The following is a 57,671-nucleotide window of genomic DNA, read 5'->3' as shown; positions in this document are numbered from 1 at the left end:
GACGCATTTATATGAGTAAACCCAGTCATGGATTATTGACCTAAATGCGGCATGAAGTTACATGGGCGATGACTCGCATCAAGCTGTTGCTTAATGATACCCGTCCAACCTGTGCGACATGCGCCGGTTGAACCCGGCATCGCAAAGATCACCGTATGATTAGCAAAACCCGCAATGGCGCGAGACTGAATCGTCGATGTACCGATTTCTTCATAAGAAATAGCACGGAACAACTCACCAAACCCTTCGACTTCTTTATCAAAGAGCGGTTTCAATGCTTCTGGCGTGCTGTCGCGAGATGTAAAGCCTGTACCGCCAGTGATCATCACAGCTTGAACGTTCTCATCAGCAATCCATTGTGAAACGACTGCACGGATCTTGTAGACATCATCAATCACGATTTGCTTGTCAGCCAATGTGTGTCCTGCATCTTTCAATGCATCCACCAGGAATTGGCCCGATGTGTCGTTTTCCTCGGTACGAGTATCTGAAACAGTCAGAACCGCAATCTTAGCCGGTGTAAATTCAGTAACAGCGTGACCCATAAAATTTGAACCTCAACGAAATAATTCTAAGACAGCGTTAGCCGCCGATGGATGCCAGGTGTGGGGTCATACCCGTGTGTCCCTGGTCAAGAAAATGGCTTTGTTTCTTATTGGCGAGTTGGCCTTGGATACGCGCAATCAATTCAGGTTCCTGTGTGTTGTCTTGCAACAAATCACGCAATTCCACGCCGTAATCTCCAAAAAGGCACATATGAAGTTTGCCTACCGCAGATACACGCAGACGATTGCATGAATGACAGAAATCTTTTTTGTAAGGCATGATAAGGCCTATCTCACCCACATAATCTGGGTGGCAATAGACTTCAGCGGGACCATCGCTTTGTTCACGCACTTTCATTATCCAGCCATTCGCTATCAGATGGTTGCGAATGGAAATGCCAGATTGATGATGACGTTCGAACAGAGAGTTCATATCTCCAGTTTGCATCAATTCGATAAATCGCAGCTGAATTGGCTTGTCTTTTATCCAGCGTAAGAAAGCTGGCAATTCTCCGCTATTTAAGTCTTTGAGCAAAACCGCGTTGACTTTTACTTGTTCAAAGCCCGCGTCAAAGGCAGCATCGAGCCCTTTCATCACTTGATGAAATTTATTCTCACCGGTGATTTGATGAAACATGCGAGGATCTAAGCTATCAATACTGACATTGATGTTAGTCAGCCCTGCATCACGCCATTCCTGAGCATTTTTCGCCAAACGGTAGCCGTTCGTCGTCATCGCCACCTTTTTGATGCCGTCTTGCTCAGCAATCATAGAAATAATGTCAGTAAAGTCCTTGCGCAGAGACGGCTCGCCCCCGGTTATACGGACTTTAGACGTTCCACAATCAGCAAACGCCGCAACCACTCGACGCAACTCATCAAGGGAAAGAAAGCTTGAATTCTTCTGGGAGGGTCGATAACCATCCGGCAAACAGTAGGTGCACCGAAAGTTACAGACATCAGTAATAGACAATCGCAAATAGTAAAATTTGCGATCGAAAGAATCTTGAAATTGAACAGCCACAAAACACCTTTCCAAATACGGGAGACGGACACATTTCTATGGCCGCCCTGGTGACATAATGTCACGGCCTAATCCCCTTATTCAGGAGAACTTAGCGAACTAGGCTTCGGAGTTATTTACGTGTGAGGCGCTTTTTCACGCGACCTCAAGCATTACTCGTTAATTTAGCAAACTATGTCATTCAGTAACAAGGAATGACATCCACTTTTGCTTTGAGGCGATAACTTGGTAACTAAATGCTTACCGTCTCAAAACACAAACAGACCCAACACACAACCATAAAGCACAATCTGTTCTCAATCTATACAATGACAATTTTCATGGCTCTTCAAGAGAGATAGCCACTTTATCGCTCATTGTCGTGAAAGTGAGCATACACTCTATAGAGTATGGCATCAGAAAGTCGTTAGCATTTTGATTTCCAAAATTCGCAATTTTGAAATGCAATTTGCAATTTCTTTCATACGCGTTGCCTAAAAACAGTGTTTGTCGTGTGGGCATTGAAATTGCAGTATGGATTGAAAGACACGGGTATCTAAGCAGTTCCGATATTAAAAATAATGAGCAGCGCAGAGGCATAACGCCCAAACAAAAAAGCGCGCAGAATATGACCGGGAGCTCACGATGGCAATTACACTACCAATCCTGTTTAACAACCGTCATATCTTACCTTCTGGCCGCCTTCCACTTCGTGTGGTGCCAGGGGAGCAATTGAATACTGTAAAATATGCCATGCAAAACGGATTGGATATTGGCGTGTGCATGGATGAAACCAGCCCTATCGGGGCAGGTATCGGCACAAGAGTCACGATTGAAGATTTTAATATGGCTAACGAAGACGGCGCACTAACCATTACTGTCTGTGGTCATGAAAGCTTTGTGATCGACAGTATCAAGGAAAACGATGTCGGAATTTTAGAAGCTCAATGTCAAACATTGCCAAAGTGGCCAGAGCGAGCAGTCAGCAACGATGCAGCGCCATTGGCCGAGCGTTTGCAAATTATGTTTGAACGCTACCCAGAATTGAGTTCTTTGCACAAAGCACCTAATTTCGAAAACCTAAGCTGGTTGTGCCAACGTTGGCTAGAACTTTTGCCTATACCTGCCAGTGAAAAACAGGTGTTAATGGCTGCTAATTCATGTAGCGACACCGCTGAATACTTGCTCAGCCTAATGAAAGATCCTCACTAAGACTCAACATCCATTTCTCAAAAGAAAAAGACCAGACGCATCTGGTCTTTTTTTCACGTTACGTGATCAAAAAATCAAAATAATCAATGAAACACAGAAGAATGTGACCCTTTTACGATCCATGCCTTATTATTGCTGTAGACAATAAAAATAAATTACAAACGATGACGAATAAAAATAGAAAACCAATAATCGTAGCTATCGGTGGTGGGCATGGTCTAGGGCGCATGTTATCTGCGCTCGGAGAGTACGGTGAAGATGTCACAGGTATCGTCACAACCACGGACAATGGTGGCTCGACGGGCAGAATACGAGCTTGTCAGGGTGGTATTGCTTGGGGAGACACACGAAACTGTATTAATCAGCTGATCACTGAGCCTTCTATTGGCTCGATGATTTTCGAATATCGATTCAAAGGAAACGGTGAGTTAGACGGTCATAATCTGGGAAACCTGATGCTGACGGCATTGGATAATTTGTCCATACGACCACTTGAAGCGATAAATCTCATTCGTGACATGTTGAAAGTATCCACCAACATTGTCCCCATGTCTGAGCATCCCGCCGATCTCGCCGCGCAAACGAGATCAGGGCAAATGATCTCTGGTGAAACGGATGTCGACGACCTTTCTGAGCCACCCGCCAGATTGATGCTAGAGCCTGTCGTGCCGGCAACCAAAGAAGCGGTTCTAGCCATCCATGACGCCGATCTTGTCATACTTGGTCCTGGCAGCTTTTTAACCAGTGTGATGCCGCCGCTTTTACTCCCTGAAATCAGTAGAGCGCTTAAGCAAACAGAAGCAAAAGTGGTGTTTGTACGTAATCTTGGAAAAGAAGCGAACGGCTGGGTCAATGTCTCTACAGACAATGTTGACATGGTGTGAACGTTCAATGGGTGGGCGAGCCATAGACCTGGTACTTGGCCCAGATATTGATGACGACGTCGAAGAAAACTATCAACAGGTGGTGGAGGACATGGCGTCCGCCAACCACCAGTGGAGACATGATAGAGACAAGCTGTCCCTAGCTATCAAAAAGATTTTGTTGGCCGGCTAACGCTTTATATTGTGAAGCGGTGCCATCGAGCATCGAGGTTAAGCGCGGAAGCTGCGCATGAACCCATGACTCTTGACCTAACTTGACACGTGATTCGCATTCACGTGCAAGTTCTGCGAGTTCATCTGCGCCAAAGCTCGCTGCACTGCTTTTGATTGCATGACTAATTTCGCGCACCTGCAACACACTAGGCGTTTCGGACAACTCATCTGAATAACGACTCAGTTCATCGCTAAACACCACAAGAAGAGAAGATACCGTCTCTTCACCCACTTCAACTGCCAGCCGTCGCAGCGTTTCATGGTTCACCGTGGACGCCATAAACATTTTCCTTTTATTGTGATTCTTGCCAACTCTGCAGCTTACGATAAATGGTAGATGGGCTAACTTCGAGTAAACCAGCGGCTTGAGGGATGTTGCCATCGCAGGCATCAATCGCAATTTGAATTGCTCTTTTCTCAACCAACCACAAGGGTTCGATATCAGCTTTACTTATTACTCCTTGCTTCAACATCACTGTTGCAGCGGAGAATCCACTATCACGCACTTGATCGATTTTTGCATGAGTACTGCTTATTGCAGGACTAGATGCAAGTTTGACACCAGAAACGAGAGAAAGCGGTGGCGGAAGCATTTGTTCAGTCACTTCACGTCCGTTGTGCAACACAACAATGTTGCGAATGACATTCTGTAGCTGTCGGACATTGCCAGGCCATTCATAGCTAAGCAGACGCTGAATTACGCCTTCGCTAAACGAACGAAAATCCTTACCTTCTTCCATTGCAAACATAAGCAATAGTGACTGTGCAATGTCTACAACGTCGTCACCACGCTCACGCAACGGCGGTAGCCCGAGTGGAATAACATGTAAGCGGTAATAGAGATCCTCTCTGAAATTACCTTTGTTCACCTCTACCCAAGGATCGCGATTCGTTGCACAGATAAACCGGACATCAACTTGTTTAACTTTGGAAGAACCCACTTTTTGGAAGGTGCCAGTCTGAATAAAACGCAGCAATTTGGATTGAAGATCTAAATCCATCTCACAAATTTCATCAAGAAATAAGGTGCCGCCATCTGCCATTTCCGCCGCACCTTCACGCTCTGAAGCCGCACCAGTAAAGGCCCCTTTCATATGACCAAACAGTTCACTCTCGATCAAATCTTTGGGGATCGCTGCACAGTTAATCGCAACGAATGGCTTTTTCGCACGTGAGCTAGCAGCATGGACAGCCTCGGCACAAACCTCTTTGCCTGTTCCACTTTCACCGGTTATAAAAACAGTCGCTTTACTCGGTGCCGCAGAGTCGATAACACGATATACCGCTTGCATCGGTACACTGTGACCGATGAACCCATAATATGAGCCTTCCGGTGTCTGCCCGCTCATTTTACTCTTTGGTTTCAGAGCGTTATTGACAGTCACTCGTAGTAAGTCAGCTTCACATGGCTTGATAAGGAAATCACTCGCGCCATAACGCAAAGCTTCAACCGCAGCATCAATTGAGCCATGCGCTGTCATAATAACAACAGGGATCTCAGGTTGATGTTTTCTGATCTCTGAAAGCACATCAAAACCAGAGATATCCGGCAAACGCAGATCAAGTAATATCAGTGAAAATGTGTGGCCTGAAGAAAAACAATCAAGCGCTTGTTGACCCGTACTCGCTATCTCAACATCAACATCTAACGGGTTGAGATAGGATTTATACAGTGCAGCTACTGATGCGGTATCTTCCACCATCAGTATTTGTTTTTTGGCGCCAGAATCTAGCATTGAACCCTCGCCATTAATTCCCAAAAACTATCTTTGTATTAAAAAGCCTGTACCAAGTATAACGCTGAATTTCAATAATAAGGCTAAAACGTATGCGTTTTGCATTGCAAAATGCAAAAGAAATTGCGATTACCTAACGCTGAATCAAGAAATCATTCGCTATCATGCAACAACAAAAATTGGCATGGTAAATGCATTTAATAATATGACCCTTCTGGGTCACCTAGCCAACTGACGTTGTTTGTGAGCACTTCGTTCACTGAAACAAGACAGCCAACCGACATTTTCCGGTTGGCTTTTTTTTTAGCTATTTTGGATAAACAGCGTTCGTAGTGTTGATATTTCGTCACGCAGGCCCGCTGCTGTTTCAAACTCTAGGTTTTGAGCTGCCTCATACATTTGCGCTTCTAGCTTCTGAATACGCGCCTCAATTTGCTGTGGTGATTTGCTCATGTAAGCCGCATCTTCCTCTGCAACCGCTTTCAGTGAAGACGATACCCTTGGTTTGCGCTTTCCACCCATCTCCATGATGTCGGAAACTTTCTTGTTGAGCTTTTGCGGCACAATGTCATGTTCTACATTGTAGGCTTGCTGTTTTTCGCGACGTCGTTCAGTTTCATCGATAGCACGACGCATAGAACCTGTGATCTTATCGCCATAGAGTATCGCTTTACCATTTAAATTACGTGCTGCACGACCAATCGTTTGAATAAGCGACCGCTCAGAACGCAAAAAGCCCTCTTTATCTGCATCCAATATGGCCACCAGCGACACTTCTGGTATATCTAAGCCTTCACGTAACAAGTTAATACCGACTAATACATCGAACTTGCCAAGTCTAAGATCGCGAATAATCTCGATACGCTCCACGGTATCAATATCCGAGTGCAAATAACGCACACGCACCCCATGTTCTTCAAGGTATTCCGTTAAATCTTCCGCCATGCGTTTGGTCAGTGTTGTCACTAACACACGTTCTTGTATGGCTTCTCTTATCCGAATTTCTGAGAGAAGGTCATCAACTTGTGTCGCGACAGGGCGAACCTCGATTTCAGGATCCAGCAAGCCTGTAGGCCGCACTACTTGTTCAGCGATTTCTCCCGCTGACTTATCAATTTCATACGCGCTTGGTGTCGCTGAAACATACACGGTCTGTGGTGCGATAGACTCAAACTCGTCAAATTTCATCGGACGGTTATCAAGGGCAGATGGCAATCGAAAACCGTATTCAACAAGGTTCTCTTTACGCGAGCGGTCACCTTTATACATGGCACCGATCTGCGGCACGGTGACGTGAGACTCATCGATAATTAGCAAACCGTCAGCCGGCAAGTAATCAAACAAAGTCGGAGGCGGCTCGCCATTATTGCGACCACTGAGATAACGCGAGTAGTTTTCGATGCCAGAGCAATAACCGAGTTCTTGCATCATTTCGAGATCAAACAAAGTGCGCTGCGAAATTCGCTGCTCTTCAATCAGCTTATTGTTCTCAAGCAGTACTTTTTTGCGATCAACCAATTCCACTTTGATGTGTTCAATGGCTTCAATAATACGCTCACGAGGGGTGACGTAATGCGTCTTAGGATAAATCGTACAACGCGGCAAATCGCGTTCAGAAATTGCACCTGTCAATGGATCGAACACGCTGATGCATTCCACTTCACCATCAAACAATTCAACGCGAATTGCGTCGCGATCAGATTCCGCAGGGTAAACATCAATCACTTCCCCGCGTACACGGAACGTACCGCGGGTAAACGCCTGGTCGTTTCGGCTATATTGGATTTCTGCAAGACGTCGCAGCATGGCGCGCTGATCAATCATGTCGCCGCGACGTAGATGAAGCATCATTTTGAGGTAAGAGTTAGGGTCACCAAGACCATAAATCGCTGACACTGACGCCACGATCACCACATCTCGCCTTTCCAACAACGCTTTGGTGGCAGACAGGCGCATTTGTTCAACGTGTTCGTTAATCGACGCATCTTTTTCGATAAAAGTATCCGTCGACGGAACGTAAGCCTCAGGCTGATAGTAGTCGTAATAAGAAACGAAATACTCAACGGCATTCTCAGGGAAGAACTCTCTCATTTCCCCATAGAGTTGAGCCGCCAGCGTTTTGTTGGGCGCCAATATCATGGTAGGCCGCCCCGTTTGGGCGATCACATTGGCCATGGTGTAAGTTTTTCCTGATCCCGTCACACCAAGCAGAGTTTGGTGCGCAATCCCCGAGTCCAAACCTTCAAGTAACTGACTGATGGCAGCAGGCTGATCGCCCGCAGGTTTGAATGGCGAATGTAAGTTAAAGGCTTTACCCATGATTCGTCCGTGGCTAATAACTCGAACCGTTCATTTTCCGCTCTGGCTGAACTAAGTCAACTGACAAAGCGCTGACAAACCCAATTCCCTCATTTTCTTTTACCCGTAGCAAGACATTGAGTCAGTTGACATCCTTGAGTAAGCCGCTGATCATCACTGTCATAAGTAATGGAAACAATGCGTAATGGTTTCCACTCAAGCATTGAGGAATAAAATGAATAAGGTAGCAGTAGTGACAGGGGGTTCAGCCGGTATTGGTCTTGCCGTGGTTGAGGGATTCATCGAAGAAGGTTACACCGCCTATAGCTTGGATCTTCAACAAGGCGCATCAGGAAACTGGGTGGCATGTGATGTTACCGACCCTGACGCCGTGAACCGAGCCGTTGAGACAGTGTTGGCAAAAGAAGCCACCATTGATGCTCTGGTATGCAATGCAGGCATTCATTTTAGTTCAAACATAGAAGCTACCAGCGAAGCGGACTTAGATCGTGTCTTCTCTATCAATGTAAAAGGCGCATACCATGCCATTCGCGCCTGCTTGCCAATCATGAAAGCGACCAACAAAGGCAGCATTGTGTTGCTGGGCTCTGATCAGTGCACTATCGCAAAGAAAAATTCCTTTGCTTATAACCTCAGCAAACACGCTATCGCTTCTATGGCAAAAACCACCGCGCTGGATTACGCCAAATATAACATTCGTGCTAATGCTGTCTGCGCAGGCACAACGGAAACGCCGCTTTATCACAAGGCCATCGACAGCTATTGTGCCCGCTCTGGCGCTAATAAAGACGAAGTACATAGAGAAGAAGGAAACCTTCAGCCGCTTGGTCGTATCGCCCAACCTGAAGAAATCGCAAACCTTGTGGTGTTTCTTGCCGGCGACAAAGCCAGTTTCATTACAGGCAGTTTGCATGCCGTCGATGGCGGCTACGCGGCGCAATAACGATGCAGATTATTGATCCTCACTTGCATCTGTTCGATCTTTCGCTTGGACAATATGATTGGCTTCGTTCAGGTAATGCTCCGCATTGGCGTGATAAAGCGACGATCCAGCGTGATTTTTCTGACGCTGATTTGACGCTATCTGAGCCTCATCAACTCTGCGGATTCGTTCATGTTGAAGCCGGGTTTGATAATGACGCGCCGTGGAGAGAAATTGCATGGTTAGAAAGCACCTGCGCGTTGCCATTTAAGAGCATTGGATGTGTCGATATAACCTTGCCACCAAGCGCCTTTGCAAAGCAGTTAGCTAAACTGGGGCAATACCAAAGCTTGGTCGGTGTTCGGCATATTTTGGACAGCGATGCTGTCACTTTGCTCGCCATGAACACAGTACATACTAACTTGAAGCAGATTGCTGACGCGAAGCTGATTTTCGAGACGCAATTCGAGGCGCAAGATACAGGAGCCGTTAACGCATTCATTCGAATGTCCAATGCCTTACCTACCCTGCGCTTGGCGTTAAACCATGCTGGTTTTCCACCACCGGAAAAACATTGGGAGTGGGACAAAAACATGAAGGCCTTGGCCGTATTGCCTTCACTGTCGGTCAAGGCGTCTGGTTGGGAAATGTCAGATCGACGCTATCCCCTCTCCACGATACAAGATCGGCTAACTTCGTTAGTCACGCTATTTGGCGAAGACAGAATCATGCTGGCGAGCAATTTCCCACTGACGCTGTTTAGAGCAAGTTATGACGAGCTATGGCACGCTTACCTATCGCTTCCTTACTCGGAGGCCTTGCTAGCAAAGCTCTGCAATGAGAATGCTCGTCGCTTCTATGGCTTTTGATATCCCCCGGCAAATTACTTTCAGCGATTTTCCTGCAAAAACAAACAACCCGCATTTAAGCGGGTTGTTTTACTTTTATCATGCGAAGCAAATTTTACTTGATGATCATATGCGGTGAACGCTTCACCACTTCATCATTCAGTTCAATGCCGAGACCAGGCTCTTCTGACACTTGGAAGAAGCCATTAACAGGCTGTGGATCTTGAAGACACAATTCACGGTTCCACGCTTTGATCGCGTAAGTATGATGCTCGTGGATCAAGAAATTAGGAATCGCCGTTTCTAAATGCAATGAGGCAGCAGTCGCAACAGGACCACCGCAAACATGCGCTTGAATACGCACATCAAAGATATCCGCATAATCACACACCTTTTTGGTTTCAGTAAAACCGCCGCATAAGCCAATATCCGGCTGCAAAACATCAATGCTTTGGTCTTCCAGATACGGTCTCACACCCCAGCGGTTATACAAACGCTCACCACCAGCAATGGGCACCTTCACTTTGTCCGCCACTTTAGCGTGCAAAGAGTGATTGAGATAGTTGACGGGCTCTTCGTAATACATGCAGTCAAATTCTTCGGCAATCTCACCAAGTTGAATAGCCGTTGTCGCACCCGGTAGGCTATGGCATTCAAAAATGATATCAACTTCATCACCAACCGCTTCACGAATCGCTTTCATACGCGCGCGATACAACTTCATTTCACCGCGGGAGATAATTTTGGTGCGCTCGTAATAGGTGTTGCCATCTTTGTCATACATGATGGGATCAACCTTCACGGCATCATATCCTTCCGCGATGGCTTTTAACGCCGCTTCCGCATATTCCTCAGGCTGAGAAAGTGCCTTGAAATCTTTGTCCCAGTCAAACTGTAACTGAGAAGCGTAAGTACGCAACGTGTCGTTGACCTTGCCACCCAGCAATTGGTAAACAGGCACATTAAGCGCCTTGCCTTTAATGTCCCAAAGCGCCGTATCAATCGCACTCATCGCGGCATACACCACAGGGCCGCCACCTAAACCCCAAAAGCTTTCACGCAACATACGCGACCATAGCTTTTCAGTTTGGAAAGGATCATGGCCAATCAGAAAGGCTTCTGCCATTTCTTTCACCATGTGCGCGGCAGCGCTATGACCTAAGTCGTAAGCAAGACCCGCTTCACCGACACCGCTGATCCCTTCATCCGTGTGAATTCGCACAAACACCGGATTCCACGTTGTACGATCCGGGCAATGAATATCAAACACTTCAACTGATGTTACTTTCATCCTTGTTCTCCAATAGGGTTATCGCTTTCTACCTTCCACTCGGGGAGAGGCGTTTAATCCATAAAACTCGGGTCGAGTCGCCATGCTTTACGCAATAATGAAGGCCAAGCCTTTTGGCCACCCGTCGCGCCGGAATGCACCACGTTCGCTTGAGCGAAGATATTGTCTTGAATTGATTTAGGCACCGCGATGGTGTCTTTACCTGCTGCCTGCAACATGAGCTGTACTTCACAAGCACGCTGCATATCATAAAAACGCATGAAGGCATCACCCACCGTCGCCCCAAGTGTTAAACCACCGTGATTAACCAGCAGCATGTGATTGGTATTTCCAAGGTCACTTTGAAGGCGTTTACGTTCTGCATCATTGACCGCAAGCCCTTCATAGCCGTGATAGGACAATGAAGGAAGTGAAAACATCGAATACTGGCTCAGTGACTGCAAGCCTTCCTTTTGCGTCGCCACCGCGATGGTTTCGTTAGTGTGCAGGTGAATAACGCAATGGGCATCGTGACGCACTTCGTGAATCGCGCTGTGAATCGTGAACCCCGCAGGGTTAATAGTAAATGGCGAGTCATCGAGAATGTTGCTGTCTAAATCGACCTTAACGAGGTTCGATGCAGTCACTTCATCAAAAGCGACGCCGAAAGCATTGACTAAGTAGTTATCAGTCTCTGGGATACGAAGAGAGAGGTGGGTATAAATGAGGTCATCCCATCCCATATGAGCAACCAAACGATAACAAGCAGCCAGATCGACACGGCGTTGCCACTCGATGTCGCTAACTTTCCCTTTTAAGTCCAATTTGGGTAAAGCATCCACAATCTCTTCCTTTTGATAGTTCTTGCTCTTCTCAGCTTGTCTTATTTACTGGGTCATCGCAAACAAGACACTGAAAACTGCGCACGTTTTTAAAACGTAAAAGTGTGTACAACTCAATTTATCGCTGACAATTGAAAATATCATCAAAAAACACCTCAACACACTGTTGTTTACTTGATTTTCGCCAACAATATTCATATTACTCCACATTTCCATCCCAAAGAGGATCTTTAAATGGGGATAAAAGTCTTGATTAACACACTTATCCACAGATTTTGTGGGTAACCTTTGTCGAACCAATCACTAAAAGCACTTAGGAATGTCAATGTATTTTTCATTAAATACTCCCTTAATAGACCGATCCCACATCAAAAGCGCCAATGAGAGCTACATCACAAAGTTTTTGAACCTGTCCAAAGCGATAGTTGGCTCAATATAGATACCCATAAACGCTCAACTGACACTGTCGCGGTTACTTTTTAACCAATCTAAGTCACGGCGATTTTCTGCACCGCTGGAAACAGCATTCTTCAATCGAAAGTAATGTTCGCTAATACAATCAGAGAATTTCTTAAGCCAACACTGATCTAAGCTTAAATCTGACGCATATTCATCCAACAGAACAAAAAAGCAGCCAACTTTGATCGCACATTAAACAGATGATTTAAAATCGTCATTTTGTAGTGTTTGAGAGGTTGACAGCCTACGAGACGATAGCTAAGATTCGCCCCGCTTTGAGAGATTCCCCCTTAGTTCAGTTGGTAGAACGGCGGACTGTTAATCCGTATGTCGCAAGTTCAAGTCTTGCAGGGGGAGCCAAATTTCTAATGTCTTGTCGAAAGATGAGATGTTATTAGGTTGGGATAATCGCTTCGCGATTTGTCGCAAGCCTAGGCGGCCCCGTTAAGTCTTGCAGGGGTAGCCACGTTCTAATGTCTTGTCGAAAGATGAGATATTAATGGGTTGAGATAATTGCTATGCGATTTGTCACAAGCCATGTTGGATTTATTGTCTAGGCAGTGAACCACAAAATCTGTTCCCCCTTAGTTCAGTTGGTAGAACGGCGGACTGTTAATCCGTATGTCGCAAGTTCAAGTCTTGCAGGGGGAGCCACTTTCTAATGTCTTATCTAAGGATGAGATGTTATTAGGCTGGGATAATCGCTACGCGATTTGTCGCAAGCCTAGGCGGCCCCGTTAAGTCTTGCCGGGGGAGCCACTTTTAAATGATTGGTTCGTAGAACGAATCATTGGTTTGAGAATATCGCTTCGCGATATGTCGCAAACCATGTTGGATTTATTGTCTAGGCAGTGAACCACACAATCTGTTCCCCCTTAGTTCAGTTGGTAGAACGGCGGACTGTTAATCCGTATGTCGCAAGTTCAAGTCTTGCAGGGGGAGCCACTTTTAAATGTCTTGTCGAATGATGAGATGTTATTAGGCTGGGATAATCGCTACGCGATTTGTCGCAAGCCTAGGCGGCCCCGTTAAGTTTTGCAGGGGGAGCCACTTTTAAATGATTGGTTCGTAGAACGAATCATTGGTTTGAGAATATCGCTACGCGATTTGTCGCAAGCCATGTTGGATTTATTGTCTAGGCAATGAACCACAAAATCTGTTCCCCCTTAGTTCAGTTGGTAGAACGGCGGACTGTTAATCCGTATGTCGCAAGTTCAAGTCTTGCAGGGGGAGCCACATTACGAAGGCCTTGTCGAAAGACGAGGCCTTTTTCGTTTGGGTTTTAAAAATCCCCTACCTAACTGTTATTAATCGTTTACTTGCATGTAAAACAAAGGGGCATTTCGCACAAAGATCGTTCATTACTCCCCTTTTGATGAAAAACCCTTCTGCCTATCTGTTGTTATAGCGGCGTCAAACGCCGATAATACAAAGATCTTTATAAATTTTCGAAGAATGGCATGACTGAGTATTTGTTGCTTCTTGTCGGCACTGTCCTTGTGAACAACTTTGTGTTGGTTAAGTTTCTTGGCTTGTGCCCTTTTATGGGTGTGTCAAAGAAACTTGAAACCGCAATTGGGATGGGGCTTGCGACCACCTTTGTACTGACTCTCGCGTCAGTAAGCGCCTATTTGGTCGAGACCTATATATTGGCGCCGTTAGGCTTAGAGTACCTGCGTACCCTTAGCTTTATTCTTGTTATCGCCGTTGTTGTACAATTCACAGAAATGGTCGTACATAAAACCAGCCCAACGCTCTATCGTTTGCTGGGCATTTTCCTGCCTCTGATCACAACCAACTGTGCCGTTCTGGGTGTTGCTCTGCTAAACATCAATGAAAGACATAACTTTATTGAGTCGATCATTTATGGCTTTGGTGCTGCCGCAGGGTTCTCATTAGTGTTGATTTTGTTCGCTGCCATGCGTGAACGCATTGCTGCAGCCGATGTGCCAAGCCCATTTCGTGGTGCTTCCATTGCAATGATCACCGCTGGCCTGATGTCGCTAGCGTTTATGGGCTTTACTGGGTTGGTGAAACTGTAATGACCGGAATTTTTATTGCGGTACTGGCTATCGCCGTTCTCGCCGCTATATTTGGTATTTTACTCGGGTTCGCATCCATTCGCTTTAAAGTGGAATCCGACCCTATCGTTGAACAGATCGATGCCATCTTGCCCCAAACACAGTGTGGTCAATGTGGCTATCCGGGTTGTCGCCCTTATGCAGAGGCGATTGCTAACGGCGACACCATCAACAAATGTCCTCCTGGTGGTCAGGCAACCATCGAAAAGCTCGCCGATTTGATGGGCGTGGAAGTAACAGAATCCGCCCACGAAGAAGAGAATGTCAAAACCGTCGCTTTCATTATCGAAGACGACTGCATAGGCTGTACCAAGTGCATTCAAGCCTGCCCTGTTGATGCCATTATTGGCAGCACAAAAGCCATGCATACTGTGATTAAAGATGAGTGCACTGGCTGTGACTTGTGTGTTGCCCCCTGCCCGACTGACTGTATTGTAATGATCCCTTTAAAAACAACGCCTGAAACATGGAAATGGCAGTTAGAACAAATCCCAGTTGTTCAACTCCCAAGCGAGACTAACAAAAACGACAAGGGGGTTAAGCAAGCATGATCGCCCTTATCGAAGAAATAAAACAAGGTCAAATCTGGGATTTCCATGGTGGCATTCATCCACCAGAAAACAAACGCCAGTCGAGTGGGTTCAGCATCCTGCCCGCAGAGATCCCAAACGAGATCGTTTTGCCGCTTAAACAACACATCGGCACAACAGGTCAACTATTGGTGGCTATTGGCGAAAAGGTGCTAAAAGGTCAGCCACTGACCAAATCTGACATACTGCAATGCTGCCCCGTTCACGCGCCTACGTCAGGAGACGTTATTGCGATTGAACCTCGCACTATCGCGCATGCCTCAGGTTTGTCAGAAGCCTGTATCGTGATTCGCCCAGATTTTGATGATAAGTGGTGCGACAAAGTCAGCATGTCTGACTTCCACACAGCCTTGCCAGAAATATTGATCGACCATATTCGCATGATGGGCATTGCTGGCATGGGTGGCGCGGGTTTCCCATCCGCCAGAAAACTGCAAACCGCGCTCGCACGCACAGAAGTGCTGATCATCAACGGTGCAGAGTGCGAACCTTACATCACGGCAGATGACCGTCTGATGCAAGAATATGCAAAAGAAATAATCCAAGGCGTTGAAGTACTTCAACGTATCGTCAGCCCGAAATTGACGGTGATTGCGCTGGAAGATAATAAACCAGAAGCCATTACTGCGCTGAAGGCTGCTGTCGCTGGTAAGCCGGATATCCTTGTGCAGGTCGTACCGACCAAATATCCGTCCGGCGGTGAAAAGCAATTAATCAAACTGATCACCGGAAAAGAAGTTCCAGCCAAGTCAATTCCCGCGGCTATTGGCGTGATGATGCAAAACGTAGGAACTGTCTTCGCGATTAAACGCGCAGTGATAGACGGTGAGCCACTGATCGAGCGTGTCGTAACACTGACAGGCAATACGTTACGTGAACAGCGAAACCGATGGGCGCTGCTTGGTACACCCGTCCGCTTCTTGCTGGATAAACACGGTTACGAACCAGAGAAAAAATTGGAACGTCTGATCATCGGCGGCCCGATGATGGGATATACCGTACCGCATGCAGATGTTCCCGTTACCAAAGTCACTAACTGTGTTCTGGTGCCAAGCCGACGTGAAATAGCTCCCTCACAGGGTGAAATGGCTTGTATTCGTTGCAGTGCTTGTGCCGAGGTTTGCCCAGCATCTTTGCTGCCACAGCAATTGCAGTGGTACGCCAAAGACCAAGATTTCGACAAGTGCCAGGAGTACGATCTGTTTGATTGTATTGAATGTGGCGCCTGTGCCTACGTTTGCCCAAGCGAAATACCCTTAGTTCAATATTACCGACAGGCCAAAGCTGAAATTCGTACTCGTGATGCGGAAAAAGTGGCTGCCGAACGCGCTCGAGAGCGCTTCGAAGCCAAAAAAGTACGCATGGAGCGAGAAAAACAACAACGCGAAGCACGCCATAAACTCGCAGCAGATAATCGCCGAAAAGCGATGGAGAAATCCGGTGACGGCGATGCCATTGCTGCTGCCATTGCACGTGTGAAGGCCAAGTCCGAACAAAGCAGCACCGAGACCGCCGTTAAACCTGCTGTGGCCGCAGCAATTGCAAGAGCAAAAGCCAAACAAGCGGAAGCTGCGTCGCAAGGTCAAAGTGAACCTGACAACAGCGAAATGAAGCTATTGCGTGAAGAGCGTAAACGTCAGGCGCGTGAACGCAAAGCGCAAATGGAGAGTATTGGCCCAGAAAAAGGCGCTGACGACACCTCTGCGGGTTCTGAAAAGAAAGATGCTGTTGCCGCTGCTATTGCTCGCGCTAAAGCGCGCAAGGCCGCACAACAAACCGACTCTGAAGCACCGGCTCAAAACACATCTGTAGAAAGCGAAACGGCTGCTGACGTCGACCCGAAGAAAGCTGCGGTTGCAGCAGCCATCGCTCGTGCAAAAGCGCGCAAGGCCGCACAACAAACTGACATTGAAGCACCTGCTCAAGACGCAGCTGTAGAAAACGAAACGGCTGCTGACGTCGACCCGAAGAAAGCTGCGGTTGCAGCAGCCATCGCTCGTGCAAAAGCGCGCAAGGCCGCACAACAAACTGACTCTGATGCGCGGGCTCAAGACACCGCAGTGGATAACGAAATCGTTGCTGAAGCGGACTCGAAGAAAGCCGCTGTTGCCGCTGCTATTGCTCGTGCCAAAGCGAGGAAAGCTGAACAGCAAACGCAAAGTTCAACAGAAAGCCATTCACAAGAAAAAGTGGACGCTGAAGCTCCTTCACCAACACCAGCCGCTGACGTCGATCCGAAGAAAGCTGCCGTTGCTGCTGCTATTGCTCGCGCCAAAGCGCGCAAAGCAGCGCAGAAAAAAACTAATGACGAGGATAAGTAACAGTGGCCTTTTTTATTGCCAGTAGTCCACATAGCCACAACCGCAAAAGCACCAGCGATATTATGATGATGGTGTTTTTGTGTGCCGTTCCCGGCATTGCTGCGCTTTGTTATTTCTTTGGTTGGGGTGTTCTGTTTCAGGTTGCTATTGCGTCTGTTACCGCCACCCTTGCAGAAGCCGCCATTGTCGCGCTTCGACAACGCCCCGTTAAACGCTATTTACAGGATAACTCCGCGTTACTCACTGGTATGTTAATCGGCGTTTCCATCCCGCCCTTCGCGCCTTGGTGGATTGCGGTTATTGGCAGTCTGTTTGCCATTGTTATTGCAAAACATCTCTACGGCGGGTTGGGACAAAACCTTTTCAACCCAGCAATGGTTGCATATGTCGTCCTACTGATCTCTTTCCCGGTTCAAATGACAACTTGGCTGCCACCCTCTTCGCTTTTAGCACAGCCTCTTGGCTTCTTGGACAGTGCATCAAGCATTTTCACGGGCTTAAGCACCGATGGTTTCAGCGTCAACCAACTGCGTGTCGCCGTAGATGGTATGACCATGGCAACGCCACTAGATACGATTAAAACGGCGTTGCTCGCAGGAAAAACCGTATCAGAAGCGGTGTTAGATCCTGTTTTTGGTACCTTTGCAGGACTTGGTTGGGGTTGGGTGAATGTAGCATTCCTCCTCGGTGGATTAGCGCTGCTAAAGCTGAAAGTGATTCAATGGCAAATCCCAACGGCAATGCTAACCACCTTGTTGGTTTTCAGTGTTATTGGTTATGCCATCAGTCCCGACGCTGTCGTATCACCGCTATTACATCTGTTTTCCGGCGCAACCATGTTAGGGGCGTTTTTCATCGCCACCGATCCTGTTTCCGCGTCCACCACCCCAAAAGGTCGCTTGGTATTTGGCGCAATGATTGGCGCACTGGTGTATTTGATTCGCACCTTCGGTGGCTTTCCTGATGGTGTCGCATTCGCCGTTTTGATCGCAAACATGTGCGTGCCTTTGATTGACTACTACACCAAGCCAACCGCCTATGGCTATAAAAAGGAAAGCAAATGATCCGCGCAATGCGAAACAACGGAGCGATTCTCGCTCTAGCGGCTTTGCTTTCAACGGGCTTGGTCGCCATAACAAACACACTGACGAAAGACACCATTGCGGAACAAGAACGTCTACAACTGTTACAAGTGCTGAATCAAGTGATCCCTAAAGATCTGCATGACAACGCCTTGGCACGACAATGTACTCTCGTGACGAGTCCCGTTCTAGGAACGGATGCGCCGATGCCAGTGTACGTTGCTACTAAAGATGGTCAGCCAACCGCTTTAGCCATCGAAGCCATTGCGCCTGATGGGTATAACGGCGCAATCAAAGTATTGGTGGGTATTGATACCAACAACACCGTGCTGGGTGTTCGCGTACTTAAGCACGCAGAAACACCGGGGCTGGGCGACAAGATTGATCTCAACGTGTCTGATTGGGTACTGTCTTTCAGTGATAAACCCCTTGAAGGTGCAGACGACAAACGTTGGGCCGTTTACAAAGATGGCGGCCAGTTTGATCAATTCACTGGAGCGACAATTACTCCCCGTGCTGTGGTTAACGCAGCGAGAAAGGCTGCGTGGTATGCCATGCAAAACATAGACACCATTGCTCGTCAGCCGCTTGATTGTGGAGATGCAAAATGAGTCAAAACCGCGAACTAATGAAAAATGGATTATGGCTAAACAACCCGGCCATCGTTCAACTGCTTGGGCTTTGTCCGCTGCTGGCCGTTTCTGCCACAGTCACCAATGCACTGGGGCTGGGGATTGCCACATTGTTGGTCATGGTCGGCTCGAATCTTATCGTCTCCTTAGTGCGCGAGTGGGTGCCCAAAGAAGTCCGTATTCCTATCTTCGTGATGATTATTGCCTCCTTGGTAACTTGCGTTCAACTACTCATGAACGCCTACGCTTTCGGCCTGTATCAGTCGCTGGGTATCTTTATTCCCCTCATCGTCACCAACTGCATCATCATTGGACGAGCGGAAGCTTTTGCATCAAAAAATGCGCCTCTCCCTTCGGTGCTAGATGGTTTCTGGATGGGCATGGGCATGACCGCTGCGCTCGTCGTTCTGGGTGCAATCCGTGAGCTAATGGGCAATGGCACCTTGTTTGACGGTGCAGACCGCCTACTTGGCGATTGGGCCGCAGGGCTTCGTATTGAAGTGTTCCACTTTGATAGCCCTTTCTTGCTTGCCATGCTGCCACCGGGTGCGTTCTTAACTGTTGGCTTCCTGATCGCTGCTAAGAATGTAATAGATGCTCGCCAAGCAAAAAAACAACCGAAAGAAAAAGCAGTTATCGAACGTGTACGCATTACGTCTGCCGACTAACAACCCGATTTCAACGGATGAAGCATGAATAACCAAAAACGTGTTGAGATACTAGAACGCCTTCGCGCAGAAAACCCGCATCCAGAGACAGAATTAAAATGGCGTTCGCCGTTTGAACTTTTGATTGCAGTCTTACTCTCGGCGCAAGCGACGGATGTGAGTGTAAATAAGGCCACGGATAAACTTTATCCGGTCGCTAACACCCCCCAGACGATATTGGATCTGGGCGTCGATGGCGTGAAGGAGTACATCAAAACGATTGGGTTATTCAATTCCAAAGCAGAAAACGTCATCAAAACCTGCAAGATTTTGTTAGAGCAACACGGCGGTGAAATACCAGAAGATCGTGAAGCGCTTGAAGCCCTGCCCGGGGTTGGTCGAAAAACTGCAAATGTTGTGCTTAACACCGCTTTTGGCTGGCCGACCATTGCAGTAGATACCCATATTTTCCGAGTGTCCAACCGCACCAAATTCGCCGTGGGTAAGAATGTCGACCAAGTAGAAGAAAAACTACTCAAGGTTGTCCCAAAAGAGTTCAAAGTCGATGTGCATCATTGGCTTATTCTGCATGGTCGCTATACCTGCGTAGCCAGAAAACCCCGCTGTGGCAGCTGCATTATTGAAGACTTATGCGAGTTCAAAGACAAGGTTTATCCCGACGAATAACGTCGTTAGAAAACCAATGTATACGCTAGAATTTACGCCGCATAAGACACATCAATATACTGTTTCAGGCAAATCAAGCTGATACACTATCGTGCATTTAAATTTAAGGAGAGCAACATGAGCAACGGTCGTATTCTTCATACCATGATCCGCGTTGGCGACTTGGATCGTTCGATCGCTTTCTACACCGACGTCATGGGCATGCAACTACTGCGTAAAAATGAAAATGAGCAGTACGAATACACATTGGCTTTCGTTGGATATGGCGATGAGTCAACAGGCGCAGTGATTGAACTGACCTACAACTGGGGAACTACCCAGTACGAACATGGTTCGGCATTTGGTCATATCGCGATTGGCGTCGATGACATCTACGCGACCTGTGATGCACTGCGTGCAGCAGGCGCAAACATCACGCGCGAGCCTGGCCCTGTAAAAGGCGGTTCAACAGAAATCGCGTTTGTTGAAGACCCAGATGGCTACAAAATTGAATTAATCCAAAACAAAAGTGCATCAGCGGGTTTAGGCGACTAGCCTCGTTCTTTTGTAATGGGCCATGCCTCAAGCATCTTGTGGATGTGGCCCTGCTTCTCTCCTCCCAGCTTCCCCGCTCTCCGCTATTCCTCCTGTCTCCTTTTCAGTGCATAGAAGGCATCTTCACCATCACGACAAAGCATCATTTCAATTTCATCATTACGTGATGCAATTCAAACGATTAAATGAAATTACTCTAAGCGAAAAATGTTCTGATACGCTTTGTCTATATCTCACTTTCAAGACACCACCCTATGATTGAGCGCCGCTATACGCTTCAGATACATATTGCCGGCATTTTCTTTGTCGTTGTTTCTATACTTTCCATTCTTCTCATCGTATTGAGTTACCAAAACTCAAAAGCGCTTAATCATCAACTGGCGACCGAGCGAACAGAGCAGAATGTCGAGCAGGTAAAACTATCATTTCAAAGGCTTATAGCGCCAGTTACCACCTCTTTAGATGCGTTAGCCGTATCGGGTTATGGTCAAGACCCTAGCAGTTCAACCAACACAACATGGCTAGCAACCATCAATGCCATCATGGCAAAGAACCCTGATGTTTTATCAATTTATCTTGGCTACCCCGACGAGCAATCTGCTTTTGTACGTTCGACCAGTGCCGCGTTTATGCGCCAGCAATTTTCGACGCCGGTCAATAGCCATATTATGGTCGATATCAATACAGCCAACGGTCACCAAGAACGTACCTATTACGATGCAAACCTAAGCTACATTGGCAGCGATGTGAATAAGATTGATTATCTGCCAACAACAAGGCCTTGGTACCAAGTCGCACCCAGTGACGGTGGCATTCACATTACCGACCCCTATTTTTATTTTTTCATACAACGCATGGGGATTACGCTCTCACGTCAACTTCCAGACAACTTAGGCGTTATAGCGGCAGACATTACGTTGGCTTCGCTATCAAATTTCCTCGCCACACTCACTGACTCACCAGACACGCAATTGCTGCTACTTGATGAAAACAAAAATATTATTGCTCACAATGGCTTTCTGTCCCATGCTGATGCCGCATCACCAAATGAACGACTGTCATCGATGGCTCGCTCACCACTGAACCAACTCTATGCTGCTTCTGAACTGACGGAGTTAACCCGCAATGTCGAGCATATTGATCAAACGTGGATGCTCAGCCTCGTCCACATCAAGTTTGCGGGTGGCAAAGGATTGTGGCTCGCAAAAGCCATTCCTGAACAGCAACTGATCGGTAGCGCACTGAATGCGAGGAATAATCAAGTTGCCATCAGCGCCTTGGTACTCCTCTTAGGGACTCTTATGGTGCTTTGGGCATCAGCCCAGATCGCTAAGCCTCTACAATTACTCGGAAAAGAAACCCAGAAAATTCGCAATCTGGATTTTTCAAACATCTCTCTTCCAACATCCTCCATTGCAGAGGTCAAAACCTTATCCGAGTCCATTGGCGTCATGGCCGATACCATCAGTGGCTTTTTAGACACGTTACATCGTGTGTCAAACAGCTCTAATTTCGATTCATTGCTCAACGATATAGTCTCTCATTGCCACCACGCATCAGGGGCCGATTATGTGCTGATGTGGACGACATCATCTGAAGATAGCAACGCTTTATCTTTGACTGCTTGTTATCCTCAAAATGCCGATGACAATACAATTGATATCGGCATGCTCATCGCGGAGTCGCCCGAGATTTCCAATGCACTTGAATGCCAGCAGTTCTTCAGCTTTACCCCTTCATCAACAGATATTCAGCGAGGCTTTTTTCCCGCGGATCTCAAACGTGCTTGGATTTTGCCGCTTAACAACCGTGAAAATGAAAGCGTGGGATACGTGTTAGTCGGTTTCAATCGAAACGTCCCCGATCACCAAGAAGAAAAAATTCATTTCATTACGCAATTTTTAGGCTTTGCCTCCCTAATCAAAGAAAACTGGGATCGTGTTGCGGCTCAAAAGCTACTGTTTAAGTCTTTTGTCGAACTGATGGCATCTGCTATCGATACCAAATCGCCATACACAGGTGGGCATTGCCAACGCGTACCAGAACTCACATTCATGCTTGCCAATGCGGCGAGTAATGACACCAAGGATTTTCCCGATTTTACGCTGGATGAACAAAGCCAAGAAGCCTTGTATTTTGCAGCTTGGCTGCACGACTGCGGTAAAGTGACAACACCAGAGTATGTCGTCGATAAAGCCACCAAACTAGAAACTATTTACAACCGCATTCATGAAATTCGAACACGCTTTGAAGTCTTAAAACGCGATGCTGAAATTCGCTACTGGAAAAAACGGATTGAGGGCGAGAATGTTGCTGACTTAGATCGCTGGCTCAGTGAAGAGCACAAAGCCCTGGATGCAGATTTTGCATTTATTGCTAAACATAACCTCGGCAGCGAGTTTATGGACAATCAAAACATCACACGTTTAGAAGAGATTGCATCAAGAACTTGGTATCGCACCATTGATGACATGCAGGGTCTGTCGTGGGAAGAAGAAGATCGCCGTCAGCTCAGACAAGAGCAGACATTACCCTGCAAAGAACATGTCATCACCAATAAGCTGGACCATCAAATTCCATGGCTACCCCAGCAGCTTGAGACTTTTAAAAACTGGGAGTTCAAGCTGCCCATTCCTGAGCTTCAATACAACCGCGGCGAGTTACATAACCTGTCTATTCAACGTGGAACGTTGACTAATGAAGAACGCTTCATTATTAACGACCATATTATTCAGACCATTAAAATGCTCAGGAAGCTCCCCTATCCTTCACACCTTCAACGCGTACCTGAGATAGCCGGCGGTCACCACGAGAAACTCGATGGCAAAGGTTACCCGTACGGCTTAGATGAAACCAACCTATCTGTCGATGCGCGTATCATGGCCATTGCAGATATTTTTGAAGCACTGACCGCCAGTGACAGACCCTACAAGAAAGCCAAAACACTCAGTGAAGCGATGAAAATCTTAGCTTTCATGGCGAAAGACAAGCATATAGACCCGAAGTTATTCCGTCTATTTATCGAACAGAAAATCTATCTGCGTTATGCAGAATCTTTCTTGCCACAATCACAACAAGATACCGTTGACGAACAAGCATTACTTGCGATGATTACCCCTAAAGAAAATGCTGAACCCGCCGCCGTAACGTAAATGAGCACTCGACATAGTCGCCCTCAATATGCAAAAAGCCCCGACGTTTTCACGCGGGGCTTTCAGTATGAATTTAACATTGTCACAAGTTAGATAATGGAACGCCCCAGCGAGATAACAACACGTCGGTTCTTGTTTCGCCCGATCGGGCTATCATTATCCGCAATCGGCCTGCGCTCACCAAATGCCTCGACTTGAATGCGATCTTTTGGCAAGCCCAGCGACATGAAATATTCTTCCAGATTCTTGGCTCTTACTTCAGACATACGCTGATTCGCCGCCTTTGCGCCACGACCATCGGTATATGTCGCCATCAACACCAAGTCGATATCTGGGCTGTATCGAACGAATTCAGCAATTTGTGCTAATTTCGCCATAGACGGCTTATTCAGTTCATCACCATTATCATTGTAATGAAGCACCGTAAATGCGATATCTTCAAACGAATAGGGCAATAAACCAGAGATACAGTTGCTGAATTCATTATAAGGTTGCTGGAAAGACACGGCTGAAAGCGCGACCTCTACTCGCTTCCCACGGCTCTGCCATTCTTGAAAACTAAAAGTAGGAAAGCGCCCATCTTCTAGTTCGGCCAACATACTCCATGCCGTTTGACCATCAACATAGCCGTCAAACTGCTTAAAAAATCGCAGTCGGTCAATGTATTCTGCAGCGTCGCCCGGCCGCCAAACTGCAGGCATAGAGACCAAAGCCACATTTTCTGTCTGTCCCATCGGACGGCGCATTTCCAGCTCAAAATCCAAATTGATTTTCTTGCTTGCACGTGAAGTAAATGTCGCCATGCCGTAGTTTGGGATCATGTGCTCTACACGGCACTCAATAGGCGTATCAACCGTGACTTGCCATTGAGATTCCAGCGGCTTCGCACCATAGAATTTGCTCGCATTAGCCGACAGCGGCAACATGCTTGCAGCGATGAGAAATGTCAGCAGTGGAGAGGTGTTTGATCTCTTCATGGCAGGGCAGTTTCCTGTTTCTCGTGGTGGCTCGAAGTGGAATGGTGCTGTTTACCATATCGGTAAGTGACGCCATATCTTTAGGGTTTATTTTAATCCGTAGAGCCTAAAGTAGAAATGAAAATACCCCGCGCTTCTGCCATAATACTCGCCTGATTTTTATTAGTTGCAAGAGACATGACTCAAGAAACCAACCTTAACACGCTAAGAGCACGATTCCGCGGATACTTTCCTGTTGTTATCGACGTCGAAACCGCAGGGTTTAACTCAAATACAGACGCTTTGCTGGAAATATGTGCCGTAACCTTAAAAATGGACGACGATGGTTGGTTGTCTCCTGATAAAACAATTCATTTTCATGTTGCTCCATTCGAAGGTGCAAACCTTGTCAAAGAAGCACTTGAGTTCAATGGCATTCGCGACCCCTTCAGCCCGCTTCGCGGCGCGGTTAGCGAAGAACACGCGCTAAAGGAAATCTTTAAGCTTGTCCGTAAAGAACAAAAAGCATCAGGGTGTCAGCGTTCAATCATTGTCGCGCACAACGCGAACTTCGATCACAGCTTCGTGATGGAAGCCACTCGACGCTCTCTCCTCAAGCGCAATCCATTCCACCCGTTTGCGACGTTTGACACGGCGGCATTAAGTGGACTGGCACTAGGACAAACAGTGCTCGCAAAAGCCTGTAAAACCGCAGGCATCGCCTTTGACAACCGCGAAGCGCACTCAGCACTTTATGATACAGAGCGTACCGCAGAGCTGTTTTGTGAGATTGTTAACAGATGGAAGACATTAGGCGGTTGGCCTGTTCTTGAAGTCGAGAGCGATTCCGAACAAGCCGCTGATGAACAAACAGATTAGACACATCTAAATAAATGGCGGAACTGATTGAAATATAAGACAGTCCGCCTTCCTTACCAAAATATCAAACACCAAATTCAAACAAAAGTTTGAATTCCTCAAAAATCCACCCCAAATAGCAATCAGATCTCGCGCAAACTATTGATAACAAAACATCTACATTTTTAATCTTGTGCCTATACTTTTTTGGACTAACTCGCTCTACCATTTTTGAGAAATAACGCAAAAAAGAAGCGAGAACCATACAAGGCAGTGACAAAGAGGCAAAATTAGATGAAACCAATAGCAAAACGTACCCTACTATCTACCGCCGTTGCTTTAGCAGCATTTCAAGCACACGGTGCAGGCTTCCAAATTAGCGAACATTCAGCAAGTGGGCTAGGCAGAGCATTTGCCGGAGAAGCCGCAATTGCAGATAACGCCGCCGTCGCAGTTCGAAACCCTGCCGCCATGACCATGTTTGACTCCGCACAGGTTTCTGGTGGTTTATCATTTATTCAGCCGGATGTAGATGCGACTGTTAAAACTGTCGGCACTACGCCAGCGAGTACATTGCCATCTACAGTTTCATCAGATCACAGTGATGTTGCTCCTGATGCGATCGTCCCTTATTTCCACTATGTCAGGCCCATCAATGATAAATCTGCGATTGGATTTTCTACCTTCTCTAACTTTGGCCTCGCAACAGACTATCCATCTAACTCCTCCGCTGGTCCTATTGCAGGCCAAACCGAATTGCTTACCATTGATTTCAATCTCAATTTCGCGCACAAAGTTTCAGAACAACTAAGTTTAGGTGCTGGCCTGAATGCTATTTATGCGGATGCATCGCTAACAAGAAATGCTGGTGCTGCAGTATATGGCGCATCAGCGCCTACATTGGCTGCAATTGGGGTAACACAACCTACCGATGAAGTAAGTCATCTTGCAGGAGATGGCTGGGGGTTCGGCTGGAACATTGGTGCTCTATGGCAAATTAACGACAAAAACCGCTTAGGGGTAGCGTACCGTTCTAAAGTCGACGCTACCTTAGAAGGGGATTACCGTGGCGTTAACACAGCTTATGTTGGAAAAACTGGGGCATCAGTGCCTGGTGAACTTGAACTAAATTTACCCGATGTGTTGGAGTTATCTGGCTATCATGAAGTAGTACCAAAATGGGCAATTCATTACAGTGCGATGATGACAGGTTGGAGCTCATTTCAAGAATTAAAGGCAACAAGTGCTAATACAAACTGTGGCAGCTCAGCGGGCAATTTCGATGGTGTCTGTCTGCAAAAAGATGAAAAGTGGGAAGATAGCTGGCGCTACGCTGTTGGTGCGACACATTACCTAGACAGTCAATGGACGCTTAGGGCTGGTATTGCATATGATGAGAGCCCGGTAAAAGAAGAATACCGAACTCTCAGCATTCCTGATTCTGATCGTACTTGGTATAGCATTGGGGCAACCTATGCGAGTTCAGACGATTTGACTATTGATGCTGGTTTTGCATACCTGAGCGGTGATAGCGTAACGGGATCTGAAGATGGCTTCACATTTGAAGCAGGTGGAGACGCTTATATCTTCGCGCTTGGTGCCAATTACACCTTCTAACCGATTGTTTTAAATATGAGAAAAGCCGATTTTTTAATCGGCTTTTTTTTGTTACCTATCACAAAAGTGAAATCTTCTCTTCCCTCCCGTCACTATGTTATTTGGGTCAACAAGCCACCTTTCAAACAAACGTTCACTTAACACGCAAGCCATTTCAAACAGTAACCCCCTAATAATAAAGCGTTCATGACAATCAATACCATTTTAGTGTTTTTACTTAAAACGCAAGTTTTAAAGCTAGGCACCGATACCTGATATTCCATACAGAAGCATTGCCTTTAACAGGTATTTAACATTCCTGTGCAACATGACATATTGACCATTCAAAAGATCCGACCAGCTTGAATAGAGGCTTGTTTTAAGCTTCAAGAATTTCAAGTCATTGAAAAAATGGACTTTGATTGAAAAGCAATCAAAACGCTCAATTTGGATGAGAGGCTGTATGTCAAAAAAATTATCAAAAATCGCGATAGCGCTGGCTGTCGCTCTCGCTGCCCCTAGTGCTTGGAGTGCGGGGTATCAGGTGGCTGAGCATTCAGCAAGTGGATTAGGCAGAGCATTCGCTGGGGAAGCTGCAGTTGCAGACAACGCATCCGTTTTGGCTCGAAATCCTGCAGCGATGACCGTATTTGATAGCGCAACAACTTCTGCCGCATTGAGCTTCATCGATCCGAATGTCGACATAACACATACTGGCCCATCCTCAAATCAAGCAGCGAAAGACGTTGCGCCTTACGCCATTGTTCCTGCAAGTTATTATATTTCGCCAATAAACGACAAATTCGCTTGGGGCATAGCACTTTTCACCACTTACGGCGTAGCCACAGACTATCCAGATGATTTTAGTGAAGGCAGCTCCGCTGGTGATACATCATTGGTCAGTGTAACACTCAACCCTAGTTTAGCTTGGAAAGCGAACGAGCAGCTTAGCTTGGGGCTTGGCGTAAGTGCTGTATATGGCTTGGCCGAATTGAACCGCCATAAAGGTAAACTCGTTAAACAGCTAGCCGGAAAAGCATCTGACAAGCTAATAACTATGGAAGGTGACACAGTCGGTTATGGCTGGAATGTCGGTGCACTTTTCGAGTTAGACAACAACACTCGATGGGGACTCGGTTACCGTTCTGAAGTCACTCTGGATTTCACTGGGGACTTCACTGACCACACAGGGGCAGCAGCAAGTTTAACACCAGGGACTGTTGTTAAAGGTGATCTCGAAGTTATATTGCCCGCCACGTTTGAAGCTTCTGGATTTCATCAACTTAATAACGCATGGGCAGTACATTACAGCGTACTTTGGACAGAGTGGAGCAAATTCAAAGAACTTCGCGCTACCAACAGCCAATGTAATTCCTCCGATGGCGCAGGAGTTTGTTTCTTAAAAGACGAAGATTACGAAAACACTCTTCGCTGGTCGCTAGGTGCAACCCATAAACTTAATGACGAATGGTTGCTGCGCGCTGGCTTTGCTTTCGATGAGCAAGCGGGTAAAGCCACGCTGAGTATTCCAGATACGGATCGCTACTGGTATTCAGCAGGTGCAACTTACCAATACAACACCCAGCTTTCATTCGATGCTGGTTTCACTTTCATAAATAGTGCCTCAGGTGACTTTACTGAAGATGGGGAAAACTTTAGTGCTACGGGGAACGCATTCATTTATGCCATGCAGGCGAACTATACATTTTAGTTTTTCATCGGACGATTAAGCAGTTAAGAGGCATAACTATGAAAACCAAATTCCTAACAATGATGATATCCGCTGCATTGCTGACGGCATGTAATGACTCAAGCCTTTCTGGTGATCTAACGGTCGACCCAGATCTCGCCGCAAGCTTGAGTGCGCCAACAAAAGTTGAATTTGATCTATTCAGCACAGGCGATGACAGAAAAATCATCACACCCAGCTTTATCGCTATGGACTCTGTAGATGGCACTGTTTCATCTGACGGCTCAGTAGGTAGCAGCGAATATTCATCAGATATTTCTGACCCAGGAATCGCTTTGGGGAAAAATGACGGATGGGGTACTTCAGTACCGTTTCAGGTTGCGTTTACGGGAAATGATTTAGACCCTAGTACAGCAAATCAAGGCTTTCATTTAATCGAAAGTAGCAACCCTACAACAAGCGCAAGTCAGCAATCTCTATCATCAACACGCACTGCTAGGGCGTTAGTTGCTGGTCAAGACTTCATCGCAACGGCATCAGGCAAAACTTTAACTGTATTTCTTACAAAGCCTCTCAGCCCTGCGTCAAACTATATGTTTGCTATCACCAACGACCTTAAAGATGTTACTGGTGAAAGTGTCGGAACAACCGGTTCATACGCAACACTCAAAGACACGGCGAAGCCCCCTTCTGACGCACTAATACCTGCACAAACGATTACCCATGCTATCGAGGCTGAATTTGAAACGGCAGGTGTTGACCCAAGTGGTATCATGTTCTCAACATGGTTTACCACCTCGTCAGTCGGTGACGTATTGTACGGCGCCAAGCTTGCAACTGCGCAAGTGTTAAATGCCCAAGCACAAGGTGGATCTGCGTCGATGGTTTGGCAAGGCTCTGCAGTCAATAGCAGCTTAGCTACCGCTGATATCGACCAAGTACTCTCAATTACACCGGGTGCAACTCCAACAACGTTGACTACAGGTGGCAATGCAGTTATCTCTCTTAACGTAAAACTGCCGTATTACTTAAATAATCAGCCAGCTACTTTCGCAAGCACGCCGTGGCAGAGCGGCATGCCGAGCCTCGCTGTGATAAGCAGCGTCCTGTCAAATGGTTCCGATGCTGATAAAGTCGCTGTAATGACCCAGCTAACGGCATTAGGTATCACGCAGGAAGATCTGGCTGTGGTCGCAACAGATACAGCAAAACAAGCAGAAGTTATCCCTAAGCTGTTTGGCCAAACACTCACCAAGGCAGACGGTTCTCAACTTGATGCAGAACGATTAATCACTCGCTATAGTCCTGTGCCGAAATTGCAGTCTGTTGAGGATGTGCCATTGACGCTGATCGCACCTCTCACGTGTGCGAATAATGAAAAACTCCGAACGGTGATTTTCCAGCACGGCATCACGACCAGCAAAGCGGTATTAACTGCAGGCGGCGGTAAAGTCGCTGATGGACTCATCAATGGAAATTGTGTTGCCATTTTTGCAATCGATCATCCTCTGCATGGTGACCGCGCACTCGCAGGTGGTGCAATTACAGCAACAGTGGACGACACCGATCCAAACGATACTGGCAATGCTGCATACTATTTAAACTTGGCAGCGCTCCCCGTAGCGCGTGATAATCTCAGACAAAGCACCGTCGATGTCATTAATCTTCGTGCTGCTATAGGTCGTATTTTCTTCCTCCTTTCACAAGGTGGAGATCCGGGTGCTCCTCTAAACAATCTAGACCCTAGCAAAGGTGTTGCTTTTGTTGGCCACTCGCTTGGTGCGATGACAGGCGTCAATGTCGGCAACATCGCCAACCGTTCCGTGGGTGATCCTCAAGCCGATGCGCTGTTCTTCAACGTCAACACACTCGCGTTAGCTAACCCTGGGGCAGGTATCCCTTACCTACTGTTAAACTCCGGCTCATTTGGCAATTTTGTCAAAGGAAGCTTAGTGTATGGTAGTGATGATACATTCAAAGCCACCTGTGATGCATCGCCATTTTCCGGTAACGTAGAAGCCTGTTTTGGTGCTGTACAGCAACAGCTTGTGCTCGATGGTTCGGATGAAAGCATCAAATCCTTGAAGGAGATGTACTCCAACTTCAACCAATATGCTTATGCCGCTCAAAGTATTTTGGATCCAGTGGACCCTATTAACCATGCTGGTTTAATCGGTGCTGATTTACCTGTGTATCTTTCATCAGTAGTAAATGACGCCACCATTCCAAACAAACTAGATCCAAAAGACACCGTCTCAACGACTACCATCTTGCAGCCCTACTCCCCATTTGGTGGAACGTTGCCGCTCGTCGGATCAGATTTTCTTGACCTGACACCTGCGACCGAATCAAAAAGCGGGTCAGTTGTGAAGAGTGCTTTTCTCTTTACCGAAGGTGGGCACAGCTCGTTGCTGAGTGATACTGAAAGCGGTGCTACTAACGCTGAAATGCAATCTCAGATTGCCTCATTGATTGCAGGTGACGGCACAGTGCTCAACGTCACTGACAATTCAGTGCTGTCGCTAAGCCAGTAGCCTTGTCCTTTACCCCAAAAGGCCAGCACCCGCTGGCCTTTTTTTTTATTTCCCTAGCCGTCCAATTTCCCCTCGACAACCTCAAAAATTTCCGCAAACTGTGACCTTCGTCTTTTTGGGATAAATATTGGCCCGCATTTGGGCTGGAAGTAGGGATAAGAAATCATGAATCCAGTTGTCATTTCCGTTTGCGTGATGCTGGCATTAGCGCTGATGCGCGTGAATGTCGTTGTCGCGTTAACTTTTAGCGCCGTTCTTGGCGGCATGGTCAGTGGTTTGTCACTCACCGATACCATTTCAGCCTTTGAAGGCGGGTTGGGCGGTGGTGCGACAATTGCACTCAGCTATGCCATGCTGGGCGCATTTGCCGTCGCGTTGAGCCGCTCTGGCATTACGGATTTACTCGCTCATGGCATAATCCGAAAACTGCATGGTAAAGACAATGCCGCCGCATCGAGTGCACTCAAATATATGGTACTGGTCGCACTTGCATTGCTAGCTATTTCGTCGCAGAACGTCATTCCGGTTCACATCGCCTTTATCCCAATTGTTATCCCGCCGTTGCTGCATGTGTTTGCCAAACTGAATATGGATCGCCGCCTTGTTGCTTGTGTTCTCACCTTTGGTTTGATCACGCCATACATGGTGTTGCCTATTGGTTTTGGCGGGATTTTCCTCAACAATATTTTGCTCAAAAACCTTCACGACAATGGGTTAGATGTCGTCGGTAGCCAGGTGCCACAGGCCATGCTGTTGCCCGCTGCAGGCATGTTGTTTGGTGTGCTGGTTGCAACCTTCATCAGTTACCGTAAACCACGCCAGTATTCTGAAGAGAAGATCCTCGCAGCAGAGCCTGAAAAAACCGAATTCAAACCTCAGAATATCGTTGTCGCCGTTTTTGCTATTGCCGCCGCGCTGAGTGTGCAGCTTTATACTGGCTCCATGATTGTCGGTGCTTTAGCCGGCTTTATGGTGTTTACCTTTGGTGGCGTCATTAAATGGAAAGACACCCAAGACGTGTTTACCCGCGGTGTGCATATGATGGCGATGATTGGTTTCATTATGATTTCCGCCGCAGGCTTTGCCGCAGTGATGAAAGCCACTGGCGGGGTTGAGACCTTAGTGGCGTCGCTGTCTGACGCGATTGGTGACAACAAACCGCTGGCGGCGCTGCTGATGTTGGTTGTTGGTTTGCTGGTGACCATGGGTATTGGTTCGTCGTTTTCCACCATTCCCATCATTGCCACCATTTACGTGCCACTTGCGCTGGCATTCGGCTTCTCACCAATGGCAACCATTGCTTTGGTTGGCACCGCAGCAGCACTGGGTGATGCGGGTTCTCCAGCGTCAGATTCGACCTTGGGTCCAACATCTGGTCTCAATGCAGATGGTCAGCATGAACACATTTGGGATACGGTTGTGCCGACCTTTATTCACTACAACCTGCCATTGATTGCCTTTGGTTGGATAGCGGCCATGACCCTATAGCATTCAAACAGTGCTTCTAGCAAACAGACACAAAAAAGCCGCTGAATCAGCGGCTTTTTAACATTATAGCGTCACAGACTGACAAAACGGACTAGCTGTTTTCTTCAGTGTCACGACGTGCTGTCGCGTTTTTGATCAATGGCTGAAGTTCACCTTTCTGGAACATTTCCAGGATGATGTCACAACCACCAACCAACTCGCCTTCAATCCACAGTTGTGGGAAAGTTGGCCACTGTGCATAAATTGGCAGCTCAGCGCGGATATCTGGGTTTTGCAGAATGTCTACGTAAGCGAATTTCTCGCCACACGCCATCAGCGCTTGGCTAGCTTGAGAAGAAAAGCCACAGCTAGGTAGCTTAGGTGAGCCTTTCATGTATAGCAGGATCGTATTTTCTTCAATCTGCTGTTTAATTTTATCAATCGTTTCCATTACTTCCTCGAACACCAAGTGTGATGATTACCTTGATTCTAACTGGGAAAGGGTTGGAAAAAAACGCCTAAAATCTTTAGGGTCAAATTCAGCCGCTTTTTTAAAAAATTATTCTTTTAATAAAGTAAAACCTTGCTAAACTGTTTCGCAGTCAGTCTATAAGTAGATACGTCACCTATAGGTAACACTCCTACAGTGTAAGACAAATCTACAGGAAGCAATAATGTCAGGGGGAAACCCCGCCATCATGGAGAATCGAGTAATGGCATTTCAACTACCAGCTCTTCCTTACGAGAAAAACGCGCTAGAACCACATATTTCTCAAGAGACTCTGGAATACCACCACGGTAAACACCACAACACTTACGTTGTTAAGCTAAATGGCCTAGTTGAAGGTACTGAGCTTGAGAGCAAATCTCTGGAAGAGATCATCAAGACCTCTACCGGTGGTGTTTTCAACAACGCGGCACAAATCTGGAACCACACCTTCTACTGGCACTGCCTAAGCCCAAATGGCGGCGGTGAGCCAACGGGTGATGTTGCTGATGCAATCGCTAAGTCATTCGGTTCTTTTGAAGAATTCAAAGCGAAATTCACTGATTCTGCAATCAACAACTTCGGTTCTTCTTGGACTTGGTTGGTGAAGAAAGAAGACGGTTCTTTGGATATCGTTAACACGTCAAACGCAGCGACCCCTCTTACTGAAGAAGGTGTGACTCCTCTGCTGACGGTTGACCTGTGGGAACACGCTTACTACATCGATTACCGCAACCTGCGTCCAGACTACATGAATGCATTCTGGGCACTGGTTAACTGGGAATTCGTAGCACAGAACCTGGCTGCTTAATTTTCCGTTCACCTTGTGTGAAAGATGATAATACCTCGCCTCGGCGGGGTATTTTTTTGCCCAAAATTCAACGTGATTGTTTCTATCCCAAATAACAGATACAAAAAAGCCGCTGACGAACAGCGGCTTTGTTTTAATTATTTACAAACCTGTTATTTTTGCGAGATGCGCTTAAGCCACTTCTGACAAAATAATGCGCAGTGTACGGCGAAGCGGTTCTGCTGCCCCCCACAACAGCTGATCACCCACGGTGAACGCGTTGAGGAAATCATCACCCATGGTCATCTTACGCAGACGACCAACAGGAACAGACAATGTGCCCGTGACTTTCGCTGGTGACAGTTCTTGAACCGTGATATCACGTTCGTTCGGGATGACTTTCACCCAATCGTTATGTGATGCGATGATGCTTTCAATCTCGTCCATCGGCACATTTTTCTTCAGTTTCAACGTCAGTGCTTGGCTGTGACAACGCATGGCACCGATACGCACACAAGTGCCATCAATCGGTACTGGGTTATCTTGAATGCCAAGGATCTTGTTGGTTTCAACCGTACCTTTCCACTCTTCTTTGCTCTGACCGTTTTCACGCTTCACGTCGATCCATGGAATCAATGAGCCCGCAAGTGGCGCACCAAACTCAGATGTTGGGAAGCTAGAAGAACGCAGTGTTTCTGCCACTTTACGGTCGATATCTAAAATAGACGTCGAAGGGTTTGCCAACTCAAGACCCACTGAGTCGTTAACCACACCCATCTGGCTGATCAATTCGCGCATGTTTTTAGCACCTGCACCAGACGCTGCCTGATACGTTTGCGCGGTCATCCACTCAACCAAACCTTCTTGGTACAGACCACCAACGGCCATCAGCATCAGACTGACGGTACAGTTACCACCTACATAGGCTTTCGTGCCTTTGTGGATGCCTTCTTGAATTTGCTTAAAGTTAACGGGATCAAGCGTAATGATGCTGTCTTCTTTCATGCGCAGTGTTGATGCTGCGTCAATCCAGTAACCTTTCCATCCTGCTGCCAGCAGTTTTGGATATACAGCCTCGGTATAGCTACCACCTTGGCAGGTAATCACGATATCGAGTTTTTTCAGGCTATCAATATCAAATGCATCTTCTAACAAACCCGCGTCTTTTCCGTAATTCGGCGCTGGAATGCCAATTTGAGAGGTGCTGTAGAAAACAGGCTCGATAACATCGAAATCACGCTCTTCTACCATGCGCTGCATCAGTACAGAACCAACCATACCGCGCCAGCCGACTAAACCTACTCTTTTCATTCGCTCTCACACTCCTTGTTATAATCTTCTCGCCCTATCTTGAAAATTAACGACACAAATAACAAGCAAAAACTGCATCTTTTTGCCTAACTCAGCGAGGCAAATCAAGGCAATCATGCCGACATCCAAGGAATTAGTGACATTACCCCTCGTTGAGTGAAATATAGGGGATTACTCTCTGTTTTTTAAAGTTTTTGAAAAACCTCAAAACTCCAACCACATCAATAAAAGTATTTATCACTGGTAATTGTCATATGAAGGATTAAAAAAACAAAAATTGCCGATTACTCAGAGCAAGCTGTGAGTTCGAAACAAAAATTTACACATTAACAAAACAGCCAAGAAACACATTTAAAACACTTAAATCAACAAATAAACCGTCAATTAGACACAGTAAATCATGAAAAATAACGCACCTGACTCAAAGGTCACATAAAACGAAATACTTGTTCACCTCTTCATCCCAGTTTCTATAAAGTATGCGTCGCCGCCAGGAAGGCAGTACCGACAGCCCCTATATGGATATTTCACCGGCAGGAGCCATTGGGCCCGACATAGAAGGTTTGAAATATGCAAAAACACTCGGCGCAACTCCCTTCGTTATTCCAAGTATTCACTGCGCTTGGTCTGTTTCTCTTACTGGCATTCTCTTTCACAGCAAAGCTGGATTTGCCTATTCAGTTAGCGCTTTATATCGGCTGGTTCATCGTTATCGGCCTTGGTATTAAGCTAGGACACGATTACAAAGACCTCGAAAAAGCAGCCACACAAGGCATATCTAACGGCCTTGGCGCTGTGCTGATCTTGCTCGCGGTAGGCGCGCTCGTTGGTACTTGGATTGCAGGCGGCATTGTCCCCACCATCATTTATTACGGCTTGAATGCTATTCATCCGTCGATCTTCCTTGCCGCTACCATGGTCATTTGTTCGTTGACCGCATTGGCAACAGGCACGTCTTGGGGAGCCGCGGGTACAGCTGGTATCGCAATGATGGGGATAGGACAAGGGCTGGGCGTTCCAGCGCCTGTCACCGCAGGTGCGGTGCTTTCTGGCTGCTATTTTGGCGACAAATTGTCTCCGCTTTCAGATTCAGTGATCCTTGCATCATCCATGTCTGGCGTTGAAGTCGTTGAGCATATCAAGGGCATGTTGCCAATCGCTCTGATCAGTTACGTTATCACAGGGATTCTGTTTACCGCTCTGGGTCTTCATTATGCCGGCAATGTCGATATGGCTCAGGTCAATGACGTCATCATTGCAATGGAAAAACAATTTGTTATCACCCCACTAAGCTTCGTCCCTGTCGCCATTGTCTTGGTATTGCTCGCTTTACGTTTACCGTCTTTCCCCGTTATTTCACTAGGGTCTGTTCTGGGTATCGTATGGGCGATAGTGGTTCAAGACATGGCACCGCTGAAGGCCATCAATACGGCATGGGCACCGTTTTCCATTGAATCTGGGGTCAGCTTTATCGATGCAATTCTTAATCGTGGTGGCATGGAATCCATGCTTGGTTCTGTGGCGGTAATTATATTCGGCCTTGGATTTGGCGGGCTGCTGGACAAAGTCGGTGTGCTTGAAACCATTGCAAAAGTGTTTGAAAGCAAAGTGAACTCGGCTGGCAGTTTGGCTACATCAACCATCGGCACCGCGTTTCTGGGTAACGTGTTTGGCTCCGCCATGTATGTATCGCTGATCCTGACACCAAAAATCTGTGCGAAGAATTATGATCGCTTAGGTTACCAACGTAAGAACCTGTCGCGGAACGCTGAGTTCGGCGGCACTTTGACGTCTGGCATGGTTCCTTGGAGTGACAACGGCATCTACATGGCCAGTATCTTGGGTGTTGCGACGCTATCTTACGCGCCGTTTATGTGGCTAAGTTTTGTCTGTATTTTCGTCACCATATTGACCTCGTACATGGGCTGGTTTGTTGACCCTTGCGAAAAGCAGCCGACTCAGACAAACACTGAAAGTGACGAGCGTCTAGCGACGGTTTCTTCAACCAGCTAGTCACGAACTATTGACGTAGAGCCCACCTCACTCAACACAAAGAAGGTCCTTTTCGCACCTTCTTTGTTTTCCTTTCTTGATCCACTTTCCTTTCTTTTGTCTTCTACCTGTTTTCTTTCCGATTACCGACAATCAAGCTTCTTCCCAGATCACACATCTTCATTGTTACACGTCATTCACACCAAATAATTGAACTGTTAATCCAACAAACTCAGAATTCCAATCTACTCGTAACGACTAACTCCATATCTATTAACGTAAAAGCAGACCAATACCTCACATTCATGCAAAAGAAAGCTTTCCGGTTCATTTATTCCATTCGGGTTGATGCCAATCAATTTCCCTTGCCCGCACTTAAGCACAATCAGGGTGACTAATTTTTCATTTTAGGGAACCATCATGTCGCAACCTGACCCGCAGGACCGCAAAGTTACAATAGGCAGTTACATTGCCCTCGCCTTTGCTGTCGTTTTCTTTTCTGGACTACTTCAATCTAACGAATGGTATGGCGTTTTTGACTTCACCACATTGAACGGATCATTCGGTAGTGTTGTTTACGGCGTCAATGAAACTGCTGACGGCATTCAAGCCGCCACAACTTCTATGCGCGGTAAAGGCGGCAGCGGCGCTCGTGATGGCTTCCTGTTTGCGTTGACACTGATCCCTACCGTGATGTTCGCCTTGGGCATGATCAACGTGCTTGAGCACTATGGTGCGCTTGATGCGGCTCGTAAACTGCTTACGCCGCTACTTCGCCCTCTTATGAACATTCCAGGTAACACAGGTTTGGCACTGATTGCGTCTCTGCAGAGTACCGATGCAGGTGCCGCGATGACACGACAGCTAAAAGATGAAGGCCATCTGACAAAACGCGAAACCGATATCTTCACCATGTTCCAGTTTTCTGCAGGCGCGACCATCGTCAACTTCTTCTCGTCTGGCGCAGTGCTGTTCACGTTGGTACTCATGGATGGTTCACTCGCAGTCACGTCTTCTATCGGCTTGGCTGTCGCCGTGATGTTTGTGTTTAAGTTCGTCGGTGCAAATTTATTCCGTGTTTACCTAAACATCACCGAAGGTAAAGAAGACAAGACCACAACGCCGACGATGACCGAGGAGAAAGCATAATGAGCACAGCTAAAAACCCAATGATTACCGACATTTTCGTTGAAGGTGCAAAGAAAGGCTGGACCATCGCAACGACCTCGACAGTACCGAACGTACTGATGGCATTCGTAATCATTAAAGCCCTTCAGATCACGGGGGCGCTTGACCTGATGGGCACGCTGTTTTCACCGATCATGGCCGTATTTGGGCTGCCAGGTGAAGCTGCAGCCGTTCTTATCGGTGCATGGATGTCCATGGGCGGCGCTGTAGGCGTGGTGATTAGCCTGTTTGACCAAGGTATCCTTAATGGTGAACACATCGCCATTTTGGCACCGGCTATCTACCTGATGGGCTCACAAGTGCAATATCTTGGTCGCATCCTCGGCCCTATTGGCACCGAAGGTCGATACATTCCTGTCATGATCTTTATTTCAGTGATTAACGCACTGGGTGCAATGCTAGTCATGAACATTCTTGTTTAACCCCTTTCTATCACGCTGAGCCTTGATGGCCTTCACGGCCTGAAAGCTCGGCGTTGCTCACCAAACTGGCTTGCCGATCAAATATCGTCAATAACAGACTAAAATTAAAGATAAAAAAAGGGCGCTATTCATCAGCGCCCTTTCTATTTTTGTCAGCCTAACTAGGATTTATATCCTCGCAACGAGTCGAGATAGTTCGGCAAGAACAGGGATATATCTGGAATGTAAGTGATCAATATCAGGAAGAATAGCAGCAAGCTTAGCCACGGCAATGCCGCTTTAATGGCCCACCCCATGCTCTCTCCCGTGATCCCCGCCGTCACAAAGAGATTTAACCCCACGGGGGGCGTGAGCATCCCGATCTCCATGTTCACCACCATGATGATGCCAAGGTGAATAGGATCGATACCTAACTGCATGGCAATCGGGAACAATATAGGCGCCATGATCAGCAAGATGGCTGATGGCTCCATGAAATTCCCCGCGATCAACAGCAGAATATTCACCACGATCAAGAAACCCCACGCTGGCAGCCCCCATGCAACAATGGTTTCCGCGATGCTGTGTGGAATACGTTCCGTTGTGAGTACATGTGCAAACAGCATGGCGTTGGCAATAATGAACAACAACATGATGCTAACTTTCGACGCATCACGCACCACATTGCTCACTTCTTTGTCTGTGAAAGAACGTACCATGACCAAAGGCAGTAGCGCGAAGTTACGCAGCAACATGCTGATTGTCCCCTCACCCTCGTTACGCCAAGGCTTGGCTTTTAACGGCCCTATATCACGATAGCCCCACACACTGACAAGCCATGCATACACCGCAGCCACAGAGGCGGCCTCTGTTGGGCTGGCAACACCGCCATAGATGGACCCCAACACAATAATAATCAGCATTAAACCACCCAGCGCACGAAGCCCTGAATGAACCAATGACATCACACCCGGAAATGGCTGAGAAGGTAACCCTTTCACAACGGCAACAATGTAGATTGCCACCATCAAAATACCGCCCATCATCAAGCCAGGAATGAAGCCCGCCATAAACATACGAGAAGCAGACACTTCCGTTGCCGCAGCGTAAACCAACATGACAATAGAGGGAGGGATCAAAATGCCCAATGTGCCTGCATTAGCGATAACCCCAGCCGCGAATGCTTTGGGGTAGCCCGCTTTAACCATGCCCACAATGACGATAGAGCCAATGGCCGCAACCGTTGCAGGTGAACTACCTGATACGGCGGCAAAGAGCATACACGCCATGACAGATGCCATGGCGAGGCCACCACGTATGTGACCCACGCAATCAATGGCGAAGTTGATCAATCGACGGGCAACGCCACCCGTAGACAAAAAGGCAGAAGAAAGAATAAAAAATGGGATAGCCAATAAGGTGTAGTGTTCACTGGTGGCTTCAAACAGCTTAAGCGCTATCGACGCCAGCGAGTCATTGGAAAACAGAAGAATAGTGGAAACGCTCGACAAACCCAGTGCAATAGCAATGGGCATCCCCATGAACATGCATAGAAAGAGCATGCCAAATAATGCAGCGATGGTCATTTCTTGCGCTCCTCTTTGTCTTTGTATTCATCTTCCATTTCACCCGCCAGTTCCTCGGCCAAATGCATGCTTTCTTTGGCCTCGTCAAACAAACCGAAACCTTGACGATTTCCTGTCCATACTTCATAGCCAATCGTGCAAACCCGAAGCGCCAACATACAAAATCCGAGAACCAGACAAGACATTGCTTTCCATTTCTCGATCGGCAGATCTTCCATTTCGATACCGATCATTTGCATTTTGCTGAGGTAAATCCAAGATCCATAAAGAAACAAACCGCAGTAAACCAAACACAGCGCAAGCGCTAGCAAGGTCACGGCTTTTTGCATCGAGGGTGATAGCAATTTAATGGCGGCATCCACGCCAATATGTGCGCCTTCACGAAGCCCCCAAGAAGCCCCCATAAGCACTAGCCATGCTGAAAGGTAGAGCGTTAACTCTTGCGCCCAAAGCAAACCTTCATTGAAAAAGAAGCGCAATATCACTTCGAAAAACACTAACAGTGTCATTGTCACCAATAAGAGGCCGATGCCTGCCTCTTCAAAACGGTGTAATAACCGAACCATTTCCTACTCCGAAGATAAACGCCCAGCGCCATTACAAGCCCTGGGCTTTATCACTTACTGGTTAGATGCCACTGCGGCTTGGATAATGTCCTCACCGATTTCACCTTGAAACTCACCCCAGACAGGTCTCATGACCTCAACCCATTGCTGACGCTCGTCGTCGGACAAAGTGATGATCTTGCTGCGACCTGATTCCAGAATTTTCTGGCGATCTTTCATCGATTTCTCATTGGCAATGGCATTACCGTGAGCAACCGCTTCAGCGAGCGCTTTTTTCAATACAGCGCGGTCTTCGTCAGGCATCGTCATCCAAAACTCGGTCGAGGTTGTGACCATGTAATCCAGCACACCGTGGTTTGATTCAGTGATGTATGGCTGCACTTCAAAGAATTTCTTCGAGTAGATGTTTGACCAGGTATTTTCCTGCCCATCGATGGCGCGCGTTTGCAGGAGAGTAAATACTTCAGAGAAGGGCTTTTTCAGTGGCACAGCATCAACAGCTTCAAACTGAGCAGCCAAGACATCTGAACTCATAATGCGGAATTTTTTACCGTCGGCATCACCAGGCACATGGAGCGGATCATTAGCTGACAATTGCTTCAAACCATTGTGTAAATAACCAAGTCCAATCAAACCTTTGCTTTTGACTGACTCCAGCAGTTGCTGACCAGCTTCACTCTGCTGGAATCGATCTACGGCTTCCATGTCTTTGAACAAAAATGGGAGATCATAAACTTGCAGTTTTTTGGTGTACTTGGAGAATTTAGACAAAGAAGGTGCAATAAAATGAACGTCTCCAAGCAACAGGGCTTCCATTTCTTTCCCATCGCCAAAAAGCTGTGAGTTCGGATAAACCTCCACCACGTATTTGTCGCCAATGCGCTCTGCAACTAAGTCGCGGAACTTCAGCGCCATTTGTCCTTTAGGCGTATTTTCAGCAACCACATGTGAAAATTTGATGGTTTCAGGTGCTGCATGCGCAAATGCAGTCATTCCTGCACAAAGCGCTAACGCTGAAAACATCGTTTTTAGCTTTTTCATACCGTGTCCTCTTTCCTTGTGTCAGCCGTGCCAATGCGGCACGCGATTTATTAACTCCCTATATGTTTAGTGGAGGAAACAAACAAGCACACAACTTGAAACAATTAATTAACAGAAAGAAAACAAAACTGAGAGATGCAAAAGAAGAAATGGGTGTGATTCCACCCATTCATTAATCAAAAGCAGAAAAAGGAAAATAAAAGCAGTTAGCTGAAGAGTGCAGATAGGTAATATCGTGCCACCATCAGTGGCCTACGCAAGCGCATTTTAGGCTCAGCCCAGCGCACAATGTGATTGATCTCCAAACGAGTAGCATCTGGGTAGCACTGTCGATTACATTCTCTGCACGACGAGCCGCTTCCCTCATTACAGCATTGCATAACACGCTGTTCTTCAAATGCGATTAAGGCAGTACACTGCGGACATAACTGACTGCCACGGTGTATACGTTTGCAATATAGGGTCGCCATTGCGCGAACAAGCCAAACAGGTTGGCGACGTTTCACTGGCGTTATCGATACAGTTTTCATAGGCGCGCTATTTTCCCTAGGTGCTTACAAAAACCTTTGACGCTGATCAACATTTAGTGGGTAAGCCCGTTGAAACTCACGTCAATCAAGGCGTTTTATACTTCGACCTCAGTAGACAGTGCTTTGATGCAAGCAATATAGATGTCATTTTCTCGAAGTGGCTTACCGATATGACCTTGCATACCATTGCTGATACAGCGCCAAATATCATCTTTCAGCACATTTGCTGTCATTGCCACAATGGGGGTTTGGCGATTAAAACTGTCAGAGGATCGAATTTGCCTCGTGGCTTCTAAGCCATCCATCAACGGCATTTGTATATCCATAAAGATGATGTCATAACCTTGCGTCTTGGTCTTTTCTAGTGCTGCAAGCCCATCTGTTGCCCTGTCCACAGAAAAGCCAAACTTCATCAGCATCTTTTCGGCAATCATAAGATTGATCGCATTGTCTTCAACCAGCAAGCAATGCTTGCCGGAGAAAGCATCATTGTGTTGCTTGATCAGCTCTCGACCTTTTAGTTCGACACTGTCTTTTTCAATTTGGAGTGGCAACATGACACTAAACTGACTGCCTCTCCCAACTTCACTGGTGACAGATATTTCCCCACCCATTAGATCAATCAATTGCTTAGTGATGGCCAGCCCAAGCCCCGATCCCCCATAACGGCGAGTCGTGGACGTATCCGCTTGTTGAAATTCATCAAAAATAAGGCTGTATTTTTCCTTAGGAATACCGACGCCCGTATCCGACACTCGAATATTAACGCCAGTGTATCGACCCCCTTGCTTATCAACCGTCACCTTGAGGCTTACCAGCCCTGTTTCAGTAAATTTCAGCGCATTTGATACCAGATTAAGCATAATTTGCTCGATGCGGTGAGCATCACCTAAGAAGCGCCGAGGGCACTCCGCTTCGTAGAAGAAATCAAAGACCAATTGAGGTTTATTGATAATGGTTGGCAACATCAGGTCTCGAATGTAGCTACCTACCTGTTCAAGATCGAATGGCGCTTCTTCCAGTTTCAGGTGATTGGACTCCATCTTGCTGAAATCTAAAATATTGTTAATAAGCGACATTAACCCGCGCGAAGAATGTGAAATAACAGACAGATATTCCGCTTGCTTACCAGACATGGGCTCATCTTGCATCAATGAGGTAGCACCGAGTATGCCGTTCATTGGCGTTCGTATTTCGTGACTTATATTTGCAAGAAACAACTGCTTCGCCCGCGCAGCTTCTACCGCACGTTCGCGGGTTTCTACCAAATTGGTACTGAGCTGATTAAATTCCCGAACCAACATGCCTAATTCATCTTGTTCCGGATAATCAATTGGGGAAAAAGGCACATCACCACGCTGACTAACAAGGGCGCTTCGTACACGAGCCATAGGACGAACGATTTGCGAATGAATGGCAATGTATGCCATTGCCACCAGCAAGATGACCACCAGCACCATGGCGAAAAAGAGATCGTTTTTCAGTTTTGTCGCTTCAACCAGTAACAACCGCTCTGGCAATGCCCCAACCAGCAACCAATCGGTATCCGGCAGCGTCCGCCCGAAAACTAACGTTGCTTCATGTAAGATAGGATCTCGTTCGAGACGATGGATGAACAGACGCTCTGTAGGCTGAAAAACCGTCGGATTGGGGGTTAGTTCAGCAGCAACGGAGAGTGCATACCCCAAATCAATATCAGGGGAAGAGGCAACAATAGACTTAGCCATCTTTTGTAAGTTGGGGTTGCTTTGGATCACCAGACGCTCACCTTGCGTGGCAAGACTAATGACTAATGCCAACTCCGAAAAATCGGGTTGGGTATTCGCAATCTCGCGTACACTCGGCAACGGTGTTAGGCGATCACCAGAAAGCGCATCAGGATATGACATGATGCGGCCACTTCGGTCGAACATCACCATATATCCGCCCAATTTCTGCCCACTTCGAGACAGGAATGCCTGCAATTCGGCCAACCGAACATCAATGGTAACCACCCCAGCAAATTTACTCTGATGATATATTGGTACGCTGCAAGTCACCATCGGCTCATTGGTGTAAGGGTCAATATACGCTCTCGACCAATAGGCTTCTTCTTGAGACAGTCGCGCAGGCGCATACCACTCCGCAACATGGTAAGGCGCAGAGGAAGGTTGATTGTAATCCTCTATACGTGAATACGTTCCGTCTTCATTAAATGCGATGAACACAGAGGCTTTTGATCGCTCAGCATCGTAAAGGTAAGGTTCAGGCCAGAACCCGCCACTGGCAACAATGCGTTTGATGTTCTTGTTGCTGAGCATAGCCGACAGCTTTTTTTCTATCTCTGCTTCGTTGTCATCAAGGAGCAAGGTATTGGCCAGTGACAATGCGATGGTCTCAACGTTATTTGATAGCTGCCCTAAGCTTTGAGCCACGGTTTCAACCTGTGCCTCAACGCGTTGGTTAGCACTGTCTCTCACCATGCTGTCACCGGTTGTTTCCAGCACATAAACAATAGTGATAACAACAACAGTCAGCATCAAAGCCACTATCCAAAGGGCTTTAACCCCCATGGTTTTATACCAGGGTAGATCCTTCGCAAGCACGTTCAACCCTCAAGACACGGTGGTTTTATGAGACTGTTCCATATCTTTCAAAACAGCTTGGATGGTGAGGCTCAACAACTTTTGAAATTGTTTGACAGAGGCAAGGTCGATTGGCATTCCTTCTCTAAGCGTCGCTTCAGCGCTCGTGCAATACGCTTGTAACGCAGTCGCTCCGATATTGCCGGAAACACCCTTTAAGTTATGCATTAACGAACGGGCTCGAGCAATTTCACCCATTTCTACGTGTTTTTCGAGAGCGTGACCGTCACCTTGGTGTTCCGCAACAAACATGGTTAATACCGATTCAACAGCTGACATGTCATCTTCTAGTTGCTCTTGCAAAATGGTGCCATCAAAAAGTGGTTCAGAAAGATCGATAGATTGGAATGACCTTAACCGTATTGATGTCACTCATTTCCTTTTTCACGCTGTTAATTTGCACGTTATCTGTCTGAGTACTAACAAAGCTATACCTCAGTATTACCTGAGCAATCAACATTGCAAAAGCCACAAACAGTGCTGAAATCGTGTTATCAAGGAGCGCCAATACTTGTGTTGTCCAATAGGTTTGTTGCTGAGTCATTGAACGAACAAATTTATGGTTGATCACAGCATCGACACTTTCAAACTGTCGATTAATACGCTCCAAACTCGTATACAAGGTATAAAGTTGCACGTGTTCAACGTTGGATTCCAATCTTGTCAGCTCACCTTCAATCTCGGAAATATAGCGGTTAAAGCGCTCAACACGATCAGTCTCGGTGCCATGATTAAAACCATGCAGCTCGAATAAAAGATAACTACTGACGGATTGATACAGTGCCGTAAGCTCTGGAGAAGAGCGAGAATCCAAGAGATGCTTAAGCTGCTCAGTGACTCTCGATACGGCGTAAATTGATGCAAGTAGATTATCGACATCTTCAACAAAGGCATCCGCATCTAACAACGTTTGCTGAATATCATCCCAATTGTCTTCGATAGTGTGCGATTTGGTACGCAGTAACAGATAACGAAAGTGCTGAACTTCTTGCTCAAGGTTCTTACGCTCTTTGTCTTGGTTCAACATGGAAGCCGACACCGTTTGGCGCAACTGTTGTGCGGCATTGTTCAATTTAACAATGTGCGTCGTGTGATCTTTCGTATGCTTCATATCTGTATACGCAAATAGTGCATAGCAAAAAGACACAATAAACCCTCCCCACAGCAACAGGGACAACCAATGCGTCAGCGTGCGTCGGCGTGCGTTTAAGGTGAGCTTTTGGTTTAATTGAGACAATAGAGGAAGCGGTGTCACTGGCGGTCCTTGTTTTTTGAATTCAACCCTAATGAGTTCAGATGCCTACACATTTATCACGCACGGTCTGCGAGACAAAGTAATAGTTTTACAACACTTACTTAAAATTAGGTAATTTGTCTTATTTTGCAAACACATTGGGGAAAACTTGTATGATTGCGCATACGCATTGTTCGCAAAGGACATGACAAACAAGGCGTATGCACACAAGTGTTACTCTTCGACGTTTAAGCGGCGTGTTAATTGGTCTCGCAGATTTGGCGGGGTGCCTTTGATGGTCAGCGTATCAGTCGCTGGATCGTAAAAAACACGCTCTCCAAGCAACATGCTGTCAAAATTAATCGACAAACCACCGCCGCCGCCCACAAATTTAGTCAGCTTTCGCATGGATGTTCTGTCGGCGGGGAAACTCTCTTCCAGCTCATAACCTTGCTCAGAGGCGAACTGATAGAAATCAACACCCTGATCATTTTTTGGCAACTCACTCGCAAGCTCTTTGACGATCACTTCGTCACCAGCCTGAAGCTGACCGTTGCAGTAGTCATAAACTTGTTTACGATATTCTTGCTTTTCTTCTTTCTCCAAGCGCGAATCCGCACAGTAATCCTCGACGGCCTGCATCAGAACAAGGTTTTGCTGCTTCGTATCCATGCCAACTTCGGCTTGCATGAAATCGAGGAAGAAATCTGCCACTTTGCGGCCGACACGCCCTTTGATGAAGGTCAAATAGCGGTTTGATTGCGCATCGGTTTCCCATGTTGATAAATCAATACGCGCAGCAATGTCCATTTTGGCCACATCAAGGTAGTCGGTCGAGCTGATCTCCAGATCATCCGTGACTTTCATGCTGGCTTTCGATTCTAACAAACCAATGAACAGATATTCCGTTGCAAGTGAACGGTATTCCGCGATCACTAACACCCCTTCATCAGCAAAAGGATATTTGGATAACTCCGTTTTTAATCGCTCTGCCGATTGAGATGAAAATGATAGAAAATCGAGTTCTTGCTTACGGCATGCTTTCAACCAGCTGGCAACATCGCTTTCTTCGGCAAACTGGCCAAAACCTTTTGCCGCTTTGGCGTTGTACACACGATGGACTTCGCTGATCAAATTTTCCGTTGAAGGTGAATGAGTTAGCATCTGATCTCTCAGGTGCACGACCAATGAATCTTCACTATCTTTTTTAAGTTGATGAAGAATAACGTTTGAAAGCGTGAGGCTCATAATTGAAAACATTTTTCGTCAGACTAGAGTGTGAGGTATTATACGCGGCTTCTGCTGACACAAGACAAGAGTTTCTATGCCTGTTACTTCTAAATATCAAGATAAAAACGTTGAACAGATCCTCAACGATGTGGTCAATGTTCTTGAAAAGCACAAAGCTTCGACTGACCTTTCACTGATGGTGGTGGGCAACATTGCTACTAATCTGATGAATAACAACCTGCCAGCTGCGCAGCGAAAAGTGATTGCGGAAAAATTTGCTCAAGCTCTGCTGTCTTCAATCGATACAGAGTAATAAGACCGCGTCGGAAATTTACGCGCACAGTAAAACAAAGAGAATAATTGGCCTTTATGGTAGACAGCGGAAATACATACAGGGACAAGGTGTCACAGCTGATAAGCTGGGGACACTGGTTTAGCTTTTTCAATATTATCGCAGCCATGTTGCTGGGGACGCGCTACATAGCGCAATCCGGTTGGCCCGAGACATTGATCGGACAAACTTATCAGTTGCTGACTTGGGTTGGTCACTTCGGTTTTATTGTTTTCGCTGTCTACATTCTGGTGATTTTCCCGGCAAGCTTCCTCATTCCGTCTCAACGACTCATGAGGCTGTTTGCCGTTCTCGTTGCCACAGCAGGCATGACAATACTGCTGTTGGATATTTACGCCTTCGAAACTTTACACCTCCACCTCAATCCATTGGTGTGGGAGCTGCTATTAAGCGGCGAAAAAACTGACATGAACGCCCACTGGCAATATTTATTTGTTGTCGTACCTGCTATTTTCCTTCTTGAAATAGCCATGTCTGAATGGGTTTGGCGCAAACTCCGTAAGCTTTCTCGCAAGCGTGTTGGCGTGCCAATTGCCGCTGTGTTCGCCGTCTGCTTTCTTGGAAGTCACCTCATTCACATCTGGGCAGATGCATTCTTGTATAGCCCGGTGACCGCACAGCGCTCTAATTTCCCCATTTCTTATCCTATGACGGCCAAAACCTTCATGGAAAAATATGGCTTGCTTGATCGTCAGGAATATCAACGTCGTCGTGACGAACTCGGCAACCAAGAAAGCGAAGTCATTCGCTATCCGCTGGAAAAAATTTCATTCGCCGCAGATGCATCAAGCTACAAACAGAATTTACTGATTGTGATGGTTGATGGTCTTCGTGCAGATATGCTCGACCCAGTCGTCATGCCAAACCTCAGCCAGTTCGGCAAAGATAACATGACGTTTTCCCATCATTACAGCTCCAGCAATGATGCAATGGCGGGTATTTTCGGATTGTTTTATGGCCTGCCTGGCAGCTATGCACAAAGTGCTCGCACTGAAGGCCTAAGCCCTGTACTTATCGACACACTCGATAAAAAAGGCTATCGCTTTGGCTTATTTAGTGCCGACAGCTTTGACAACCCAATTTACTACCAGAGTATTTTCGGCAAAAACCTAGAAAACACGACGAAAGTTAACTCAAACGAGGCTTGGGTTGCTGACCATATGGCCGCCGACAATTTGGACAAGTGGATCAAACAAGGCGATAGCAAAAAACCTTGGTTTGCCTATCTTGAGCTAAAAAGCGTCACCGAGTATGAACAAGGTGGCGACTATGACCGCCCATTCCAACCTTCTCTAGACAATGAGCTTGCCAACGTTGGCGATCACACCGCACTCGTACTGAAAAACAGCTACAACAATGCGGCATATTACGTTGATGGCTTGTTGGGTGAACTTTTTGACACACTTGAACAGAATGGTCAGCTTGATAACACCGTGGTGATGGTTACCGCAAACCATGGCACAGAATTCAATGAAACCGGTTCAAACAGTTGGGGCGCCAATACCAACTACAGCCAATACCAGTTGCAAGTGCCTTTGGTCGTTCATTGGCCAAATCAAAGCCCACGAGAAGTCGACGCTTACAGTTCACACTTGGACATCGTACCGACGCTAATGGAGTCCATGCTGGCTGCAGACAGCCCTGCGGAGCTTTATACCAGCGGTCGCAATCTGTTCGAGCTTGCTGATAAGCCACGTCGATGGGTGATTGCAGGTGATAGCCGCGACATTGTCGTGGTTCAGCCAGACAAGACAACCGTGGTAGACAAATTTGGTAATTACCGCATCTATGACAGTAATTACAAGTTACAACCTGAAGGTAAACCTCAGCTATCTGTACTCATGCAGGTGATGCACGAACTCAAGCGGTTTTATCATCCAGACGAAAGCTAATGCAAAAACTGATGCATAGGCAGCCTAAGTGGCTGCCTTGTTTTTTTGTCCAAATGATTGAAATACGCAAACTAAATGAAGAAAGTCGATTGACACTCAAATCATGTGTTCGTAACATGACTTTCGTGGAGTCGGTCTGTAGCGCAGCTTGGTAGCGCACTGTCATGGGGTGTCAGGGGTCGGAGGTTCAAATCCTCTCAGACCGACCATTATTTTTAAAAAGCCCGCAGCATTTCGCTGCGGGCTTTTTCCGTTTTAGAAACTCAGCCATGCATCGGTTAGTATCAAAATGTGGTTGCTAAAGCGTTTCCCTTAAAGTTATTACTTTGGATTGAAGATATGGAAGTCTCGATTGAATTTGGCGTACTGCTGGTCGTTCTCGGGTTTATCGCCGGGATTATTAACACACTGGCAGGCGGCGGTTCGAACCTGACCATTCCAGCACTGATTGTCTTAGGCATGCCCGCTGAAATCGCAAATGCAACCAACCGTGTAGGTGTCCTGATGCAAAGTGTTGCAGGCGTAGCGGGTTTTCGTCACCACAAACGACTTGAGCAAACCGATCTTATCCCAATACTCATTCCTACTTTGATAGGGGGTGTTGCAGGAGCCTCAGCAGCAGCGTGGCTGCCTTCAAGCATTATCAAGCCAGTCCTACTCGGGACCATGCTACTTATGGCCTTCATCATGCTTGTGAAACCCAGCATGGTCAGCCCCGATGCTAACGAACCCTTTCGGATGATGAAAGACACCCCAGCCTCATGGGTTGGGCTGGGCATCGCCGGATTTTACGGCGGCTTCGTGCAAGCAGGCGTCGGTTTCGTGTTGCTGGCAGCACTATGTGGAACCTTGCGCTATGATCTCGTGCGCGGCAATGCACTCAAGCTCGTCTGTACTCTCGCTTTCACTTCTGTCTCTCTCATCATCTTTATCTGGCAAGATCTCATCTTATGGCTACCCGGTGTACTGCTCGCTATTGGCTCCATGGCAGGGGCATGGTTGGCAGTGAAATTTGCCATCAAAGCCAATGCCAGCACCTTAAAATGGTTCTTGTTTCTAATGACTTTAGTGGGTTGTATTTTCGCGTACACATCGTGACGTCAGCCACATATTTTTCATTTAAAATTCAAGTGGCTACTAGCTGATATCAAAAACATTTACTTACATCACAACCTACAAATCTCAGCTGTGACGTCAGTCGAAGATGATGGACAATCCGCAAATTATGATACTAATTGCTGTCATACTTGCTGAAAAATATTAGAAGCAAAATCACACTTTTCGTCAGTCACTAAGGGAGTCATAGGGCATGATTGCTCTGGATTACGCATTCTGCCTCAAGGTAGGAGAAGCTATTTGTCCACAGAAGGATCTTAACGATTTCTGTCTGGCTCTTGGTCTCGCATTTACGAAGCAATTCACGGATGCGCGCAGCCAATTACTCATCAACGACGAAAATCATGCTGGTTGGCAACAGTTGGCTGACATTAGGCCACGACACTTTCAGCTGTTCTCGCCCATGATACCCATCAGTGAACATGACGATTTATTGTTAACCCGTCTATTAACAGCAGAAAGCGATCATCTTTATAACGATGTGTTTAATCAACTGATCCCTCTAAAAATCAGAGGAAGCAGTTATGGCTATCTGCTATTAAAGACACCGCATAAATATCATGTCGACCGTCATGCCCTTGAGATGCTGTCTCTCTTGATTTCCGGTGCATTAGATAGCCACCTTCAACACCATGCATTTCTGTTAGAAAGATCTCATCATCAAAAAACCGAAGAAAAGCGAGTTCAAGAAGTCTGTTCTCAAAAAGGGCTACTCGAGCAGCTACATATTCTGCACAAGATCTCTCTACGTCTTTGGCACTCGCACTCTCTCGACAATATGCTTCACACGGCAGTCTACGAATGCATTCATGCGCTCGATTTCGACCGAATGGCGATATTTCTTCTTAATAGCCATACCGGACTAATGCGCGGCACCTACGGTACCGACATCAATGGCACGGTCACCAATGAGCAATGGTATTGCACTGCCATGTATGAGCACTATCACGCCAAGACGACACTTGATAAGAAACAGCACATCAACATCAACGAAGGTACAGCCCTTTTTCATGACAACGTCGAAGTGGGTAAAGGGTGGAACGCGACCATTTCGCTTTGGGATGGTGACGAGCCAATCGGCTGGATAGCCTGCGATAACCTGATCACACATACGCCTCTAAAGAGTTACCATAGCGAGTTGCTGAAACTATTGGGTGTGACCATGTCACAACACCTTATTCAGCGTCGCTCCCAAGACGAATTGAAGCTGCTTAACCTATCACTCGAACAGCGGGTTGCCGATCGCACTGCACAGCTAGAAGAAGTGAATAAGCGCCTAAACCGAATTTCGCGCGAAGACAGCCTGACCAAGGTTCCTAATCGCCGTATGCTTGATGAGAAAATGGAAGAAGAGTGGCGTAGAGCCATCCGTTATCAAACGCCGCTTTCTATTTTGATCGTCGATATTGATCACTTCAAACAGTACAACGATTTATATGGTCACGCCTTAGGTGACAAATGCCTCGCTCAAGTGGCTGAGACGCTAAGCCAGGTCGAACGCAGAGCTGGCGCAATCCTTGCGCGATTTGGGGGTGAAGAGTTTGTCTTTTTGCTACCAGGCAGCAACAGCGAAAATGCAAAATCCGTTGCTGACCGCGCATTGGACGCAATAACAGCGCTACAGATCCCACATGATGATTCACCTATTTGCCCTTATGTGACTGTCAGCATCGGTGGGAAAACCTGTATTCCAGACAAACCTAACAGCCAGCAGCAATTGTTTATTGATGCCGATGTTGCGCTTTATGAAGCGAAAAGCTGCGGAAAAAATCAGGCCTTCGTTTTATAGCGTTGACGACCAGCGCCGCCGTTTCCTCTTTTCTTCTTGAATGGATTAGGCTGAGACGGCAGCGAACGCAGGCTCTCGGGTACTGGCCCTTTCCTTACTGCGTTCATTAAGTCCAACAATTCCGATTCCAACGCCGACATGAACGGCTGATAGGCTCCCTTCTTTTCGGCCATATCTTGCAGTTGGCGCTCCCAATGCGCTGTCATGTCAGGGTATGCCGCTTTTTCTGGTAACGCGTCAATAAGACCACACGCCGATGCAGTAGCTCTTATTTGCTTACCTTCACGCGAGAGTAAACGACGTTTAAACAACAATTCCAGAATGCCAGCGCGGGTCGCTTCTGTGCCTAATCCGTCTGTATCCCTCAGTATTTTTTTTAACGACGCTTCTTTCACAAATCGTGCAATGCCAGTCATCGCTTGCAACAACGTCGCTTCAGTAAAATGCCTTGGTGGCTCAGTCATACAATCTTTAATTTCACCTCGTGCGCACGTCAGCACAGTGCCTTTATTTAACGGTGGCACCTGACTTTCTATATCTTCTTTTTGCGCTGCGTTATCTCGCGTTAACAATGCCCGCCATCCGGGCAGAGTCAACTGTTTGCCTTTGGCAATGAAGATGCCTCCCGCAATATCGAAATCGAGCTTTGCTTCTACATATTCAGCCGCAGGGTAAAACTGCATCAGGTATTGGCGGGCGATCAGCTCATAAACATCACGCTCTCTGCCACTTAACGCATTGCTGCTCTTCCCTGTTGGAATAATCGCATGGTGCGCTTCTACTTTGCTGTCGTTCCACGCTTTGGATTTCAACGACAAGTTAGCGTTTTTCACTGCATCACTGAGCGAAGACACCGTGTTGCCAATTGCTGCTGTTACGGTAGACGCTTCTTTCAAATGCTCTTTCGGTAAATAGCGACTGTCCGAACGCGGATAGGTGATGACTTTATGTTTTTCGTACAACGACTGACAACACGCTAATACATCAACCGCACTCATGGTGAAGCGTTTGGCGGCATCAATTTGAAGTGCAGACAGGCTGTAAGGCAGAGGTGGGGCTTGCTTTGTACCTTTGCGTTCAGACACGACAACCGTAGCAGGTTGATTAACAATACGCTGGGCGACATTTTCCACCAATTTACGCGAGAGTACCCTACCTTCTTCATCTTGCCATGGCTGGCACGATTCGCTCGGCTGCCAACGCGCCAAAATATCACTGCCTTGGTAAGGAATGACCGCATCAAGCTGGTAAAAAGGTTTCGGCATAAATGCGGCGATTTCTCTGTCACGACGCACGACCAAACCAAGCACTGGGGTTTGTACGCGCCCTACCGACAACACACCCTGATACCCTGCCTGCTTACCCAGCAATGTGTATGCGCGAGACATATTCATGCCATACAGCCAATCGGCACGAGAGCGAGCCAGCGCCGAGACAGAAAGCGGGACAAAATCGAGGTTACTGCGCATGGCTGATAACGCTTTTTTCACGGCAGATACGTTAAGGTCGTTTATCAGCAAACGTTGTATGCGCTGTTTTTTCTTGTCCGCCAATTTGGCATAACTAAACACTTCATCCACCAACAGCTGCCCCTCTCGATCAGGGTCACCCGCGTGGATAATATCGTCAAATTGGCGGAGCAGTTTTTTTACCACTGAAAGCTGTTTAGCCGCAGATTTTCGTGGTTTCAGAATCCATGGTTCAGGCAATATTGGAAGATCGTCTAAACGCCATACTTTGTATTTTTCGTCGTAAGCGTCAGGCTCTGCTTGTTCAAGCAGATGACCAATACACCAGGTTACCGCGTCGCCATTGGCAGCCTGGACATAACCATCGTGATTTTTATGGGGCTTGGGTAAAGCGGCAGCGATTGCGCGACCAAGACTGGGCTTTTCTGCAACAAAGAGTCGGGCCATGGGAAACCATCAAACAGAGCAATTGTCGACAATTTAGCGAAATTAAAAGGGCTTAACAACAATTAACTGGATATTTATCCAGTTAATTGTGAGGTGGCATGAGGTGTAGCCTTAGAGGTAAGAAACGTATTTGCTGGTATCACGTTTGGGGGCATTAGCAGGTGTGCAATCTGGCGTCCCGATGTAAAGGAAGCCGACAATTTCATCATCCCCCGACACACCAAACGCTTCACGCACGACAGGATGATAAGCCCATTTCCCTGTGCGCCAAAAGCCTTGATAGCCCTGTGCAACGGCTGCCATTTGCATTGCCTGCGCAGCACAACCCGCAGAGATATGCTGCTCAATCACAGGTACCTTATCGTGGTGCTTAGTACGCGCTATTACGGTGATCACCATGGGTGCGCGAAAAGGCGAATTCGCGGCTTTTTCCACCACGGCATCTTCTTCATTATCAGCTTGAGCAGCGCGTTTAAGGATGGAAGAAAGCTTATCTAAACCTTCGCCTGTCGCAACCACAAACTCCCACGGCGTTAACGCGCCATGATCAGGAGCACGAAGACCTGCCGCCAGCATATTTTCAAGCGCATCACCCTGAGGGGCTGGCGCAGACAAACGAGGAATAGAACGACGTTGGGTGAGTAAATGTAATGCGTCCATGAAGATCCCAATGACTAGTAAATAAAATCGCTGTTATTGCCTCTAAAAATAACACAAACCCGAAAGAACAACTCCCTCCGGGTTTTGTGGATTAATCGTCGATGTTCTTAAAGGGCTATCGCGAGTTCAACACCTTGACGAATGGCTCGCTTCGCATCAAGCTCACCGGCCTTTTCTGCACCGCCAATGATATGAGGCTTCTGACCTTGGCTTTCCAACTGATCGGCCAAATCATTCACTGACTCTTGCCCGGCGCAGATGATGACATGATCGGCGGGCAAAATATGTAACTGCCCTTCCAACGTAATGTGCAGACCGGCATCATCTATTTTTTCGTAGCTGACACCACCCAGTAGCTCGACACCACGTTTCTCAAGTGTTCGACGATGTATCCAACCTGTCGTTTTACCGGGCCCTTTGCCTACTTTGCCCGGCTTACGTTGCAGCAACCAGACTTGGCGCTGAGCAACATAATGAGGCTGTGGCAGCAACCCTCCCTCATGAGACATGGTTTGATCAATGCCCCAATCTTTTAGCCAATCTTCCAGCTTGTGCTCTTCAGGCTCGGTGATCATGGTTGCCACATCAATACCAATACCACCCGCGCCAACAACAGCGACACGAGAACCCAGTGTGGGCTTGTCTCGAATGAGCGTCTGGTAATCAATCGCTTTCGGGTGATCAATGCCCTGAATAGCGGGAATACGTGGCTTCACGCCCGTTGCAATCACCACTTCATCAAACGCTTTGAGCATCTGTGCATCAACGAGCTGATTGAGCCTGACTTCAATATTGAATTGCGCCACTTTGCGAGTGAAGTAACGAATAGATTCTTTAAATTCTTCTTTGCCAGGAATTTGCATCGCCAAATTGAACTGGCCGCCTAGCCTGTCACTCTTTTCAAATAGCACCACATCAAAACCGCGCTCTGCTGCTGTCACCGCGCATGACATCCCCGCCATGCCACCACCAACAACCGCGACGCGTCGTTTGTTGACAGCGGGAGAAATCACCAGCTCAGTTTCGTAGCACGCTTGCGGATTAACGAGACAGCTAGCGCGCTTGCCTTTGAATACGTGGTCAAGACACGCCTGATTACACGCGATACAAGTATTGATGTCGTCGGCTTTATCTTGCTCAGCTTTGACAACAAATTCTGCATCAGCCAAAAACGGACGGGCCATCGAGACCATGTCTGCTTGACCGCTTGCCAAAATATTTTCAGCGACCTCAGGGGTGTTAATGCGGTTGCAAGTTACCAATGGGATAGATACTTCACCTTTTAGGCGTTCTGTCACCCAGCTAAAGGCCGCGCGTGGCACCTGAGTGGCGATGGTCGGGATACGCGCTTCGTGCCAACCAACACCTGTATTAATAATGGTCACGCCCGCCGCTTCAAGTGCCTTGGCTAGCTCAACCACTTCATCATGGGTGCTACCTTGCTCGACAAGATCGAGCATAGAAAGACGGAAAATAATGATGAAATCATGCCCTACCCGCTCACGAACAGCTTTAACAATCTCGATAGGGAAACGAATGCGGTTTTGGTAACTGCCGCCCCAGCCGTCATAACGTGTATTTGAGCGGGCGCAAATGAACTGGTTAATCAGATAACCTTCCGAGCCCATGATTTCGATACCGTCATAGCCCGCTTCTCTGGCCAATTCTGCACTCTTTGAAAAATCCTTAATGGTATTCAGGATTTGACGCTCACTCATGGCAGACGGCGTAAACTTAGAAATAGGGGCTTTGATCTCGGAAGCACTAAGCGAAAAAGGATGCATGGCATAACGACCTGCATGCAACAATTGGAGCGCAATTTTTCCACCATGTTCATGCACCGCTTCGGTGATAGTCCGGTGTGCGCGTGCTGCTCGCCCACTGCT

The 57,671-nt window shown here is 47.0% G+C and carries 47 protein-coding genes, 5 tRNA genes, 1 pseudogene and 1 riboswitch (2 of these 54 running past the window's edge); of the genes and pseudogenes, 31 read left to right on the top strand and 22 right to left on the bottom strand.

Annotated features, from left to right (window positions below):
- From moaC to moaA, 3 genes are all read right to left on the bottom strand, one after another.
- Nucleotides 1-29: the beginning of a cyclic pyranopterin monophosphate synthase MoaC gene (gene moaC / locus AC3CIC_RS04805; RefSeq protein WP_488515483.1), read on the bottom strand. Its footprint begins 451 nt before the window's first position; the window shows 29 of its 480 coding nt (coding positions 1-29); the start codon lies at nt 27-29; its stop codon lies beyond the left edge, outside the window.
- Nucleotides 30-32: 3 nt separating this feature from the next.
- Nucleotides 33-545 carry a molybdenum cofactor biosynthesis protein B gene (gene moaB / locus AC3CIC_RS04800; protein WP_016961497.1) on the bottom strand — a complete coding sequence of 171 codons (513 nt, stop codon included), beginning with the start codon at nt 543-545 and terminating at the stop codon, nt 33-35.
- Nucleotides 546-582: 37 nt separating this feature from the next.
- Nucleotides 583-1,569: a GTP 3',8-cyclase MoaA gene (gene moaA, locus AC3CIC_RS04795; RefSeq protein WP_016961496.1), complete on the bottom strand. Its 987-nt coding sequence runs from the start codon at nt 1,567-1,569 to the stop codon at nt 583-585.
- Nucleotides 1,558-1,693, bottom strand: a riboswitch (molybdenum cofactor riboswitch). It overlaps the preceding gene by 12 nt.
- Nucleotides 1,694-2,193: 500 nt before the next feature.
- On the opposite strand from moaA, the gene AC3CIC_RS04790 reads away from it, so the two are divergent.
- A complete protein-coding gene (locus tag AC3CIC_RS04790) occupies nt 2,194-2,760 on the top strand; it encodes an LON peptidase substrate-binding domain-containing protein (RefSeq protein ID WP_016961495.1) in 567 nt (188 codons plus the stop codon).
- A 227-nt stretch (nt 2,761-2,987) separates the two neighbouring features.
- A pseudogene (yvcK, locus tag AC3CIC_RS04785) lies at nt 2,988-3,816 on the top strand (uridine diphosphate-N-acetylglucosamine-binding protein YvcK).
- Here yvcK and AC3CIC_RS04780 read toward each other — a convergent pair.
- The 3 genes from AC3CIC_RS04780 to uvrB form a co-directional block, all read right to left on the bottom strand.
- A complete protein-coding gene (locus tag AC3CIC_RS04780) occupies nt 3,784-4,137 on the bottom strand; it encodes an Hpt domain-containing protein (protein WP_016961493.1) in 354 nt (117 codons plus the stop codon). The pseudogene yvcK and the gene AC3CIC_RS04780 sit on opposite strands and share 33 nt — an antisense overlap.
- Before the next feature lie 13 nt (nt 4,138-4,150).
- Nucleotides 4,151-5,593, bottom strand: a complete 1,443-nt coding sequence (gene luxO / locus AC3CIC_RS04775) for a quorum-sensing sigma-54 dependent transcriptional regulator LuxO (protein WP_016961492.1) — start codon at nt 5,591-5,593, stop codon at nt 4,151-4,153.
- Between the two features lie 303 nt (nt 5,594-5,896).
- Complete coding sequence (gene uvrB, locus AC3CIC_RS04770) at nt 5,897-7,912, bottom strand: excinuclease ABC subunit UvrB (protein ID WP_394212863.1); 2,016 nt, start codon at nt 7,910-7,912, stop codon at nt 5,897-5,899.
- 214 nt (nt 7,913-8,126) lie between these two features.
- Between uvrB and AC3CIC_RS04765 the strand changes: the two genes are divergently transcribed.
- Together AC3CIC_RS04765 and AC3CIC_RS04760 are read left to right on the top strand one after the other, a co-directional pair.
- Nucleotides 8,127-8,855, top strand: coding sequence for an SDR family NAD(P)-dependent oxidoreductase (locus AC3CIC_RS04765; RefSeq protein ID WP_488515482.1), 729 nt, complete (start codon nt 8,127-8,129; stop codon nt 8,853-8,855).
- Nucleotides 8,856-8,857: 2 nt separating this feature from the next.
- Complete coding sequence (locus tag AC3CIC_RS04760; RefSeq protein WP_488515481.1) at nt 8,858-9,703, top strand: amidohydrolase family protein; 846 nt, start codon at nt 8,858-8,860, stop codon at nt 9,701-9,703.
- 94 nt (nt 9,704-9,797) lie between these two features.
- Here AC3CIC_RS04760 and AC3CIC_RS04755 read toward each other — a convergent pair whose 3' ends face one another.
- Together AC3CIC_RS04755 and AC3CIC_RS04750 are read right to left on the bottom strand one after the other, a co-directional pair.
- Nucleotides 9,798-10,973 carry a mandelate racemase/muconate lactonizing enzyme family protein gene (locus tag AC3CIC_RS04755; protein ID WP_371733446.1) on the bottom strand — a complete coding sequence of 392 codons (1,176 nt, stop codon included), beginning with the start codon at nt 10,971-10,973 and terminating at the stop codon, nt 9,798-9,800.
- 53 nt (nt 10,974-11,026) lie between these two features.
- Complete coding sequence (locus AC3CIC_RS04750) at nt 11,027-11,794, bottom strand: class II aldolase/adducin family protein (protein WP_488515480.1); 768 nt, start codon at nt 11,792-11,794, stop codon at nt 11,027-11,029.
- Between the two features lie 743 nt (nt 11,795-12,537).
- Here AC3CIC_RS04750 and AC3CIC_RS04745 point away from each other — a divergent pair.
- From AC3CIC_RS04745 to AC3CIC_RS04685, 13 genes are all read left to right on the top strand, one after another.
- Nucleotides 12,538-12,613, top strand: a tRNA-Asn gene (locus AC3CIC_RS04745).
- A 218-nt stretch (nt 12,614-12,831) separates the two neighbouring features.
- A tRNA-Asn gene (locus AC3CIC_RS04740) sits at nt 12,832-12,907 on the top strand.
- A gap of 215 nt (nt 12,908-13,122) precedes the next feature.
- Nucleotides 13,123-13,198: transfer RNA gene (locus tag AC3CIC_RS04735), tRNA-Asn, on the top strand.
- A gap of 215 nt (nt 13,199-13,413) precedes the next feature.
- A tRNA-Asn gene (locus AC3CIC_RS04730) sits at nt 13,414-13,489 on the top strand.
- Nucleotides 13,490-13,713: 224 nt separating this feature from the next.
- The gene (gene rsxA, locus AC3CIC_RS04725) at nt 13,714-14,295 is read left to right on the top strand and encodes an electron transport complex subunit RsxA (RefSeq protein WP_016958374.1); all 582 of its coding nucleotides are present in this window, start codon (nt 13,714-13,716) and stop codon (nt 14,293-14,295) included.
- Nucleotides 14,295-14,885, top strand: coding sequence for an electron transport complex subunit RsxB (gene rsxB, locus AC3CIC_RS04720; protein WP_016958375.1), 591 nt, complete (start codon nt 14,295-14,297; stop codon nt 14,883-14,885). The genes rsxA and rsxB overlap by 1 nt, the downstream gene beginning before the upstream one ends.
- Nucleotides 14,882-17,245, top strand: coding sequence for an electron transport complex subunit RsxC (gene rsxC / locus AC3CIC_RS04715; protein ID WP_488515479.1), 2,364 nt, complete (start codon nt 14,882-14,884; stop codon nt 17,243-17,245). Before rsxB ends, rsxC begins: the two co-directional genes overlap by 4 nt.
- Before the next feature lie 2 nt (nt 17,246-17,247).
- On the top strand, nt 17,248-18,309 hold the full coding sequence (gene rsxD, locus AC3CIC_RS04710; protein ID WP_488515478.1) for an electron transport complex subunit RsxD: 1,062 nt from the start codon (nt 17,248-17,250) through the stop codon (nt 18,307-18,309).
- Nucleotides 18,306-18,938 (top strand): electron transport complex subunit RsxG, encoded by a 633-nt coding sequence (gene rsxG / locus AC3CIC_RS04705; protein ID WP_017004806.1) that lies wholly within the window; start codon nt 18,306-18,308, stop codon nt 18,936-18,938. The genes rsxD and rsxG overlap by 4 nt, the downstream gene beginning before the upstream one ends.
- On the top strand, nt 18,935-19,627 hold the full coding sequence (locus tag AC3CIC_RS04700; RefSeq protein WP_016958379.1) for an electron transport complex subunit E: 693 nt from the start codon (nt 18,935-18,937) through the stop codon (nt 19,625-19,627). Before rsxG ends, AC3CIC_RS04700 begins: the two co-directional genes overlap by 4 nt.
- A 24-nt stretch (nt 19,628-19,651) precedes the next feature.
- The gene (gene nth, locus AC3CIC_RS04695; RefSeq protein WP_016958380.1) at nt 19,652-20,293 is read left to right on the top strand and encodes an endonuclease III; all 642 of its coding nucleotides are present in this window, start codon (nt 19,652-19,654) and stop codon (nt 20,291-20,293) included.
- A gap of 117 nt (nt 20,294-20,410) precedes the next feature.
- Nucleotides 20,411-20,827, top strand: coding sequence for a lactoylglutathione lyase (gloA, locus tag AC3CIC_RS04690; protein ID WP_016958381.1), 417 nt, complete (start codon nt 20,411-20,413; stop codon nt 20,825-20,827).
- A 254-nt stretch (nt 20,828-21,081) separates the two neighbouring features.
- Nucleotides 21,082-23,979: an HD domain-containing phosphohydrolase gene (locus AC3CIC_RS04685; RefSeq protein ID WP_488515477.1), complete on the top strand. Its 2,898-nt coding sequence runs from the start codon at nt 21,082-21,084 to the stop codon at nt 23,977-23,979.
- An 89-nt stretch (nt 23,980-24,068) separates the two neighbouring features.
- Here the strand turns inward: AC3CIC_RS04685 and motY are convergent, their stop codons facing one another.
- Nucleotides 24,069-24,905 (bottom strand): flagellar protein MotY, encoded by an 837-nt coding sequence (motY, locus tag AC3CIC_RS04680; protein WP_241819056.1) that lies wholly within the window; start codon nt 24,903-24,905, stop codon nt 24,069-24,071.
- 228 nt (nt 24,906-25,133) lie between these two features.
- On the opposite strand from motY, the gene rnt reads away from it, so the two are divergent.
- The 5 genes from rnt to AC3CIC_RS04655 all read left to right on the top strand — a co-directional run bounded on the left by rnt (nt 25,134) and on the right by AC3CIC_RS04655 (nt 33,101).
- Complete coding sequence (gene rnt / locus AC3CIC_RS04675) at nt 25,134-25,814, top strand: ribonuclease T (RefSeq protein ID WP_017004804.1); 681 nt, start codon at nt 25,134-25,136, stop codon at nt 25,812-25,814.
- 273 nt (nt 25,815-26,087) lie between these two features.
- Nucleotides 26,088-27,410, top strand: coding sequence for an outer membrane protein transport protein (locus AC3CIC_RS04670; RefSeq protein WP_488515476.1), 1,323 nt, complete (start codon nt 26,088-26,090; stop codon nt 27,408-27,410).
- A 442-nt stretch (nt 27,411-27,852) separates the two neighbouring features.
- Nucleotides 27,853-29,100 carry an outer membrane protein transport protein gene (locus tag AC3CIC_RS04665; RefSeq protein ID WP_488515475.1) on the top strand — a complete coding sequence of 416 codons (1,248 nt, stop codon included), beginning with the start codon at nt 27,853-27,855 and terminating at the stop codon, nt 29,098-29,100.
- A 38-nt stretch (nt 29,101-29,138) separates the two neighbouring features.
- Nucleotides 29,139-31,613, top strand: coding sequence for a VolA/Pla-1 family phospholipase (locus AC3CIC_RS04660; protein WP_488515474.1), 2,475 nt, complete (start codon nt 29,139-29,141; stop codon nt 31,611-31,613).
- Between the two features lie 165 nt (nt 31,614-31,778).
- Nucleotides 31,779-33,101, top strand: coding sequence for a Na+/H+ antiporter family protein (locus AC3CIC_RS04655; RefSeq protein WP_488515473.1), 1,323 nt, complete (start codon nt 31,779-31,781; stop codon nt 33,099-33,101).
- A 91-nt stretch (nt 33,102-33,192) separates the two neighbouring features.
- Here the strand turns inward: AC3CIC_RS04655 and AC3CIC_RS04650 are convergent, their stop codons facing one another.
- Nucleotides 33,193-33,531, bottom strand: a complete 339-nt coding sequence (locus AC3CIC_RS04650; protein ID WP_016958389.1) for a Grx4 family monothiol glutaredoxin — start codon at nt 33,529-33,531, stop codon at nt 33,193-33,195.
- Nucleotides 33,532-33,793: 262 nt separating this feature from the next.
- Between AC3CIC_RS04650 and sodB the strand changes: the two genes are divergently transcribed.
- Nucleotides 33,794-34,378, top strand: a complete 585-nt coding sequence (gene sodB, locus AC3CIC_RS04645; protein ID WP_488515870.1) for a superoxide dismutase [Fe] — start codon at nt 33,794-33,796, stop codon at nt 34,376-34,378.
- A gap of 171 nt (nt 34,379-34,549) precedes the next feature.
- On the opposite strand, the gene asd is transcribed toward sodB, so the two are convergent.
- On the bottom strand, nt 34,550-35,668 hold the full coding sequence (gene asd, locus AC3CIC_RS04640) for an aspartate-semialdehyde dehydrogenase (RefSeq protein ID WP_016958391.1): 1,119 nt from the start codon (nt 35,666-35,668) through the stop codon (nt 34,550-34,552).
- Between the two features lie 570 nt (nt 35,669-36,238).
- On the opposite strand from asd, the gene nhaC reads away from it, so the two are divergent.
- The 3 genes from nhaC to AC3CIC_RS04625 all read left to right on the top strand — a co-directional run bounded on the left by nhaC (nt 36,239) and on the right by AC3CIC_RS04625 (nt 39,270).
- Entirely contained in the window at nt 36,239-37,681 is a 1,443-nt protein-coding gene (gene nhaC / locus AC3CIC_RS04635; RefSeq protein ID WP_394212726.1) for a Na+/H+ antiporter NhaC, read from the top strand.
- 399 nt (nt 37,682-38,080) lie between these two features.
- A complete protein-coding gene (locus AC3CIC_RS04630) occupies nt 38,081-38,809 on the top strand; it encodes a nucleoside recognition domain-containing protein (RefSeq protein ID WP_016958393.1) in 729 nt (242 codons plus the stop codon).
- Nucleotides 38,809-39,270, top strand: coding sequence for a YjiG family protein (locus AC3CIC_RS04625; protein ID WP_016958394.1), 462 nt, complete (start codon nt 38,809-38,811; stop codon nt 39,268-39,270). Before AC3CIC_RS04630 ends, AC3CIC_RS04625 begins: the two co-directional genes overlap by 1 nt.
- Before the next feature lie 161 nt (nt 39,271-39,431).
- Here the strand turns inward: AC3CIC_RS04625 and AC3CIC_RS04620 are convergent, their stop codons facing one another.
- The 8 genes from AC3CIC_RS04620 to yejK form a co-directional block, all read right to left on the bottom strand.
- On the bottom strand, nt 39,432-40,835 hold the full coding sequence (locus tag AC3CIC_RS04620; protein WP_017004800.1) for a TRAP transporter large permease: 1,404 nt from the start codon (nt 40,833-40,835) through the stop codon (nt 39,432-39,434).
- On the bottom strand, nt 40,832-41,401 hold the full coding sequence (locus tag AC3CIC_RS04615) for a TRAP transporter small permease (RefSeq protein WP_016958396.1): 570 nt from the start codon (nt 41,399-41,401) through the stop codon (nt 40,832-40,834). The genes AC3CIC_RS04620 and AC3CIC_RS04615 overlap by 4 nt, the downstream gene beginning before the upstream one ends.
- A gap of 54 nt (nt 41,402-41,455) precedes the next feature.
- Nucleotides 41,456-42,442 (bottom strand): TRAP transporter substrate-binding protein, encoded by a 987-nt coding sequence (locus tag AC3CIC_RS04610; RefSeq protein WP_017004798.1) that lies wholly within the window; start codon nt 42,440-42,442, stop codon nt 41,456-41,458.
- A 206-nt stretch (nt 42,443-42,648) separates the two neighbouring features.
- Nucleotides 42,649-42,972, bottom strand: coding sequence for a nitrous oxide-stimulated promoter family protein (locus AC3CIC_RS04605; protein WP_394212719.1), 324 nt, complete (start codon nt 42,970-42,972; stop codon nt 42,649-42,651).
- Between the two features lie 95 nt (nt 42,973-43,067).
- Nucleotides 43,068-45,524 (bottom strand): ATP-binding protein, encoded by a 2,457-nt coding sequence (locus AC3CIC_RS04600; protein WP_488515472.1) that lies wholly within the window; start codon nt 45,522-45,524, stop codon nt 43,068-43,070.
- A 42-nt stretch (nt 45,525-45,566) separates the two neighbouring features.
- Nucleotides 45,567-45,968 (bottom strand): Hpt domain-containing protein, encoded by a 402-nt coding sequence (locus tag AC3CIC_RS04595; protein WP_488515471.1) that lies wholly within the window; start codon nt 45,966-45,968, stop codon nt 45,567-45,569.
- A complete protein-coding gene (locus tag AC3CIC_RS04590; protein WP_488515470.1) occupies nt 45,922-46,851 on the bottom strand; it encodes an Hpt domain-containing protein in 930 nt (309 codons plus the stop codon). The genes AC3CIC_RS04595 and AC3CIC_RS04590 overlap by 47 nt, the downstream gene beginning before the upstream one ends.
- 213 nt (nt 46,852-47,064) lie before the next feature.
- A complete protein-coding gene (gene yejK / locus AC3CIC_RS04585; protein ID WP_488515469.1) occupies nt 47,065-48,078 on the bottom strand; it encodes a nucleoid-associated protein YejK in 1,014 nt (337 codons plus the stop codon).
- 76 nt (nt 48,079-48,154) lie between these two features.
- Between yejK and AC3CIC_RS04580 the strand changes: the two genes are divergently transcribed.
- The 5 genes from AC3CIC_RS04580 (at nt 48,155) to AC3CIC_RS04560 (ending at nt 53,209) form a co-directional block, all read left to right on the top strand.
- Complete coding sequence (locus AC3CIC_RS04580; protein ID WP_016958401.1) at nt 48,155-48,373, top strand: YejL family protein; 219 nt, start codon at nt 48,155-48,157, stop codon at nt 48,371-48,373.
- A gap of 56 nt (nt 48,374-48,429) precedes the next feature.
- Nucleotides 48,430-50,304, top strand: coding sequence for a DUF3413 domain-containing protein (locus tag AC3CIC_RS04575; RefSeq protein ID WP_488515869.1), 1,875 nt, complete (start codon nt 48,430-48,432; stop codon nt 50,302-50,304).
- A gap of 132 nt (nt 50,305-50,436) precedes the next feature.
- Nucleotides 50,437-50,513 (top strand) — tRNA-Pro (locus tag AC3CIC_RS04570).
- 130 nt (nt 50,514-50,643) lie between these two features.
- Entirely contained in the window at nt 50,644-51,402 is a 759-nt protein-coding gene (locus tag AC3CIC_RS04565) for a sulfite exporter TauE/SafE family protein (RefSeq protein ID WP_488515468.1), read from the top strand.
- 211 nt (nt 51,403-51,613) lie between these two features.
- Nucleotides 51,614-53,209, top strand: a complete 1,596-nt coding sequence (locus AC3CIC_RS04560) for a sensor domain-containing diguanylate cyclase (protein ID WP_488515467.1) — start codon at nt 51,614-51,616, stop codon at nt 53,207-53,209.
- On the opposite strand, the gene AC3CIC_RS04555 is transcribed toward AC3CIC_RS04560, so the two are convergent.
- The 3 genes from AC3CIC_RS04555 to AC3CIC_RS04545 form a co-directional block, all read right to left on the bottom strand.
- The gene (locus AC3CIC_RS04555; RefSeq protein WP_488515466.1) at nt 53,191-55,125 is read right to left on the bottom strand and encodes a DNA topoisomerase III; all 1,935 of its coding nucleotides are present in this window, start codon (nt 55,123-55,125) and stop codon (nt 53,191-53,193) included. The genes AC3CIC_RS04560 and AC3CIC_RS04555 overlap by 19 nt on opposite strands.
- 111 nt (nt 55,126-55,236) lie before the next feature.
- A complete protein-coding gene (locus AC3CIC_RS04550; protein WP_488515465.1) occupies nt 55,237-55,785 on the bottom strand; it encodes an NAD(P)H nitroreductase in 549 nt (182 codons plus the stop codon).
- A gap of 107 nt (nt 55,786-55,892) precedes the next feature.
- Nucleotides 55,893-57,671 carry the 3' portion of an NADPH-dependent 2,4-dienoyl-CoA reductase gene (locus tag AC3CIC_RS04545; protein WP_488515464.1) on the bottom strand. It continues 231 nt past the right edge of the window, so only the last 1,779 of its 2,010 coding nucleotides appear in the window; its start codon lies off the right edge, out of view; it ends in the stop codon at nt 55,893-55,895.

Source organism: Enterovibrio sp. QJM3NY_24 (genome assembly GCF_057786035.1).
This window is presented reverse-complemented; position numbering and strand designations above follow the sequence as displayed.

Excerpts from the sequence above, each read along its gene's own strand:
- AC3CIC_RS04575 (WP_488515869.1), top strand. The coding sequence starts at position 48,430 with ATGGTAGACAGCGGAAATACATACAGGGACAAGGTGTCACAGCTGATA.
- rsxC (WP_488515479.1), top strand. The coding sequence starts at position 14,882 with ATGATCGCCCTTATCGAAGAAATAAAACAAGGTCAAATCTGGGATTTC.
- sodB (WP_488515870.1), top strand. The coding sequence starts at position 33,794 with ATGGCATTTCAACTACCAGCTCTTCCTTACGAGAAAAACGCGCTAGAA.
- AC3CIC_RS04655 (WP_488515473.1), top strand. The coding sequence starts at position 31,779 with ATGAATCCAGTTGTCATTTCCGTTTGCGTGATGCTGGCATTAGCGCTG.
- AC3CIC_RS04580 (WP_016958401.1), top strand. The coding sequence starts at position 48,155 with ATGCCTGTTACTTCTAAATATCAAGATAAAAACGTTGAACAGATCCTC.
- uvrB (WP_394212863.1), bottom strand. The coding sequence starts at position 7,912 with ATGGGTAAAGCCTTTAACTTACATTCGCCATTCAAACCTGCGGGCGAT.
- AC3CIC_RS04560 (WP_488515467.1), top strand. The coding sequence starts at position 51,614 with ATGATTGCTCTGGATTACGCATTCTGCCTCAAGGTAGGAGAAGCTATT.
- AC3CIC_RS04665 (WP_488515475.1), top strand. The coding sequence starts at position 27,853 with ATGTCAAAAAAATTATCAAAAATCGCGATAGCGCTGGCTGTCGCTCTC.
- AC3CIC_RS04790 (WP_016961495.1), top strand. The coding sequence starts at position 2,194 with ATGGCAATTACACTACCAATCCTGTTTAACAACCGTCATATCTTACCT.
- AC3CIC_RS04650 (WP_016958389.1), bottom strand. The coding sequence starts at position 33,531 with ATGGAAACGATTGATAAAATTAAACAGCAGATTGAAGAAAATACGATC.
- rsxB (WP_016958375.1), top strand. The coding sequence starts at position 14,295 with ATGACCGGAATTTTTATTGCGGTACTGGCTATCGCCGTTCTCGCCGCT.
- AC3CIC_RS04760 (WP_488515481.1), top strand. The coding sequence starts at position 8,858 with ATGCAGATTATTGATCCTCACTTGCATCTGTTCGATCTTTCGCTTGGA.
- AC3CIC_RS04555 (WP_488515466.1), bottom strand. The coding sequence starts at position 55,125 with ATGGCCCGACTCTTTGTTGCAGAAAAGCCCAGTCTTGGTCGCGCAATC.
- motY (WP_241819056.1), bottom strand. The coding sequence starts at position 24,905 with ATGTTGCCGCTGTCGGCTAATGCGAGCAAATTCTATGGTGCGAAGCCG.
- AC3CIC_RS04670 (WP_488515476.1), top strand. The coding sequence starts at position 26,088 with ATGAAACCAATAGCAAAACGTACCCTACTATCTACCGCCGTTGCTTTA.
- asd (WP_016958391.1), bottom strand. The coding sequence starts at position 35,668 with ATGAAAAGAGTAGGTTTAGTCGGCTGGCGCGGTATGGTTGGTTCTGTA.
- gloA (WP_016958381.1), top strand. The coding sequence starts at position 20,411 with ATGAGCAACGGTCGTATTCTTCATACCATGATCCGCGTTGGCGACTTG.
- nth (WP_016958380.1), top strand. The coding sequence starts at position 19,652 with ATGAATAACCAAAAACGTGTTGAGATACTAGAACGCCTTCGCGCAGAA.
- rnt (WP_017004804.1), top strand. The coding sequence starts at position 25,134 with ATGACTCAAGAAACCAACCTTAACACGCTAAGAGCACGATTCCGCGGA.
- AC3CIC_RS04550 (WP_488515465.1), bottom strand. The coding sequence starts at position 55,785 with ATGGACGCATTACATTTACTCACCCAACGTCGTTCTATTCCTCGTTTG.
- AC3CIC_RS04660 (WP_488515474.1), top strand. The coding sequence starts at position 29,139 with ATGAAAACCAAATTCCTAACAATGATGATATCCGCTGCATTGCTGACG.
- luxO (WP_016961492.1), bottom strand. The coding sequence starts at position 5,593 with ATGCTAGATTCTGGCGCCAAAAAACAAATACTGATGGTGGAAGATACC.
- AC3CIC_RS04780 (WP_016961493.1), bottom strand. The coding sequence starts at position 4,137 with ATGGCGTCCACGGTGAACCATGAAACGCTGCGACGGCTGGCAGTTGAA.
- rsxA (WP_016958374.1), top strand. The coding sequence starts at position 13,714 with ATGACTGAGTATTTGTTGCTTCTTGTCGGCACTGTCCTTGTGAACAAC.
- AC3CIC_RS04630 (WP_016958393.1), top strand. The coding sequence starts at position 38,081 with ATGTCGCAACCTGACCCGCAGGACCGCAAAGTTACAATAGGCAGTTAC.
- AC3CIC_RS04685 (WP_488515477.1), top strand. The coding sequence starts at position 21,082 with ATGATTGAGCGCCGCTATACGCTTCAGATACATATTGCCGGCATTTTC.
- AC3CIC_RS04610 (WP_017004798.1), bottom strand. The coding sequence starts at position 42,442 with ATGAAAAAGCTAAAAACGATGTTTTCAGCGTTAGCGCTTTGTGCAGGA.
- AC3CIC_RS04700 (WP_016958379.1), top strand. The coding sequence starts at position 18,935 with ATGAGTCAAAACCGCGAACTAATGAAAAATGGATTATGGCTAAACAAC.
- AC3CIC_RS04605 (WP_394212719.1), bottom strand. The coding sequence starts at position 42,972 with ATGAAAACTGTATCGATAACGCCAGTGAAACGTCGCCAACCTGTTTGG.
- rsxG (WP_017004806.1), top strand. The coding sequence starts at position 18,306 with ATGATCCGCGCAATGCGAAACAACGGAGCGATTCTCGCTCTAGCGGCT.
- yejK (WP_488515469.1), bottom strand. The coding sequence starts at position 48,078 with ATGAGCCTCACGCTTTCAAACGTTATTCTTCATCAACTTAAAAAAGAT.
- AC3CIC_RS04565 (WP_488515468.1), top strand. The coding sequence starts at position 50,644 with ATGGAAGTCTCGATTGAATTTGGCGTACTGCTGGTCGTTCTCGGGTTT.
- nhaC (WP_394212726.1), top strand. The coding sequence starts at position 36,239 with ATGCAAAAACACTCGGCGCAACTCCCTTCGTTATTCCAAGTATTCACT.
- AC3CIC_RS04765 (WP_488515482.1), top strand. The coding sequence starts at position 8,127 with ATGAATAAGGTAGCAGTAGTGACAGGGGGTTCAGCCGGTATTGGTCTT.
- moaB (WP_016961497.1), bottom strand. The coding sequence starts at position 545 with ATGGGTCACGCTGTTACTGAATTTACACCGGCTAAGATTGCGGTTCTG.
- AC3CIC_RS04620 (WP_017004800.1), bottom strand. The coding sequence starts at position 40,835 with ATGACCATCGCTGCATTATTTGGCATGCTCTTTCTATGCATGTTCATG.
- AC3CIC_RS04600 (WP_488515472.1), bottom strand. The coding sequence starts at position 45,524 with ATGGGGGTTAAAGCCCTTTGGATAGTGGCTTTGATGCTGACTGTTGTT.
- AC3CIC_RS04755 (WP_371733446.1), bottom strand. The coding sequence starts at position 10,973 with ATGAAAGTAACATCAGTTGAAGTGTTTGATATTCATTGCCCGGATCGT.
- AC3CIC_RS04615 (WP_016958396.1), bottom strand. The coding sequence starts at position 41,401 with ATGGTTCGGTTATTACACCGTTTTGAAGAGGCAGGCATCGGCCTCTTA.
- AC3CIC_RS04625 (WP_016958394.1), top strand. The coding sequence starts at position 38,809 with ATGAGCACAGCTAAAAACCCAATGATTACCGACATTTTCGTTGAAGGT.